Origin of the sequence: Pseudomonas syringae, assembly GCF_021605415.1 — a bacterium.
GTDB classification, from domain to species: domain Bacteria; phylum Pseudomonadota; class Gammaproteobacteria; order Pseudomonadales; family Pseudomonadaceae; genus Aquipseudomonas; species Aquipseudomonas syringae_S.
The window spans coordinates 56,750-97,472 of sequence record NZ_WKEQ01000019.1 but is presented as its reverse complement, the minus strand read 5'-3'; the positions used below and the strand labels follow the sequence as shown (position 1 = coordinate 97,472).

The window sequence follows — 40,723 nt, the reverse complement described above, 5'->3', positions numbered from 1 at the left end:
GCCCGAAGGACACCACCCGCAATATCCAGTTGAACCAGGAATTCACCGTAAACATCGTCAGTGACGCATTGGTGGAGGCGATGAACGTCTGCGCCGTGCCGTTCGCCCCCGGCTTCGATGAATTGACGGCGGCGGGCCTGACCGCGATACCCGGCACCACAGTGAAATGCCCGCGTATTGGCGAAGCTCCAGTCGCACTGGAATGTCGGCGGATGATGGCGCTGAACATTGGTCAATCGCGGGAGATCATTTTTGGTGAGGTCTTGATGGCCCATGTGCGGGATGAACTGATTGACCCGAAAACCTTGTACATCGACCAGTTGGGGCTGGACGCGATCGGGCGCATGGGCGGGCATGGTTATGCGCGAACCCGGGATTATTTTGATCTGCCGACGCGTACGTTGCAGGCGTGGACAGAAGCGCCGGGCGGTGGCGATCGACTGTGGCCCTCTCCACGCTGATCGTTCCCATGCTCCGCGTGGGAACGAGCGAATGTAGCAGCTGCCGAAGGCTGCGATCTTTTGTTGTTGGGGTCAGCGGAAATCGCGGCTTTGCACGTGAATGCCGTCCAGCAATGGGGTCAGGTCGCTCAGTCGTCCGGCAATCAAATGCCGGACTTCGCCCTCTCGCTCCCAGCGTCCATCGACCTTGAGCAACTGCGATCCCACCAGCACCTTACGCTGGCGTTCAGCCAGATCGCGCCAGACCACGACGTTGACATTGCCGAACTCATCCTCAAGCGTCACGAAGGTTACGCCGCTGGCGGTGCTTGGCCGCTGACGCCCTGTCACCAGCCCGGCAACGCTGACCGGACGGCCATGTTCAACCGTCATCAACTCTTGAGAACTTCGACAGCGCCGGGCCCTTAATTCATCGCGCAACAGCGCCAGCGGATGCGGCCCCAGCGTCGTGCCGACCGTGGCGTAATCAGCATACAGATCCTCGCCGACACTCGGTTTGGGCAGCGCCACTTCAGCCTCTTCCTGACTCGGTAACCCGGCGAACAAGCCCAGCTGTTTCTGCACCCCGGCCACTTCCCAGCGCGCCCGATGACGATGGCCAGCCAGACCGCGCAACGCTCCTGCATCCGCCAGCAAAGCCTGGGCCCGGCCATCGAGTGCTGCGCGCTCGCCCAGATCACCGACATCGGCAAACGCCCCTCGCGCCCGGGCGGATTCAATGCGCCGGGCATCGTCCTCACGAAACCCCTTGATCATCCGCAGCCCCATGCGAATGGCAGGCTGCGCGCCGCTGATCGGCTCCAGACTGCAATCCCAGTCACTGGCGCGCACATCGACCGGCCTGATCTGCAACTGATGACGCCGCGCATCCTGAAGAATCTGATCCGGGCTGTAAAAACCCATTGGCCAACTGTTGATCAAGGCACAGGCGAAGGCCGCCGGTTCGTGACATTTGAGCCAGCAACTGGCGTAAGTGAGCAAGGCGAAACTTGCGGCATGAGACTCGGGAAACCCATAACTGCCGAAGCCTTTGATCTGTTCGAAAAGCTGGGCCGAAAATTCCGCTGTGTAACCGTTTTTCTTCATGCCGGCGGCCAGCCGCTCTTTGTGCGGCTCAAGCCCGCCGTGGCGTTTCCACGCGGCCATGGAACGGCGCAATTGATCGGCCTCGCCAGGGGTGTAGTCGGCGGCGACGATGGCGATCTGCATCACCTGTTCCTGAAACAGCGGCACACCAAGCGTGCGTTTCAAGACTGCTTTCAACTTTTCCGAAGGATAAGTTTCCGCCTCTTCCTTGTTCCGTCGCCGCAGGTACGGGTGAACCATGCCGCCCTGGATCGGGCCGGGGCGGACGATGGCGACTTCGATCACCAGGTCGTAAAACTCTCGGGGTTTGAGCCGTGGCAACATCGACATCTGCGCCCTGGATTCGATCTGGAACACACCGATGGTGTCGGCGCGGCTGATCATTTCGTAGGTCGGCGCGTCTTCGGACGGGATCGTCGCCAGGCTCAAATCCTGATTGCGATGGCGGCGCAGCAGGTCGAAACAGCGGCGAATCGCGCTGAGCATGCCGAGGGCGAGAATATCCACTTTGAGCAGCCCGACCGCGTCGAGGTCGTCCTTGTCCCACTGGATGATGGTGCGGTCGGCCATGGCGGCGTTTTCCACAGGTACGAGGCTGTCCAGCGGCTGTTCGGAAATCACGAAACCGCCAGGGTGCTGCGACAGGTGTCGGGGGAAGCCGATCAGTTGCCCGGTCAGGCTCAATACGCGGCGCAACACCGGGCTGTCCGGGTCGAAACCGCCCTCGCGCAAGCGTTCAACCGGTGGAGTTTCGTCGCTCCAGTGGCCGCAGCATTCGGCCAATGCGTTGATCTGATCCGGCGGCAGCCCCAGCGCTTTGGCGACATCACGCACCGCGCCGGCCGCGTGATAGGTGCTGACCACCGCTGTCAGCGCCGCCCGATGACGACCGTAACGGCGAAAGATGTATTGCAGGACTTCTTCGCGGCGTTCGTGTTCGAAGTCGACGTCGATGTCCGGCGGCTCGTTGCGCTCGCGCGACATGAAGCGTTCGAACAGCAACGTGGTGCGATCCGGATCGATCTCAGTGATGCCCAAAGCAAAACAAACCGCCGAGTTGGCCGCCGAACCGCGTCCCTGGCAAAGAATGCTTTGCTCGCGGGCAAAGCGCACCACGTCGTGCACCGTCAAGAAATAGCTTTCGTAGCCCAGCTCGGCGATCAGTTCGAGCTCATCATCGATCTGCTTGATCACCTTTGGCTGAGCCCCTTGCGGCCAACGCCAGGCAATGCCCTCTTCAGTCAGATGACGCAGCCAGGAACTGGCGCAATGCCCCTCGGGCACCAGCTCCTTTGGGTATTGGTATTTCAACTGGCTCAGATCGAACGTGCAGCGCCGGGCCAGGTTCACTGATTCCTGCAACAGGGCCGGCGGGTACAACTGAGCCAACACGTCAAGACCGCGCAAATGCCGCTCGCCGTTGGGGTGCAGGCGCAACCCGGCCTCTGCCACCGGAACGTGATGACGGATCGCAGTCATGGTGTCCTGCAAGGCGCGGCGACCCCGGGCGTGCATGTGCACATCGCCGCTGGCCACGGCGCGAATCTGCAACGCTTCGGCCAGGCCCATCAACGCTGTCAGCCGCTGATGATCATCCTGCCCACGGTGTAACTGCACCGCCAGCCACAAACGCTCGGCGAAGGTCTGCCGCAGCCAGCGGCCCTCCTCGAGATCGGTAGTGGTATCAGGCACCCACAACGCAAGCAATCCGGGCAACGGTTCGCTGAAGTCTTCGCGCAGCACTTGATACAGGCCTTTCTGCGTACGACGTCGCGCCCGGGTGATCAAGCGGCATAGCGCTTGATAGCCCTCAAGGTTTTCAACCAGCAGCACCACTTTCGGGCCGTTGTCGATGCGCATCTCGCTGCCGATGATCAGCGGCATTTCGACGGACTTGGCCGCCTGCCAGGCGCGCACGATGCCGGCCATGGTGCATTCATCGGTGATGGCCAAGGCCTGATAGCCGTGTTTTTTCGCCCGCTGGAACAGCTCGAGGGCATTTGAAGCACCGCGCTGAAAACTGAAGTTCGACAGGCAGTGCAGTTCGGCATAAGCGGGGCTCATCCGAACCAGCCTTGCAGCCACAACGGGCCGCCCTCGCCCACCGCCCGGTAGGCCCAGCCTTGCTGGCCGCTGCGGTTCTGGATCAAGTAATAATCGCGGCGCACATCTTCGCCATCCCACCAGCCGGACTCGATGCGTTCCGGGCCCATGAGGATTCGTGCCGAACCATCGGTTACCGCTTGCGGTTCGGTCAGCAGCCAGCCCGGACGATGAATGCCCGGCAACGCAGCGCATCGCTGTTTATCGACACCGGGCTTCCAGGCGCATTCAGGTCGGTGATCGGCCTGAAACCCTACGCCCTGCACCGCTTCATCACCCAGGCGCGCACGCAGGCGTTCGCGCAATTGCTCCCAGGGCAACGTCTGTTGCGGACGATCATCGAACAGTTCCTGATGCTGCGGCACGAAGGTCGGCAAGTCTTCGGCACGCAGCCGAAAACCGCGTACCGGCGCTTCGACCTGCACCTGTTCGAGGCGTCCGCGCGCCAGTTCAAAGAGCATCGCCGGATCGCGTTCGGCACTGAGCAGGCCGACCTTGATCAACGTGTCTGGCAGCCCGGCGTGTTCCAGGTGCAGGTCGAAACGCTGAACGCCGCTGTCGCGCCCGCACAGGAATGCCGACAGATCGGCGGTCAATCGTCGCAATGGAAATAACAGGGCTTGAGTGGATTGCACGTCGTAGTTCAACTCGATGCGCACATCAAAGCGATCCGGTGGCAGATAAAAGCCCAAGGCCAGTGGCCGTGCACCGAACAGCACGTCGAGGTGCTTGAGCACCGGTGCCTCGAAACGCCGCGCCAATGCCTGACGCGGTAACGCCTGCACCTGACTGAGGTTGCGCAGGCCCATGCGCGACAATGCCGTGGCCACGCTCGGCTCAAGACCGACGCGGTCAATGGGCAATTGCCCGAGGTGATGCTGCAAGGCTTCGCCATTGGGCACCACCAGGCCGTCATAAGCGTTGGCCAATATTCGCGCCGCCGCCGGGTTGGGCGCGGCGACGATGCGATGACGAAAGCCCAGCTCCGTCAGCTCTGCACGCAAGCGAGCCTCGAACTGCGCCCACGATCCGAACAGGCCCAGACTGGATTCGATTTCGAACACCACGGTTCGCGGGTAATGCACGCTGACCTGCGCACTGAAACGATAGGCCCAGGCCGCGAGAAACTGCTGCCAGTGACCGACCTCGGCCACATCATAATCGGCGGTGACAAAGCCTTTGCTCAAGGCCTGGGCGGCGGTCATCGACATGCCCGGACGAAGGCCCAGCGCCCGTGCCGACGTGTTCGCCGCTTGCAACACCCGGCGCTGGGCCGGACCGCTGAGCAGCACCAATGGTTCATCGGGATCAGGGCGCTGACGCAGCACGGCGTCCAGCGCCAATTGCGGAAAAAGAATGCAGACCCAACGCATGATGGTTCAGTGACCCACGGCAAAGGCAATCGGCGCGCTGCGAGCCAGACCGCCACGGCACTTGAGCACGCGCAACTGCGCCGGCCGGGCATCGATGGCGATGCGCAATGCCGCCGGCGACGGATTGATCGCTTCGCTCAGTGGCCGCCAGGCAAACGCCAGGGTCTGGCCGGTTTCCGCTGCCACTTGCAAACGCCGCAACGCCCGGTCATCGGCCTTGTTCGGCCAGCACAACACCGCGCCGCAACTGCCGGAACGCAAGCATTGCTCGGCCGCCCACAAAGCATCACGCTCAGTGGCCTGGATGATCGACAACTGGCGCAAATCGACCCCGGCATTCGCCCAAGCCTGCGGGTACGGCACGAACGGCGGCGCGACCAGCACGATGCGCTCGCCCGCCACCGACAACCGCGCCAGGGTCGGCCACACCAATTGCAGCTCACCGACACCGGGCGAGGCGATGAGGATTTCGCTCAATGCCGCTTCCGGCCAGCCGCCACTGGGCAGTGCCGCGTCCAGCGTTGCATGGCCGGTGGGTTGCGGGCTGGCAGTCGGGGGCGCAGGCCGGCCCTTCCAGACCTGGCCACCATTGAACAGCGTATCCAGCGCGACGACGGCCCCCATCAGCCTTGCCTCACCAGACCGCAGAACACACCTTCGATCGCCAGATCCTGATCGACCCGCACGACAATCGGTTCGTACGCCGGGTTACGCGGCAACAGGCGCACCGTTTCGCCGACCTGCTCGAAACGCTTGATCGTCACCTCGCCATCGAGACGCGCGACAACGATCTGGCCGTTCTGCGCGACGGGATTGCGCCGCACGCCGACCAGATCGCCATCAAAAATACCGTCCTCGATCATCGAATCGCCCTGCACCCGCAGCATGTAGTCCGGCACCCGGGAGAACAGCGCCGGGTCGAGCATCAAGCGATTGTGCACGTCGGGATCGGCACCGATGGGCGCGCCCGCCGCTACGCGACCGAGCACGGGAACCTCCAGTAATTCCGTACGCGGTGGCTGATTGAGCAAACGAATGCCCCGGGCCTGATGGGCATTGACCTCGATAAACCCGGCTTCGGTGAGCGCCAGCACATGCTTGCGCGCCACACTGCGCGAGGCAAAACCAAAAGCCTCGCTGATTTCAGCGAGGCTTGGGGGCTGACCGTGCTCGGCGATGCGATCGCGGATGAACGTCAGGATGGCGGTACGGCGGGGAGTCAGAGTCGTCATGGAGTACATTTGTACTCCTGTCGGTTTTTTCTGACAAGCACCGCCAGTCAGAACACAAAATCCCCATGCGGGCGTGGGTTGCCATGGAATTGGCGGAGCAGCCTGTGTAGGAGTTGCAAATGACACGACGCCATCGCTGGCAAGCCAAGCTCCCACAATGTCTTGCGGTGTATCCGGATTGCATGGCCCAACACGAATCACACAGTAGGAACTGCCGAAGGCTACGATCTTTTAATGGCGCTTGAGGATCTGATCCATCACCCAATCGGTTTTCAAGGCCTGTTCAGCCACCGCAGGGTGTTGCGACTCTCCACGGATATGCGCATTGATGCCCAAGACGTGATGCCACTGAATGTGGTCGTGATGCGCAATGTCCAGGCTGATGTCTTCTTTGGCGTGCAGCTCGACGGGGTGCTCATCGAACACCGAAAAAACGATCCGCCCAAGGCTGCCGATGATCTCGACCCGATCTTCGCGCCGATCCGCCACGAAGTTCCAGCAGCCCATGCCCAGCGCCCCGGAGGCGAATCGCCAACTGGCACTGACCGCATCTTCCGCCGTATACAAACCGGCCTGGCGGGCGGTGAAACCGGCAACCTCGGTGATGTCACCAAGCAAATACTGGAACAGGTCGAACCCATGGCTGGCGAGGTCGGCAAAGTAGCCGCCGCCGGCCACCGCCGGATCGGTGCGCCAATTATCGTTGCCGCCCAGATCGATCGGCGACGGGGCTTTGGTCAGCGTCCAGCTCAGGTGCCGCACCTCGCCGATTCGGCCCTCATCCAGCCATTGCCGCACTTGCTGGAAGCGCGGCAGCGAGCGTCGGTAGTAGGAAACGAACAAGTGCAGACCGGCATTGGCGAACACTTGCTGCATCTCACGACTTTGCCCGACGTTGAGCGACATGGGTTTTTCCACGCAGCAATGTTTACCGGCGGCAGCGACTTTCAGACTGTAGGCGTAATGGCTATCGGGCGGCGTGGCGATGTACACCGCGTCAACTTGCGGATCGTTGATCAACGCATCGACGTCGGTGTAGACCCTGGCAATGCCGTGACGCGCGGCGTAATCGCTGACGGCCTCGAGCCGGCGCCCCATCACCGCCACCAGCGCAGAGCCCGGCGCCTTGTAAAAGGCCGGGCCACTCTTGCGCTCAGCGACACTGCCACAACCGATCATGCCCCAACGCACCACGTTCATCGTCACCCCTTGAGTTTCAACCGAGGCGCAAGGCGCGCAGATCGAGATGACCGTCCTTGAGCGGCGGGCACCAGTAGTAGCCACCGGTGATCGGTCGACTGATGCGGTACAGGCCATCGACAATGCCATCTTCCAGACCGCTCATGCGGCGCAATTGGGCTTCGAACGCGTCGAGGGAATAACCGAACGCGAGAAACATCAGGCCGGCACGGTCGCCATCGATCCACGGCATCGACCGGCGCACAACGAAGGCTTCCGGTGCGAAGCTTTCCTGGGCGGTGCGTTTGACGTGGGCGGAAACCGGCGCGTCGTCGATCTCTTCGTTGTCGCTCAGGCGGCGGCCCATGATGTTGTCTTTGTCATCGGCGGACAGCGCATGGAAACCCTTGAGGTCGTGCTGCCATTGCTGGATCGCGGCGAAGCTGCCACCGACCAGTCCGTCAGCGCCTTCGCTTCGCAGCGCGGCAGCAACAGCGGCTTCGTCGTGGGGGTTTTCAGTGCCGTCTTCGTAACCGGTCAGGTCATGGCCGGTCATGTGGCGGAAGGTTTCATTCATCTGCACCAGACGCAACGCCGGTGCGAGCGCGGCCTCGACGGCGTTGCAACGATTGAGCAGTTCACCCCGGTCGACGCCGTGCAGCCAGACCCATAACGCGTGCTGGGTCGACGGATTATTCACGCCGACGCCAGTCATCGCCGGGAAGCTGCGCAAACCGTCGATCTCGACGTTGATCGCCTTGAGCAGAGATTCGCCAAAACCGACCACTGCCGACTTGCCGTCCACCAGGCTCATCAAGGTGTCGAACGCCTCGGGCAACGCGTCTGCCGACTCGAGGGCGAAGAACAGATGACGCGCTTGCGGGGGAACGGGGGTGGCGAGAATGCCCGGCTGGTAGTAACTCATGTGAACTCCTTGGAAAGTGCGCGGAGTTTACCTGTAGCCAGATAGTTTGTGGGGTTGAAGCAAAATCAAAAGATCGTTTGCACGCGGCCTGAGCCTGCGGCAGCGCCTGCACGGGGTGTGGTGGATTCAGTCGCTGGGCTTCTGGCGGAAGCTCACTGCCAGGCGATTCCAGCTGTTGATGGTGCTGACGGCCATGGTCAGATCCACCAGTTCGGTCTCGTCGAATTGTTCGCGGGCAAGCGCATAGACGTCATCCGGCACATGGCTTTGGCAAAGCAGCGTCACCGCCTCGACCCACGCCAGCGCCGCGCGCTCACGCGGATTAAAGAACCCGCTGTCGCGCCAGACCACAATCGCATACAGCCGCCGATCAGTCTCCCCGGCCCGTCGCGCGTCAACGGAATGCATGTCGGTGCAGAACGCGCAGCCGTTGAGCTGCGAGGCACGGATCTTGATCAGATTGAGCAGGGGCGGCTCGATGCTCAGGTTACGGGTCAGCGTCTCCATGGCGATCATCGCCTTCATCGCCTGAGGCGACGCACTGTAGTAATCCAGACGCGGGGACATGTTTGAGGTCTCGTCATAATGCGTATGACGATCAATTTAGGCGCTCACGCGCGGACAACCCAGCCCCAATTCCACGAAAAATCGCTGCACCAATCACCAGTTGAAGCCGACGCCGCGATCCCGGTTGGTGATGCGTTGACTGAAGGCTTGCTCCTACAGGGATTTGGGTGAGCCCGAGAAATTCTGAATTGCCCGCAATCCTGTGGAAGTCTGGCTTGCCAGCGATGGCGTTCGTCGACCGTGCTCAAATCTTCGCGGGTAAAACTGACGTCTGGAGACCAATTCCGGGGTTTTACACTGCACAACTACTGCCAAACCGGCAACAGAGGTAATCTGGCGGGCACTTCTTTCGCTGCGGAGCCTTGTCGGTATGGAACTTCACGTTGTCATCAACGGCCGCAAGGATCTGGCGGGTCAGTTGTATCAGCAGTTGCGCGAGGCCATCGAGTCCGGACGCCTGGGCGCCGGCACGCAGCTGCCACCCAGCCGATTGCTGGCGGAGCAACTGGGCATTTCGCGCAAGACCATCTCCGACACCTACGCCCAACTGACTTACGAAAACTTCCTCACCGGCGTGATTGGCAAAGGCACGTACGTCAACGCACGTCCCGCGCCGAGCCAACGCAAGCAGGCTCACTCCGAACTCGCTGCCTCGGACATCATCGAACGTTGGCGCAACCTGCCGGAGTTCTTGCGTCACCCGACGCTCGAAGGGGCGCTCCGTTATGACTTCATCGGCGGCGCCACCAGCAAGGGCCAGTTCCCCCAAGACGACTGGCGCCGCTGCACGTCTCATGCGCTGCGGCAAATTGGGGCATCGAAGGGGTTTTACAGCGTGCCCGAGGGTTTGCCGGCGCTACGCAATGCGATCGCCCAACACATCGCGTTTTCCAGAGGCGTGAATTGCCAGGACGACGACGTGGTGGTCTGCAACGGCGCGCAACAGGCACTGGATCTGCTCGCGCGTGTGCTGCTCGGCGCTGGCAGTGTGGTGGCGATTGAAGACCCGGGCTACCCGCCCGCGCGTCTGTTGTTCGATTCGCACGGGGCCACAGTGGTTGGCGTGCCGGTGGATGCCGAAGGCATGCAGGTCGAACACATCCCCGATGGTACCCAGGTAATTTACGTAACACCGTCGCACCAATTTCCGCTGGGCATGCCGATGAGCCAGGCACGCCGTGAAGCCTTGCTCGCCCGTGCATACGAACTGGGCGCGATCATCATTGAAGACGACTACGACAGCGAGTTCCGCTACGAAGGTCGGCCGACAGACTCGCTGCATAATCTCGATCAGCGCGGCATCGTCGCGTACGTCGGCACCTTTTCGAAAACCCTATTGCCCGAGTTGCGCCTGGGCTATGCCATTCTGCCGCCAGCGATTCTCGAAGCGGTAATCCGTGCCAAGCAGCTCACCGATCGACATGCCTCCACCCTGCCGCAATGGGCATTGGCCAAGTTCATCGCCGAAGGTTGCCTGCTCAAGCACATCCGCCGCTGCCACGCCGTTTATACCCAGCGCCGCGAGCGGATTCTGGCGCGCATGGCCACGGATCTGGCGCCGTGGCTGGAAGTGGTGCCGACGTCGGCCGGTTTTCACATGACAGCGCTCTGCAAGGTGCCGTTCGATGTACCGCTGGTCATTGAACTGGCAAAAAAGGTCGAAGTCGGGCTGTACGCCATCGACGACTTTTATTACCAGCAGCCCGTCAAAACCGGTCTGTATTTCGGCTTCGGTGCCATTGAAACCCTCGACATCGACACGGCGCTGGATCGCCTGCACGACATCCTCCAGCAAGTGGCCTGAGCGGATTGGTATGGCGGTTTAATGGGCGATTGGTTATTGGCGTCTACCCCGTGCAAGCCTATTCTGCACAGGCGTTATCCCTCAATGAGCAGGATTCGTCCGGCCTGATTCAGGAGTGTGAGCAATGTCCAATGAAGTGATCAACACGGTGAGGGTGCAAGCCGCCGCCGGCCGCTCGGATGAGCTGGGCAAGCAACTGCAGAAGATCGTCGAAACCCTGCGTGAACTGCCGGGTTGCGAGTCCTACATGGTCGACCGCTGCCCCGACGACAGTCATCGCTGGACGGTCAGCGCGCACTGGCAATCGGAAGCGGCCATGCAGGCGCATTTCAGCCGGCCAGAGGTGCAGGGCTTCATCGATTTGATCGACAGTCGGCTGGCCAACAGCGTCGACTTCAACAGTTTTCCCATCGTTTAAAGCAGATCAAAAGATCGCAGCCTCCGGCAGCACCTACAGAAACCCGTGTAGGCGCTGCCGAAGGCTGCGATCTCTTGATTTTCAGGCTTGATAAATCAATTGGTCACCCGATCTTCTCGAATATTGGCGGTGTGAACAGACCGCTTCAGGGTCTACCGTGAAGACCGACTCCTACACATCTTCAGGTGACCTTCATGAAAGTCCTGCCCCTGCTCGCTGCCCTGACCTTGACCGTTTGCACCTCGGCCTTCGCCCACGACCCATCGGAAAAAATCACCGTCCTGCAAGACCAGGCGCTGAAAAACGTACCAGGCAAAAAAGCCATGATGATCGAGGTCGATTACAAACCGGGTCAATCCTCCATCGCCCATAAACACGAGGGCACCGCCATGGCCTATGTGCTGGAAGGCGAAGTCGTTTCTCAAGTCAAAGGGGAAGAAGCGATCACCTACAAGAAAGGTCAATTCTGGTACGAGCCGGCCGGATCCGAACATTTGGTATCGAAAAACGCCAGCAAAACCAGACCAGCCAAATTGCTGGTGTTTATGGTGCTGTCGCCGGACGAACAAGTGTTGATCCCATTGAAAAACTGATGACCAGCGCGTCAGCCATAAATAAAAAAGCCCGAAAAGATGATTCAGGCCTTTTTATTTCCCGGCGAAATTAAAGCTTAATATTTAAAGCAAATAAAACTATTGGCCTGCCGACAAGCCTTCATATTGGCTACTTCGCTGGACGCCGACAGGTTTAGTCTGAAGCCACTGCCGACATCAAGTGGCAATCAAACTTCCCTAACTGCAGTTTGTTTCACCGGAGAGACACTATGAAACTTGCGTTAGTCAGTACCTTCGCGATTTCAATGCTGGCCTTGTCAGCCTGTTCTATTCCCACCGCACCCAAATCCTACTCATCACTCGATACCCTGTTCAGCAAACCGGTAGGCCGCAGCAGTGCCACCCAAGTGCAAAGCGGTCCCGGCGTGTCGCTGGGCATCGTCTACAGCCCGAGCACCCAGACCAACCGGGAATATCTGCGCGGCTACCAGGCCAACGCCGGCACCGGTTTCGGCCAGAGTCTGCTGGTGCAACCAATCCATGACGCCTATGTGGCCACCTCGAAACCCGACATGGCGGTGGACTGGGTCAAGGCCTCGTTACAGCGCCAGTTCGGCTCGGTGACGGTCTATCCAGACATGCAAAGCCTGCGCGCCGCCAGTCCCGACGTCGTGGCCATCGTCAATACTCATAGTCAGTTGATCACTTCGCGCAGTTCCGATATCAACGCGCAAGTCAGTGCGGATTTTTATGATGCGAAGTCCAACTACATCGGCACGGCGAAAGGGTCGGACGCGCGCGAATTGACGCCGTTATGGGCCGATTTCAAACGCTCTGAAGAGATTGTTGCGGATATTAATCAGCAGCAGGAAGTGCAAGTTCGCGCATTGCAAAAGTTTGACCAGTCACTCAGTAATTTATTGACCAGATCGACAGATAAATTATCAACACTGTAATTGGCCCACACAGATCATGTAGGGCGCGTGATGTGAAGCTCTAATAAAAAACCCCGGCATCTCTCGATACCGGGGTTTTTTCATTCAGCTTTCAATCAGGCAGTGGCAGGCACTACCGATTGACCGCTCAACGCCAGATCCAGCAGTTCGCGGTTGGCGACGGCGTACATGGCGTAGTCCGTGCCGCTCGCCGCACGGATTTCCACCAGCATGGCGCGCCAGCGTTCGATCATGCTTTCGTGTTGCCCCATCCACAGCGCAAGGCGTGCTTCCACATCCTGGCTGCCGTCGCCCTGTTGCAGGACGGAGATGGTGATCGCACGTTGCTGCCAGTCGACGTCATCGCGGAACGCCTCACGGGCCAGGGCTTGCCAGTTGTTTTCAACCGGCAGAGCGCTGATCTGTTGCAGGTACCAGGTGATGTCCAGCGCGCTGCCGACAGCGAAGTAGGCCTTAGCCACTTCGGCCGGATCCTGGCCGGTAACATCCGACGCTTCGATGATCGGCAGCAGCGTGTACAAGTGCGTAGTGCCAGCCACCATGCGCGCCAGCAACTCAGGCACACCGGCTTCGACATACGCCTGATAGCGCGCTTGCCAGGTTTCGCGGATCGGGCCGATCAGCAGTTCGTCGAGTTTGAGACCCAACTCCTTCAGATGCGGACCGAAGTGCGCGACGTCACGGGCAGCATTCTGCTCGTTGCGACGGGCACGCAGGAACCAGCGCGTGGCCCGACGGCCCAGGCGCATCAGCTCGTCCATCAGCTCCAGTTGCACGTCGGCAGAGACCTGATAATCCAGGGCTTCGATCTGACGGAACCAATGCGGGAGATGGAAAATGTCACGCACGATCACATACGCTCCGGCCACGTTCGCCGGGCTCATGCCGGTCGACTCTTTGAGTCGTTGAACGAAGGTGATGCCCATGTGGTTGACCAGATCGTTGGCGATCTGGGTGCTGACGATTTCGCGCTTCAGACGGTGACGGCGCATGGCTTCGGAGAACTTGCTGACCAGCGTCGGCGGAAAAGCGGTTTCCATGTCGCGGGTCAGGTAGTCGTCGTCCGGCACCAGGGAGCCGAGCAGTTGTTCCTTGAGATCGATCTTGCTGTAGGAGATCAGCACCGACAGTTCAGGACGCGTCAGGCCGTGGCCTTCAGCAACGCGCTCGTTGATCTGCTCTTCGGACGGCAGGAACTCGATGGCACGATCCAGCTTGCCACGGCCTTCCAGATCGCTCATCAGACGCTTGTACTCAGCGATCCGTGCATAGGCACGGCGCGCCGCCAGGGACAGGGCCTGCGTCTGCTTGTAGTTGTTGCCCAGCACCAGGTTGCCGACTTCGTCGGTCATGCTCGCCAGCAACTGGTTGCGTTGCTTGTCGGTCATGTCACCGGCCTGAACCACTTCGTTCAGCAGGATCTTGATGTTCACTTCGTGGTCGGAGCAGTCCACGCCACCGGCGTTGTCGATGAAGTCGGTGTTGGAACCGCCGCCATTGAGGCCGAATTCGACGCGACCCAGTTGGGTCATGCCGAGGTTACCGCCCTCGCCCACCACCTTGCAGCGCAGCTCGTTGCCGTTAACGCGCAGTGCATCGTTGGCCTTGTCGCCGACATCGGCGTGGCTTTCGCTGCTGGCCTTGACGTAGGTGCCGATGCCGCCGTTCCACAACAGATCCACTGGCGCCTTGAGCAAGGCATTCAGCAGTTCGGTCGGGGTCAGCTTGTCGGCCTGGATGTCGAAGCGTTCTTTCATCTGCGGCGAGATGGCGATGCTCTTCGCGCTGCGCGAGAAGATGCCGCCGCCTTCAGACATGATGCTGGTGTCGTAATCCGACCAGGCCGAACGTGGCAGGTCAAACAGACGTTGACGCTCGGCGAAGCTCGAAGCCGTTTCCGGGTTCGGGTCGATGAAGATGTGCAGATGGTTGAAGGCCGCGACCAGTTGCAACGTTTCGGACATCAGCAAGCCGTTGCCGAACACGTCACCGGCCATGTCGCCGACGCCGACCACGGTGATGCTGTCTTTCTGCACATTGATGCCACGCTCACGGAAGTGGCGTTGCACGCCGACCCACGCGCCCTTGGCGGTGATGCCCATTTTCTTGTGGTCGTAACCGGCAGAACCGCCGGATGCAAACGCGTCACCCAGCCAGAAGCCGTAGTCGATCGCGATGCCGTTGGCGATGTCGGAGAAGGTTGCAGTGCCCTTGTCCGCGGCAACCACCAGGTACGGGTCATCGTTGTCGTGACGCACAACATTGACCGGCGGCACCAATGCGCCGTCTTTCAGGTTGTCGGTGATGTCCAGCAAACCCGAAATGAAGATGCGGTAGCAGGCAATGCCCTCGGCCGCGATCTCGTCACGGCTGCCGCCCAGCGGCAGGCGACGCGGCAGGAAGCCGCCCTTCGCGCCCACCGGTACGATGACCGAGTTCTTCACTTGCTGGGCTTTTACCAGGCCGAGGACTTCGGTACGGAAGTCTTCTTCACGGTCGGACCAGCGCAGACCACCACGCGCCACGTTACCGAAGCGCAGGTGCACGCCTTCAACGCGTGGCGAGTAAACGAAGATTTCGAACTTCGGTACTGGCTTTGGCAGCTCTGGAATCGCGTGCGGGTTGAACTTGAAGCTGAAGTACGACTTGTTCTGACCGTTAGCGTCAGTCTGATAGAAGTTGGTCCGCAGGGTCGCCTTGATCAGGTCGAGGTAGCGACGCAAAATGCGGTCTTCGTTGAGCACCTGAACGTCGTCCAGTGCCGTGAGGATCGCTTGCTCCAGACGCTGTTGCTTGTCTTCCAGATCGTCTTCGGTGAGTTTGCGCGCCAGGTAAAAACGGGTCTTGAACAACCGGGTCAACTCGCGGGCGATGTCGGTGTGGTTGTTCAGGGTGCTGGCGATGTAACCGAGGTCGAAGCCCAGACGGATTTGCTTCAGGTAGCGGGCGTAGGCACGCAGCAGTGCCACGTCGCGCCATGGCAGGCCGGCGGTCAATACCAGTCGGTTGAAGGCATCGTTTTCGGCGTCGCCACGCACGATGTGGACGAAGGCGTCCTGCAAGGTGTCGTTGAGTTGCTGGATGTCGAGATCCAGGCCTTCGGCGGCGGTGAACGCGAAATCGTGAATCCAGAACTCGCGGCCATTGGTGTGGCGCAGACGGTACGGGAACTCACCGAGGACGCGCAAGCCGAGGTTTTCCAGGATCGGCAAGACGTCGGACAGTGCCAGCGGGGTATCGGCGTGGTAGAGCTTGCAATGCAGCTCGCGCTGACCGGATACCTGGCCCAGCGGCTGATAGAAGCTCATGACCAGCGGATTTTTTTCGCTGAGGTTGAGCAAGTGCTGCATGTCGACCACGGCCGAATGCGCGGCAAAACGCTCGCGGTAGCCGGCCGGGAAGCCTTTCGGGAAATCCGCCAGCACATTGGTGCCGCTCGCTTCGCCGAAGCTTTCGACGGTCAGTGCGGCGTAGTCGTCCTGCCAGCTGCGGCAAGCCTGCACTACTTCTTTTTCCAGCAACACCGGGTCGATGTCGAGGCGGTTCTTCGGATCAACACGCAGGATCAGCTGCACGCGAGCCAGCACGGACTCGGAGAAGAAGGTCCAGAACTCGCAATCGGAAGCCTTCAGGCGCTCCATCAATACTTGCTGGATCTTCTGACGGACTTCGGTGGAATAGATGTCGCGTGGCACGTAGGCCAGGCAGTAGCAGAAACGACCATACGGGTCTTTGCGCAGGAACACGCGGATCTTGTTGCGTTCCTGGATCTGCACGATTGACATCACGGTGCTGAACAGCTCGTCGACCGGGGTCTGGAACAGATCATCACGCGGCAGCACTTCGACGACCTGGGCCAGTTCCTTGCCCAGGTGAGCCTTGGCCTGGAAGCCGGAGCGGCGTTCGATTTCCTCGACCTTGCGGCGGATGTACGGGATGACCCGCACGCTCTCGCCATACACCGACGAGGTGTACAGGCCCATGAAACGGCATTCCTTGATGACGTTGCCATCGGCATCGATTTCGCGGATCGACACGTAGTCCGGGTAAGCCGGACGGTGCACACGGCTTGGATGCGCAGCTTTGGCGAACGACAGCAGGGTCGGTTCGCGCAGGTAGTTCACGGCGTAATCTTCGATGCGCAGGTCATCGTAGGTCAGGCCGGTACGCAGCAGTTTGGTCAGCCCCAGGAAGGAATTCTGGTCGTAGACGATGTGGCCGCCGTCGGCTTCATCGCGCACCACGAATTCTTCGTAGCCGAGGAACGTGAAGTGGTTGCCCACCAGCCATTCCAGAAAGCTTTTGATCTCGGCTTTTTCTTCAGCGTCGACCACGAACTGGCTGTTGTCCAGGCCGGTGAGGATTTCCTGAACCTTGGCTTTCATCGGTTCGAAATCAGCCACCGCGACGCGGACTTCACCGAGCACCTGTTCCAGCTCTTTGCTCAGCACATTCAATTCGGCCGCGTTGGCGCAGCGGTCGATTTCCAGGTACATCAGCGATTCTTGCAGGACGTCATCGCCCTGGGTGCCCTTCGGCAGGATTTCCAGCAATTCACCCTTGCTACCACGACGCACACTCAGCACGGTGGTTTGCAGGGTATGGATGCTGTAGCCGCGACGGTTCAGTTCGGTACGCACCGAGTCCACCAAAAACGGCAGATCGTGGTGAAGCACTTCGACCGCGGTGTGGGTCGACTGCCACCCATGGCGTTCGTAATCGGGGTTGTAGACGCGCACTTGCGGTTGCGCGTGATCGAAGCGCTCAAGCAGGCGCCACGCAGAAAGAGTACAGCCAGCGAGGTCGGAGAGACGACGTTGAGTCAGCTCGTCCAGGGAAATGATGCCGAAAAATTGCTCAGCGAACAGCGCCACTTGTGGCAGTGCCTGTTCACTGATGTGCTGCGCCAGTGCCGCTTGCAGTTGGTGCTGGAAGTCGGCTTTGCTGGCTGCGGTGAAGAACGCCATCTGTGGTACTCCGCTTGGGGCTTGTTATTGATGGAAAGCGTCGCTTGCAAAACCCCTGTTCGGGGCCTCCGTCGCCCTGTTCCTGAATCTCGGGCAGAGGAAACAGGGAGACAGGTGGGTGAAGCTGGACGAGACGTTGAGGTCACATTCACCTTCCATTGAATGGGCATCTGCAAAAACGACTGCCGAGAGGTCGGCAATGCCTTTACGGGTGCTCATCCGTTGCGCAGCTTAAAGGGTGCGACAACGTGCCTGCTTGCGGCGCTGCGACATATTCGGTCATTGGCACGTAAACCGAGGCTTTGGCACCGGTAAACACTAGCAGGCGCAGGACAAACCAGCGCTCTGAATCCCCGGATTTGCGGCACATTCGTGCCATAAACAGCGCTTGAAGAGCTACATATCCAGAAACGAAAACGCCCAACGCCGTTTTATCGACCTTGAGCGCGGCATCGGGTTCAGCGCCAGCGGTTGACGCGGATCAGTCCGGCAACTCTTCGTATGCCCGGAATTTGCTGATGGCGGCACAGTCGTAGCACTGCATTTGCAGGGTCAATTTATCCATGCTGGCGTCGATATTGCTGGAGTCGCACTCGCGGCAGAAGAGCTGCAAGTGGCCGACCAGGTCGCTGTCGAACGCATTGTTGTTGGTGCCACGATAAAAAGTCCTACAGCCAAGTCAGATATTTCATCATCAACAATCAGAACGTAACGCAGAAACTTTCCTACCACCCGCTCTTTAATCGACAAAGCGGACCAAAAACAACGAACAACAAGCCACACTTACACAAACTTACAACCTGACAAGAATTGTCTTACACAATTAAAAGACCAAGACCCTACAGAATATTTCTGTCGGCAGCGCTACTAATATGAGACCGAACCACGGAACAGGTTCTTTATCAGAAAAAGGAATTAGCACATGCGGCAACTGGAACTGTTGTCGCGTCTCTCCCTGTAGCTGCTGCCACCAGCGCATCTGTCATCGTAGCTGCTGGCTTGGTGATTGCAGTGGCAGCATTTTTACTGGACTCCACTAACGTGGAAAAAATCAACGCGATTATCCTAGAACAAATAGAAACCGCGTTACCTAGGTAACGAAAAAAAGTTGTATCAAGGTTGGGTCGTCCACACCGACTCAACCTTGGCTATCTAACTTATTACAGCCACGGCGGGTCAGAAATCCTTTATGACTGGAAAAGCATTCAACCCAACTTCATTCCTGTCGGCATTCGGGATTTTTTGCATTCCAATTTTCCTCATAAGTCTCTTACTGCCCGCGCACCCTCAAAACACACTGGACATTGCCATCAATGCATTCATAGATAACCAGCTATTTGGCATTATCGGGTTCTGGTCATCTCTTTTCCCCTTCAGTTCAAAGGCAGCCGCAAATTATGTCGCCATATTCGGGCCATTGTTAGCCATCCGCTCAACCTATCAAGCCGTCACAACAGAGTTCGACCCCACACAATTTGACAAAATGACACTCAAGCGATACCTAGCCATTCTCATTGGAGGCACACTTCTTTTCATACTTTATGCATGGAGTTTTTATCTGACTTCAAAAGACTTGGCAACAGCGACGGGAAAATACGGAGGACTCTTCGGGCTCAATGCAGTTTTCTTCTCTATTTTTTATTCAGCCATGTCGTTTTTTCTATACTTCATGGTTCCGTTCATGCTGCATCGCTGCTTTTTCTATATTCCCTGCCGTTTTATAAAGAAATGGTGGAGCAAAAAACAGAAATCCCGCAGCCAGGGCAGCAAAGTATTCGTTCAGCTGGCAAAATCAATTCTTTGGCGCATCCGTCGCGCTCGTCTAACCAGGAATACCCCGATGCAAATGACCACCGCCCTACTGATCGTCAACCCGTGCGACGACGAAGAAGACAACATGGCCATGCTCTGCTGCCACAGCGACAAGGGTGACATGTTCCTGATGAGCCGCTACCCGGACGAGGACGAGCTGGAGATCACCCTGGATGGCGAGCCGTCGACGCTGGACGGGGTCAAGGTGACCTTGACGCCGACGCTGTTGAAGATCGAAATCGCCGCTGGCGATGCCGATGCGTTGAATGGCGATGACGTGCTGGAAATTACCTACAACCCGGACATGGTGGATCTGGCTGAGGTTGAAGAAACCCTGAAGAACATCCTTGATGGCACGGGCACTTTTATCAGCCAAATTTGATGGTGCTCGAGCTGGCCCCATCGCGAGCAGGCTCACTCCTACATGGACGGTGCACGACGATCAATTGTAGGAGCGAGCCTGCTCGCGATGGGGCCAGTGCGGTCGTTGATGGTTATTGCCCTGCAAAAATCCAACAATTCCCGCAGTCGTTTCCCGCACTTTGTGCAAAATGCCGTTAGTCGCCACCCCCCACGATGGATTAAAGTAACGCCCCCAGCCCCGGCGTTATTTGAACGCCCGTGCCACCCTTTCCAGGAACAGTCATCGATGGAACATCGTGAAGCGCTTTTGGCGCTGCGAACCTTTCTTTCAACGCAGATCCTCGGCCAGGAAAAACTCATTGAGCGCCTGCTCATCGCCCTGCTCGCCGACGGTCATATGCTCGTCGAAGGCGCCCCGGGGCTGGCCAAGACGAAAGCGATCAAAGAACTCGCCGAGGGCATCGAAGCCCAGTTCCATCGTATCCAGTTCACACCCGACCTGCTGCCCGCCGACATCACCGGCACTGAGATCTATCGCCCGGAAACCGGCAGTTTTGTATTCCAGCAAGGCCCGATCTTCCACAACCTGGTGCTGGCGGACGAAATCAACCGCGCCCCGGCCAAAGTGCAATCGGCACTGCTCGAAGCCATGGCCGAGCGTCAAGTCAGCGTCGGACGCAGCACTTATGAGCTGTCGCCGCTGTTTCTGGTGATGGCCACGCAAAACCCGATCGAACAGGAAGGCACGTATCCGTTACCGGAAGCACAACTCGATCGCTTCCTGATGCACGTCAAGATCGGCTTCCCAGACGCCGCTGTCGAGCGGCGCATTCTCCAGCAGGCCCGCGGCGAAGCCCTGAACGGCGAAACCAAACCTGAGCGCCGGGTCAGCCAGCAGGCCATTTTCGCCGCGCGCAAGGAAATCCTCGGTCTGTACATGGCCGACGCCGTGGAGGAATACCTGGTGCAACTGGTCATGGCCACGCGCACCCCGGCCAAATTCGATCCGGAGATGGCCGAGTGGATCGCCTACGGCGCCAGCCCGCGCGGTTCCATCGCCCTCGACCGCTGCGCCCGGGCCCATGCCTGGCTGGCCGGTCGCGACTTCGTCAGCCCCGAAGACATTCAGGCGGTGCTGTTCGACGTGCTGCGTCATCGCATCATTTTGTCGTTTGAAGCCGAAGCCGCTGGCATTGATCAGGATCGGGTGGTGCAGCGGATTCTCGACGTCGTCGCTGTCGCTTGACCCCCATGAACGCTTCCCTGCCCTCCGAACCCGGTGTCCGTACCAGCCTCGCCGAACTGATCGAGATGCGTCACCGCGTGCGCGAAGTGCAGCTGTTTTCGACACCGAGCCAGCGCAGTCCGCTGATCGGCCTGCACCACTCGAAATTCCGTGGTCGCGGCGTCGATTTCGATCAGGTGCGGGTCTATCAGGCCGGCGACGACGTGCGCACCATCGACTGGCGAGTCACCGCGCGTACCCAGGAACCGCACACCAAGCTGTTCCACGAAGAGCGCGAGCGGCCGATCTTCATCATGGTCGAACAGAGCCGGCGCTTGTTTTTCGGCTCCGGGCTGACGTTCAAATCCGTACTCGCCGCACAAGCGGCGGCGCTGGTCGGCTGGGCGGCGCTGGGCCACAACGACCGGGTCGGCGGGCTGGTGTTCGGCGACAACGAGCATTACGAAATCAAGCCACGGCGCAGCAAGCAGTCCCTCTTGCAGTTGCTCAACCGGCTGGTACGGGTCAATCAGTCGCTGCACACCGAACGCGAACCTGATCGCGATGCTTTTGGGGTGGCGCTGCGTCGGGCGCGGGAAGTGTTGCGCCCCGGCAGTCTGGTTGTCGTGATTTGCGACGAGCGTGCGCTGTCCGACAGTGCCGAGCAGCAATTGAGCCTGCTGTCGCGTCATTGCGATCTGCTGTTGCTGCCAATTTCCGATCCTCTGGATCACGCCCTGCCCGCCGCCGGCCTGCTGCGATTCGCCGAACGCGGTGCGCAGCTTGAACTCGACACCCTCAACTTCGATCTGCGCCAGACTTACCGCGCCCAGGCCGAAGCGCGCATCGCTCGCTGGGAATTGCTCGCGCAGAAGCTGCGCGTGTTGCTGATGCCCTTGAGCACCCAGAGCGAAATGGTCGAGCAGTTGCGCGAATACCTGAACCCACAGCGCCCGGGGAAAGGTCGATGAACGGCCTCGAACAGCTGCAGCCGCTGATTTCCCCGCCGCCGATTGCCTTCTGGCCACCGGCACCGGGTTGGTGGCTGTTGCTGTTGTTACTGCCGCTGTCGGGCTTCGTCCTGTGGCGTCTGCGCCGTTTCATTCCGCTGAAAAAACGCCCTGTCGTCCGCGCCGAACAGCCGCTGGATCCGGTGCGTCTGGCCGCGCTCGTGGAATTGTCGCAAATGCCCAAGCCCTACGACGGCGCGCCGGCCGGCGCCTGGCTGCAGCAACTCAATGGCCTGCTCAAACGTCTGTGTCGCAACCACTACCCCTACAGTCAGAGTCACACGCTCAACGGCCGCAAATGGCTGGCGTTCCTCGACAACCGCTGCCCTGCCGCCGGGCTGACGCGCTGGATGGTACTGGTCGAAGGCGCTTACAAACCTGAATGCAAACTCGACGACAAGGCTATCGCCGGCCTGACGCAAGCCGTCGACACGTGGATTCGCAAACATGTTTGAGTTCGCCTGGCCGTGGATTTTCCTGCTGCTGCCCTTGCCATGGTTGATGCGCGTCGTGCTGCCGGTGGCGGACAGCGGTGAGCCGGCACTGAAAGTCAGCTTTCTCGCCGACCTTGAAGGCCTGGCCCGACGTCGTGCCCGCGCGCATCTGCCCGCCTGGCGTCAGCAGGCACCGTTCATTCTGTTGTGGTTATTGCTGCTGATCGCGGCGGCGCGCCCGCAATGGCTTGGCGAACCGTTGCCGATTGCCGCCAGTGGCCGGGACTTGCTGGTGGCGGTCGACGTCTCCGGCTCCATGGACTTTCCTGACATGCGCTGGCAGGACGAAGACGTCAGCCGTCTCGCGCTGGTGCAGCATTTGCTCGGCGATTTCCTTGAAAGCCGTGAAGGTGACCGGGTCGGCCTGATCCTTTTCGGCAGCCAGGCTTACCTGCAAGCACCGCTGACCTTCGACCGGCGCACCGTGCGCGTCTGGCTCGATGAAGCGCGAATCGGCATCGCCGGCAAAAACACCGCCATTGGCGATGCCATCGGCCTGGCCCTGAAACGTCTGCGCCTGCGTCCGGCCCAGAGTCGTGTGCTGGTTCTGGTCACCGACGGCGCCAATAACGGCGGAGAAATCGATCCGCTGACGGCGGCGCGTCTCGCCGCCAGCGAAGGAGTGAGAATCTACCCGATCGGCATCGGTGCGGATCCGCAAGACAGCGCCAGCGTCGGTCTGCTCGGCGTCAATCCGAGTCTGGATCTCGACGAGCCATCACTTAAAGCCATCGCCGAAGCCACCGGCGGACGCTACTTCCGCGCCCATGACGGCCAGGAACTGCAATCGATCAAAGACACCCTCGACCTGCTTGAACCGGTTACCCAGCAACCGACTGAGGCCCGTCCCGCACAGGCGTTGTATCACTGGCCGCTGGCGTTGGCGTTGCTGCTGAGCCTGTTGATGGTTGTGCGCGAGCGCTGGCCGAACAATCCGCTGCAACAGCTGTTCACCAAGGAACTCTATCTGCAAAGTCCATTGCCTGACTGGCGTGAACGCCTCAAGCGCCTGCGTTTGCGGAGGCGCCGATGATCGCCCTCTGGCCGCACTGGTTCCGTCCCTGGTGGCTGTTGCTGTTGCCGCTGCTCGGCTGGCTGCTCTGGCAACTCTGGCACCGGCAGAAACGCGCCGGGCGCTGGCAGATGATTCTGCCGCCCGCCTTTCATGGCACCCTGCTCAGCGGCGGAAACGGCCGGGACAGTAAGTTGCCATGGGTTGCTCTCGGCGTGGCCTGGTTATTGACGGTCGCGGCATTGCTCGGGCCGAGCTGGGAGCGCGTCGAACAGACCAGCCAGAAACCCGCCGACCCGTTGGTGGTGGTGTTGGAACTGACTCCGGAAATGCTCGCCACCGACTCGCCGCCCACGCGAATGGAGCAAGCCCGGCGCAAGCTGTTCGACCTGTTGCGGGTGCGCAGCGACGCGCAAACCGCCATCGTCGTCTATGCCGGCAGCGCGCACACGCTGGTGCCGCTGTCTGATGATCTGGCCACCAGCCGCAATCTGCTTGACGCGCTCAAGCCGTCGCTGATGCCGCAAACCGGTCATCGTGCCGATCTGGCGGTCGCCAAGGCACTGATGCTGCTGAAACAGGGTGCGCTCGGCCAGGGGCGGATTCTGCTGATCGGTTCATCATTGTCAGAGGAAGAACGCCAAGGCATCCGCCGGGCGCTGAGCGGGCAATCGACCACGTTGCTGATGCTCGGGGTCGGCACGGCCGAGGGCGCACCGATTGCCCAGGAGGACGGCAGTTTCCTCAAGGATGAGCAAGGCGCGATCCGCGTACCGCAACTGGACAGCGCGGGGTTGGGCGCTTTTCTCAATGCCGTCGGCGGCGACTACCGCAACCTGCGGCTGGATGACGCCGACCTTCGTGATCTCGGCCTGCTCGACGGGCCGCGCAGCCTGCGTCATGACGGCCAGACCGTGCGCCTCGACACCTGGGCCGATCAGGGTTACTGGCTGTTGCTGCCATTGCTGTTGCTCGCGGCTTGTGCCGGGCGCCGGGGCTGGCTGTTCTGCCTGCCGCTGCTATTGATCCTGCCGCAACCGAGCTACGCTTTCGACTTCGAGGATCTGTGGCTGCGTCCGGATCAACAGGGTTTGCACCTGCTCAAGCAAAAACGTCCGGCCGAAGCCGCCGAACATTTTGAAGACCCGCAATGGCAAGGGGTGGCGCTCTACGAGGCCGGCGATTACAGTGGCGCCGCCCAGCGTTTCGCCAAAGGCAACGACGCCCGCGCCCACTACAATCGGGGCAATGCCCTGGCCAGGAGCGGTGAGCTGGAAGCGGCGCTGGATGCCTACGATCAGGCGTTGGAAAAGCAACCGGATCTGCGCCCGGCGTTGACCAACAAGGCACTGGTGGAAAACCTGCTCAAACAGAAGAGCGCCCCGCCGCCCGCCGAGCCGGAGAGCAAACCATCGGAACAAAATCTGCCGGGCGATGAATCACCGCCCGCGACCGCGCCACCGCCGGCGGTCAGCAGCGAAACCCACGGCGAGGCGAGCCCCGAGCCGTCCGCTGAAGAACCACCGCCGACCGCCCCGCCGCTTCCGGGTGCCAACGAAATCCCGGACAGCGAGCCGAGCGAGGAGCAAGAGACACCGCAGGTTCACCCAGGCGAGGACAACCTGGCAGGCGAACAGCGCCAGGCGCTGGAGCAGTGGCTGGGGAAAATCCCTGACGATCCAGGCGAACTGCTAAGACGCAAGTTCTGGTACGAACAGCAACAACATCAGGATCAGGAAAACACTCGATGACCCGCTTCACCGCGCTCTTGCTGCCCTTGCTGGTTTGCACAGCCTCCGCCCAAGCGGTCGAGCTGACGTCCAGCGTGGATCGCAGTCGCCTGAACTCCGGCGAGACGATCGAACTCACCCTCGAATCCGACGATGTCACGCAGTTCGGCAAACCGGATCTGGCCCCGCTCGAACCGCTGTTCGAGGTGCGCGGCACGCGCCAGGTTAACCAGTTGAACACGCTCAACGGCGACAACCACGCCACCACTCGCTGGATCGTCACCTTGCTGCCCAGACAAAACGGCAGCGTGACCATCCCGCCGCTGCAACTGGGCGACACCGAAAGCCAGCCAATCACCGTGCAAGTGGTGGAAAGTGACGCGCGCGAAGACAACAATCAGCAAGCGCCAGTATTCATCGAAGCCAGCCTCGACCAGACCAGCGTCTATGTGCAGGCTCAAGCGATTTTGACCCTGCGCATTTATCACTCGGTGTCGCTGTACGACGACAGCAGCCTGACGCCGCCGCAAATCGCCGACACGCGCATCGAACAACTGGGCGATATGCGCACCTACGAAAAAGACATCAACGGTCTGCGCCATGGCGTGATCGAAATGCGCTACGCCCTCTATCCGCAGCACAGCGGTTTGCTGACGATTGCCCCGCAAACCTTCAGCGCCACCCGAGTGGATAACCAACCGACCCAGGACGCCGCCACACAAGGGCCGAAACCGGGCAAGTTGCTGCGGATCAAATCCGCCGAGATAACCCTCACAGTCAAACCCAAACCCATGACGTATCCCGCCGATGCGCCCTGGCTGCCGGCACGCAACCTGACCTTGAGTGAAACCTGGAGCCCCGAGCCGGAGCACGCGCAGGTCGGCGACTCCTTCACGCGTAGCCTGACCCTGAAGGTCGAAGGCCTCGCCGGCTCCCAACTCCCCGCCCTGCCCGCCACCGACGCCAATGGCTTGCGCCGCTATCCCGACCAACCGGTGCTGAGCAACCAGACCAGCGACCGTGGCCTGATCGGCAGCCGCGAGGAACGCGAAGCGCTGGTGCCTTCGCGCAGCGGTGCAATCGAGTTGCCGACCGTTGACGTAGTCTGGTGGAACACTTTCGAAGATCACCTCGAACACAGCAGCTTGCCGGCGCGCACCCTGCACGTGGCGGACAACCCGAGCCTGCAAGTCGATACGCCCACGGGTAACCCGCAAGCATCCGGCATAGATGGCGAAACTCTGTGGTGGTGGAAACTCAGCACCTTCGTGCTGGCTTGCACCACCCTGCTCGGCTTCGGCCTGTGGTGGCGCGCCCGATGGCAACCGGCGATTCTGCGCGCCGCGCAAACCGGCCCGAGCCCGCGCACCGTGCTCGACGACCTCAAACGTGCCACCCAGGCCAACGACCCACACGCCACCCGCCAGGCGCTGGATGCCTGGGCTCGTCAGCAACCGGAAACCCTTGCGGATATGGCGGCGCGCTTTGTGCCGCTGTCGGATGCGCTGGATGGCCTCAACGGTGCGCTGTACAGCGAAACCGGCCAGCACTGGCAAGGTGAAGACCTGTGGCGGGCGATCCGCACCATACCGATGGCGGAACGGGTTCAGGATGCAACCGGTGACAGTGGACTGCCGCCGCTTTACCCGAAGTAAAATTTCCCACAACGGGGTCGCCCACTAAAACGGAAGCGTCCTACACGAAATGTCGACTCGACCGACTGCGTAAACCCGTAGATCCACGCAAAGTCCCGTGCCTTTGAAAGACACAGGGAAATGTGGATGCCCAGTTCCAATAAGCCCGTCGATTTCGTCCTCGACATCGACGGTTTGCGCCACGACCTTCAAGTGCTTGAGTTCAGTGCCAGGGAGGCACTCAACCAACCCTACGAGGTTCTGCTCGAACTTGTCAGCGAACGGCCTGACCTTGCACTTGAATCGCTGCTGCATCAATCAGCCTTTCTGACATTTGCGCCAGACGGTTCGGGCATTCACGGGCAGATCCATCGAGTCGCTCAAGGTGATTCCGGCAAGCGCCTGACGCGGTATCAAATCACCCTGGTGCCCCGTCTCGCCTACCTCGCCCATCGCCACAACCAGCGTATCTTCCAGCACCAGAGCGTTCCGCAAATCATCGCCAGCCTTCTCGGCGACCATGGCTTGCAGTCCGACGCCTGGCATTTCCAGCTGAGTGTCGACTACCCGCCCCGGCCTTATTGCGTGCAGTACAACGAGTCTGACCTGAGTTTTCTCCAGCGCCTGTGCGAGGAGGAAGGGCTGCACTTTCACTTCCGGCACAGTGCTGCCGGACACACGCTGGTGTTCGGCGACGACCAGACCGTTTTCCACAAACCGGACACGCCCACGGCGTATGTACAAGGCAGTGGCATGGTTGCCGAGCTGGCCGTCATTGATCGTTTTCAGGTACGTCTGGAAACCCGCACTAATCACGTCATCCGTCGCGACTACCACTTCGAGAAACCTCAGGTGCAACTCGACGCCGCCGCAAAAAAACCGCACCTGCCCGCGCTTGAGGATTACGCGTTTCCCGGGCAGTTCACTCACCGCGAGCGCGGCAAACACTTGAGCCAACGGGCATTGGAACGGCATCGTGCCGATTTCCGCCAAAGCCATGGCCGCAGTGACCAAAGCCGCATGCACGCGGGCCATTTCGTCGACATGACCGGCCACCCGCGCGCGGACTGTAACGGTCTTTGGCTGCTCACTGGGATCACGCATCGTGGGAAGCAGCCGCAAGTGCTTGAGGAAACGCTGACGCAGGCGGCGTCCGCGGACGGCTTTCACCAAGGCTATCGCAACGAGTTCGTCGCAACGCCGTGGGATGTCCCGTTCCGCCCCGCCCTCGAACATTTGAAACCACGCATGGCCGGCACCCAACACGCCATCGTCACCGGGCCCGCCGGCGAAGAGATTTATTGCGACGCTTATGGTCGGGTCAAGGTTCAACTGTTCTGGGATCGCGACGGCGAGCGCAACGAACGATCCAGTTGTTGGCTGCGCGTCGCCGCAGGCTGGGCTCATGACCGGTACGGCAGCGTGCAGATTCCCCGCGTCGGCATGGAAGTGCTGGTGGGCTTTACCGACGGCGATCCGGACAAACCGTTCGTTCTCGGCTGCCTGCCCAACGCCTCGACGCCGGTGCCGCTGGATTTGCCAGCCGAACAGACCCGCAGCATCTTCCGCAGCCAGAGCAGCCCGGGTGGCGGCGGTTACAACGAGCTGCGCATTGAAGACCGAAAAGGTGCCGAAGAAATCGCCGTCCGCGCCCAGCGTGATTTCGTCCAGGTCGTCCTCAACGACGAACGCATTCAGGTCGACAACCAACGATCAGTGGTGGTCAGCGGCATCGCCAGCCATGAACTGCGCAGCGACGAACAGCACCTCACCCACGGCAATCGCCAGACTGAACTGAAGCAGGACGACCACCTCTGGGTACATGGCGACCAGCACATCCGCGTCGCCAGTCAGCGGCTCAGCGCCGCGCAACAGGTGCATCTCTGTGCCGGGCAGCAGATCGTCATCGACGCCGGCGCGAGCCTGACGATCAAGGCTGGCGGGCATTGGCTGACGTTGGGGCCGGACGGCATTTTCAGCAGCGTCCCCATTGTGCAAGGCGGCGTCCCCGCCACCGGTCTTCACGCAGAGCCGCTGATGCCCGGCACACTGCCGTTGCTGGCCGTGACGTTTGACCCGCAACAGCAACGCCGGACGCTGGTGTCCAATCGCACCGCACGGTGCCTGATTTGCGAGGCGGCGCAGCAATGATGCCCATGAAATCCTTTCCAGACGATCTCCCATGGGGGCAGCAACAAGCTCTTCTACTGCTTGATGGCGCGACAGTGACCGATTTGCCGGCGCAGCTGAAACAGCTCAACCCCGCTGCCATCACCATTGCGCTGTTCAACCGGCCGCCGTTTGTGGCCCTAGAGGACATCTCGCCATTGCTGGTGCCGGTGGATCGTGTCGACGAGCCCCTCGTACAATTTTTCCTCGCCCATGCCCACGAAGAATGGGGTGCGCTGCTGTTCAGCACAGAAGCGCCCCATGACGTCGCTGAACATTTGCGCAAGCTGCTGACGGTCGAGACGCCCGACGGCCATACGGTGCTGTTGCGGCTGGCCGATGCCGCCGTGATGCGTGCGTTGTTCGACACTGAAGATCCGCAACTGACCGGGCCATTGACCTGCGCAGTGACGGCCGACAGTCGCCATGGCAGCTGGCAGATTCAGCGACCCATCGAATTTGACACGCCGACACTTCAAACGCCTTACCGCTTGAGTGCCGGGCTGGATGCCGCGCTGACGGATGTCGATCAGCGCCGCGTGCTGCTTGACCTTGACGCTCATTTGCTCGCGCACTTTCCCGACCAGCACGTCGGTGACAGCGTCGCCTCTCGCTGGCCTGCGCTAGAGCAATGCCAGGCCCAAGCGCAGAGCATCGGCCTGAGCACACCGTCAGAGCTGCTGTATTACGCCAACGTCATGGCCTGGCTCGACGGCGATTCCGAGCAGCATCCGCAAATCCATCAGTTGCTCCATACGCCTTCCCTGCAATCACCCGGCGAACGCGTCGCTCTGGCGGCGGCGCTGGCTTACGACTGGGCTATACAACGAGGCCGACCATGACCCATCCCGCCAACCTCGCGGCCGCCGCTGCCTCGAAAACCACCGTCGGCTCACCCGGTGCCTGTCCCTTGCGGCAAACCCATGTGCAACTGCTGCCGTTGCGTTACGGGCTGGTCGAGCGGCCGCTTGATCCCAGTGCCGAGCTGACGCTGCCTTATGCCCTTTCCGCCCGGCCCGTGGGCGTGCGGATGTTGCGCGACGGCTGGCTGTACATCATCGACGGCCTCAGCGGCGAGCTTCACGAATACCGCACGCAGGACGGCACGGTCAGCGCGCTGCTGCACAAGGGTAAAACCGTCAGCGAGGATCAGCGTTCGCCCATCGAAGAGCGCCCGGCGCTGATTTTTTCCCGGCGCAGCACCTTGTACGTCACCTTCGCCGAGGTGCAGTGGACGGCGCAGAAATGCCGGCAAGTCCTCGACAGCGCCGAGGAGCGCGAACATTTCATGCAGGTTGTCGACCTGGGGGCGGTGAATTGCGAAACCGGCGGCAAGGATCTGTTGAACGTCCATCAGGCCAAACGCTGGTTGGCGGAGCTCGGTACCGCACCTGCGTCTACTGAAGGTGAGTTGCCTGCGGTGCAGGTCAGCGATGCCCCGGAACACGAGCGCGAACCCTATCTGTGGGAGCAGCCCCGGCGGTTTCGCGAGGCGCACATTGGCGAGTTTCTCGGTCGGGTGCAGCCGCCTTATCAGGACGACACATTGTTTCTGCTGGTCAACGACGATCTCGGCGTGCTGCGCGATCTGGCCGATTATCAGGATGTCGTGGTCGGCTGGGTCAACGACTGGATGGAGGCCGGCAACAACGAGCGCGATTACTTGCTGGCGAGTTATATCGAGTCGTTGAGTCAGCTTGGCGCCGAGGATTTCGACGGGCTGGCAAACGCCACTGACAGCCCTCAGGCCAAGGCGTTGTTTGCCGATCTGGAACAGTTGCCGGAACCGGATCGCACCCAAACCCGCACGGCCCTGCTCGACTATTTGAACCAGGGCGGCCGGATCGAACCGGACGAGATCAGCGCGACGCCAGAACTCACCCAGGCGAGGGAAAAGGCCCTCGACGAGTCATTGGCCCTGAACCGTTTCGATGGCATGGCGCCGGATTTCAACGCCCACAGCCGCACGTCGGCGGAGGCGGATCGGCGCTATTTCACCCGGCAGTATTTCGCCGCCATCGCGCCGGAGGACTTCGTCGATCGTCACCTGACTACGCTGGTCAATCTGGGCAAGGATCAGGATCGGCGCATGCGAGACGTGCTCGACGGCCCGGTGTTCAGCGGCAAGCGCGGGGTCAACGATCTCATTGACCGCCCGGCCATGGATCGAGTCCTTAATCAGCACCGCGACGACATCGGACGTTGGAACCGCTTGCTCGAGCGCATCACGACCGACCGTATTGATATGGTCTGCGCAGGCCGCTATCAACGGTCGGCCTGGTACTTCGATGCCAATGAACCGACGCAACTCGGCCAGGCCTTGGTGGCTGAATACGCCTGCGTCAAAGACCTCTGCCGCAGCGACGAAGCCAGCCTCAAGCTACTCGGCTATCTGGAGGAACACCCGGAACTGACCCGAGCGCTGTTTTACACCTTGCCGCTGCGCCTGCAACCGGATCAGGCCGCGCAATATTCAACCCTGTTCAATGCTGGCATGGCGACGTTCAACAACCTGCCGCACTGGCTCAAAACCCTGCAAACCGTCGAACACTCGCACCTGCCGGCCCTCGACGACCTGCCCGACCCCACCCGCGCCGTCGCCGAGGCCGTGCAGCACAGCTACAGCCCGGCGCTGAACCTGGGCCTGGCCCGGGCGCTGGAAAGTTTTGACTTGGACAGCGGCAAAATCCCCGACCTCGACGAACTGTTTCTGCGCCTGCCCAAAGCCCTGAAATTGCGCCTGTTCGACGCCGCACGAACCACCGGCGTGACCTTCACCGTCGCCAGCGCCGCCGAACACAGCGCCCTGCAAAGCGCGATCAAGGAAGTGCTCAGAGAACGCGAATACCTGATGACGCTCAACCGCGAACGCGACCGACTTACCCACAACAAAAACCGCCAGGGCCACAAAACGGCGCGGGCGGTGGAATTGCAGGAGGAAATTGTGCGGGTGCGCGCGCAACTGGCGCTGATTGAAGGGAGGCTTGCCGGGGCGTTGAGCCCGATTGCCGAACTGCCGGATGCATCGATGCGCTTGTATGGCGCAACGCCGGCGCGGGCCGGGGTGACGGCGGTGTTTGCGCCGGCGCAGCAACAGGAAGTGCGGGGGGTGTTGAGGAATATTCGGCTGGGGGTCGCGAGTGTGCCGAATGCGAGTCTGGTGAGGACGGAGGGGTTGGGGTTGGTGGTTTTGATGGTGCAGGTGGTGAATTTGGTGGGCGTATTTCGAGAAGTACGCAACCAGGTGCCTAACGAGCGAGTTTGGAAACCTTTGATCACTGCGACGGCAGCGACTGGGGCCGTCGGGTTTATTGCTGCGCAAAGTTTTACGGACACAGCATTGAAAGCGCGCAGTTCAACGCTTGTTGCAGGCCTTCAACATCATGCTTTGCAAAATGTACATATACAGATGGGCAAGCTACATATTGGGTTGGGGCTTGTTACCTATGGTCTTGGGTTCCTTTCCTCAGCCGTTAGTCTTAACAATCAACTCCAAAATTGGGAGCAAGCGGTTCGCAGTGGAAATCGCTCAGCCAAGAGCGCCGCATCTCTCGCTGCGGTGGGAGCGGCAGGAATGACAACCGTCAATGCATATGGTCTGGGTCAAACGTTGTACTCGGGCTATACCGTCATTACCGCAGCAAACAGCGCCGCACGCAAAGCCGCCTGGGCCGCAGCCGGTACACGTCTCTCCACAGTGTTTTTTCGCTTTAATCTCGCCGGGGCGTTATTCACGGTGCTCGAACTAAGCGGTACCTGGCTATTCAACCGCTACAACATCAGCGCCCATGATAAATGGCTAAAAATCACCCCGTGGAGCCTGGACGCCGAAACTCGCGGCGATCACTCACTGGACGATTATCAACGCTATCTGGCCTTTCTCATTCAAGCGCCCTATGCCCAACTGGGCGAGAACCCACACGACTCATGGCTCAAAAGCCTGCTTTTCAAAGCCAGGCCCAGCGATATCCATTTGGTTTTGCCAGGATTAACGCTGGCCAACTTCCTGCCACCACTGGGTGGGAAACCGAGCCATCGACTGGGTATCGGCGCACACCGTATTTCCATGCCTTTGCACAGTCGCGGCGCGCCACGCGAACGCAAGGATGTCATCAGCGAGGAAGTCGTCAGCAGCTTGCGAATTGTGCAATCAAAGCCCGAGGGGCTGGTGCTCTGCCTTCAATATCCCGTAGATCCGGACACGGAGTTCACCCCTGCCACTGAAACACTGGAACTGGCCGTCTGCATCCAGACCCTGAACGCCAAAGGTGAATGGATATCACGAACTCAAGTGATCCATCTGAAGCCTCGCAGTGAGGGCCACTTTGCTGTGGTTTCCCCTCAACTGGTCAAAGGCAATCCACCGGTTTTGCATGTTGAAACCCAATTTCTGGAGCGGGCCGATCATGCCGAATAAATGCGAGTTCTCCGTATGTCAATCCCTACTCCAAAAGCCTCCTAAGGCGGGAGACATCGAACCTTTCGTTGGGGGAAAAATTACCTATCTTGCTCCACTCCCATTACCCACACCCATGCCTGCCTACGGCCCGCATATCGGCGAATTAAACGATGCGTATATGGACTTCGGGCTTGGTTCTCCTGCCGTTTTTTCGTGGCAGGTCATATTGGGAGGCACATTCGCTCTTTCGTTTACACAAATATTTATATTCCCCCTGATCACCGGAATGATGGGAATTATATTTGGGTATGAATCAGAACTTATCTGGGAATCAATGGTGGGCATTTTTGAAGTTGGGCACGAAACCACTTCAGTAGTCGGCCCACTTATTCTGTTCATAGGCCTCGCCACCTGGCACCACAACCACAAAAAACGCATCTCAATCATCCCCACCCGCTTCAACCGCCAACGCCGCGAAGTCTGTTTCATGCCCGAAGGCGCCACCGAACCGGTCTTCGTCCCCTGGGAATCACTCTCGGCCTGGATCATCGAAGCCCAAGGCGTGACCCAATACGGCGTCCAGCGCCAATACGGCATGGGCATCGGTTTCCAGCACGGCGAAAACCTGACCAGCGTGGAATTCCCCTGCGCCGGCCTGCCGCTCGCCATCAGCCACTGGGAAGCGATTCGCGGCTACATGGAATACGAGGTCAACGACCTCAAATCCACCCAGGATCTGCAAGACCTTCAAGGCCCCGACGACCCACCGCACGAAGGCCTGCACACCTTCTACAACGCCCGCGCCCGCATGCACCAGGAAATCCGCAACGGCGAACGCAATCGGCTGTCGGGGTTCTTCTGGTATCTCTATCACGTCATGACGCTGTGGACGCTGCCCAACCACATCACCGAATGGGAGGTGCGGCGCCTGGCAAGAATCGGCAAACAGACATTGCCCGACGTCATGCGCGAATGGTCAGAACCGCTGCCAAAGGCCCAATGGGCCAAGCCGAGCGAAATACTGCTGCGCCTGAGCGAACAAGTGCGCAAACTGCAAAAACGCCAGCCGCGCCGGCCGATTACCGAGATCTTTGCAGAAGTGCAACGCTCGGCGCTGAACGGAGCGAAACACGCATGAGTACGCCTTCAAAGTTGCCAATTAATGACCAAACCCGAAACGCCGGAGAGATTGAGCCTTTCCCTGGCGGAACGATCACCTACTTAGCCCCCCTGCCATTACCCACCCTTTCGCCGGCCTATGGCCCTCATATAGGGGAACTAAATAATGTGTTCATGGATTTCGGGTTAGGGGCGCTACACGTGTTTTCTTGGCAAGTCATATTAGGGGGACCATTCAGTGTTTCGTTCATGATCGTCTTTTTATTCCCTTTGTTGACGGGATTTTTGGGGATTATTTTTGGTTATGAATTAGGACATATCTGGGAATCAATGATCGCGATGTTTGAAGTTGGGTACGAAACCACATTATCAACTTCCCCTTTCCTCCTGTTGATAGGCCTTGGCGTCTGGCACCACAACCACAAAAAACGCGCCTCAATCATCCCCACCCGCTTCAACCGCCAACGCCGCGAAGTCTTTTTCATGCCCGAAGGCGCTACCGAACCGGTCTTCGTCCCCTGGGAATCACTCTCGGCCTGGATCATCGAAGCCCAGGGCGTCAGCCAATACGGCGTCCAGCGCCAATACGGCATGGGCATCGGTTTCCAGCACGGCGAAACCCTGACCAGCGTGGAATTCCCCTGCGCCGGCCTGCCGCTCGCGATCAGCCACTGGGAAGCGATTCGCGGCTACATGGAATACGAGGTCAACGACCTCAAATCCATCCAGGATCTGCAAGACCTGCAAGGCCCCGACGATCCGCCCCACGAAGGCCTGCACACCTTCTACAACGCCCGCGCCCGCATGCATCAGGAAATCCGCAACGGCGAACGCAATCGGTTGTCGGGGTTCTTTTGGTACCTCTATCACGTCATGACCCTGTGGACGCTGCCCAACCACATCACCGAATGGGAAGTGCGGCGCCTGGCAAGAATCGGCAAACAGACATTGCCCGACGTCATGCGCGAATGGTCAGAACCGCTGCCAAACGCGCAATGGGCCAAGCCGAGCGAAGCATTGCTGCGCCTGAGCGAACAAGTGCGCAAACTGCAAAAACGCCAGCCGCGCCGGCCGATTACCGAGATCTTTGCAGAAGTGCAACGTTCGGCGCCGAACGGAAAGCGTCGCGCATAAGCGGACATGGCCACGCTTTTCGTCCTGCTGTTCGATGCCGTCGATGATTTCAACGACGTACTCTGCGGCGAAACCGGTCATCGTTTCTGTAGGAGGTGCCGAAGGCTGCTCCTACATTGGGAACGGGCATCCGCGTTCAAATGCCAGTAAACTCCTCTCCTTTTCGCCGCCCTTTTCGTCTTCGCGGCCATCACCTGATTATTGGCGGAGTCCACCTTGCGTCTGTTCCACACCTCCGACTGGCACCTTGGGCAGAACCTGCACGGCCAGGAGCGCGATTTCGAGCATGCATGCTTTCTTGAATGGCTGCTGCGCCAACTGAAACTGGCGCAGCCGGACGTGCTGCTGATCGCCGGGGACATCTTCGACACGGTCAATCCGCCGGTCAAAGCCCAGGAAAGCCTTTATAACTTCATCGTCAGCGCCCACGAGCAGCTGCCATCGCTGACTATCGTGATGATCGCCGGCAATCACGACTCCGGTTCGCGCATCGAATTGCCCGCACCGTTGATGCGGCGTTTGCGCACTCATGCGCTAGGCCGCGTGTTGTGGCTGGACGACGGCCAACTCGACGCCGAACGCCTGTTGCTGCCGCTGCCGGATGCCACAGGGGAAATCGCCGCGTGGTGCCTGGCGCTACCGTTCCTGCGGCCGGCGGAAGTGACCGGCGCGCAGTTGGGCGACAACTATTTGCGCGGTATCGGTCAGGTGCATGAATGGCTGATCGAGGCGGCCAACGCCAAACGCAAACCCGGGCAGGCGCTGATCGCCATCAGCCATGCGCACATGGCTGGCGGTTCAGTCTCGGAAGACTCCGAGCGCAGTCTGATCATCGGTAATGCCGAAGCGCTGCCGGCCAGTCTGTTCGGGTCAAGCATCAGCTACGTCGCCCTCGGCCACTTGCACAAGCCGCAGAAGGTCAACGGCGAAGACCGGATTCGCTACAGCGGTTCGCCGATCCCGCTGTCGTTCTCGGAGATTGGCTATCAGCATCAGATTCTCGACATCGTTCTCGATGGCGAAACCCTGGTCAGCGTCGAGCCGAAGCTGATCCCGCGCGCGGTCAACCTGCAACGCATCGGCCCGGCGCCGTTGGCAGAAATCCTGCTGCAACTGGCGGACTTGCCCAACGTTGATCTGCTCGCTGACACCCAGCGCCAACCTTGGCTGGAAGTCCGTGTGCGTCTAGACGAGCCGCAGCCGGATCTGCGTCACCAAGTGGAAAGCGCGCTGGAGGGCAAAGCCGTGCGCCTGGTGCGCATTGCTGCCGAATATGCGGGCACCGGTGGCCGCGACGGCGCGGATGACGGCAGCGCACTGATCGAACTGGATCAGCTCACGCCACAGGAATTGTTCAGCCGCGCCTGGCTCGACAACTACGGCAACGAAGTCGATGAACAGACGTTGAAGGACTTCGCTGAACTGCTGCAAGACGTGCAACTGGAGGGCGAGCAGCCATGAAGATTCTCGCCATCCGCTTGAAAAACCTTGCCTCCCTGGCCGGCCCTTTCGAAATTGATTTCACCGCCGAACCGCTGGCCAGCGCCGGACTGTTCGCGATCACCGGCCCCACCGGCGCCGGTAAAAGTACCCTGCTCGATGCCTTGTGCCTGGCGCTGTTCGGCGCCGTGCCGCGCTTGAACAACACAGGCCGCGACGCCAAAGTGCCGGACGCCGACGGTGAAATCGCTACCGGCGACCCGCGCACGCTGTTGCGCCGTGGCACCGGTGAAGGCTACGCGGAAGTAGATTTTGTCGGCGTCGACGGCCGTCGATATCGCGCGCGCTGGGAAGCCAATCGAGCTCGGGAAAAGGCTGGCGGCAAGTTGCAAGCCAGCCGCCAAAGTTTGCGCGACATCGATCAGGATCAATTGCTCGCCAGCCAGAAAGGCGAATACAAGACACAACTGGAAACAGCCCTCGGCCTGAACTTCGAACAGTTCACCCGCGCGGTGCTGCTGGCGCAAAGCGAGTTCAGCGCGTTCCTCAAGGCCGACGATAACGACCGCAGCGAGCTGCTGGAAAAACTCACCGACACCGCGCTCTATACACGCCTCGGCCGCCGCGCCTTCGACAAGACCAAAGAGGCCCGCGAAGCGCACAAGCTGTTGCAGGATCAGGCCATCGGCGTGACACCGCTAACGCCCGAGGCCCGTGCCGAACTCGACGAGCGCTTCAACGCGGCCCAGCAGCAACTGAAGCTGCAACAGGCCCAACTCAAGCAACTGGAACAGCAGCACACTTGGCTGAAAGATTTGCGCCAGTTGCAAGACTCGCAACAAGCCGCCGTCGAACAATTGCTCGGCGCTCAGCAGCAGTGGGATTTGCTGAGCGCTGACCGTGAGACCTTGACGCGCTTGGAACAACTCGCCCCGCAACGCCATCAGTTCGCCCGCAAGGCACAGGTGGATGGGTTGCTGACGCCACTGGCCGCACAGATCGCCGAGCACACCCGTCAGCACGGCGAACTGACTGAACGTCAGTCGCTGCTGGAGCAACGGCTGGGCGCGGCACAGCTTGCCCTCGGCGAATCACAAAAGCGTCAGGTCGACAGCGCACCGTTGCTGCGTGAAGCCTTCGAAGTGCAAAGCACCCTCGCCCGCCTCCTCAAGGAAGCGGCCGGCGCCGCCGAGGCGAAACTCAATGCACAATCGGCGAGTACTCACGGACAAGGCACTATTCAAAACTTGCTTGAGCAGCAAGAACGGGTCGCCCAGCGCTTGCAACAAATTGCCGCTGATCTCGAGAAAAGCGCTCACCTCGCGCCATTGAGCGACGCCTGGAAGGCTTACCGCGACCGCTTGCAGCAATTGATGCTGATCGGCAATCGTCTCAACAAAGGCCAGGCCGAACTGGCCAACCTGGAACAGAACGCCACACGCACCGTTGAAGCGTTCACCACGCAAAAACAGCAACTGGAAGTGCTGTACAAAGAGGCCGGTGCCGAGCCGGACGCCGTGGCCGAGCAGATCGGCATTCTCGGCAGCCTGCTGCAAGACAATCGCAAACAACTGCGCGCCATCGAAGACCTCAGTCGACTGTGGGCCACTCAAAAGGAACTGGACACCCGCGCCAGCGACTTGCAGCAACGCCAGCTCAGCGCGCAGCAGGAACGCGATCGCCTGACTCAGGATGGCGTGAAAACCAAAGCCGAACTGACCATTGCCGAACAAACCCTCAGCGTCACCCGCGAACTGCTGGAGCGTCAGCGTCTGGCGCGCAGTGCCAGTGTCGAAGAGTTGCGGGCGCAATTGCACGACGGCGAACCGTGCCCGGTCTGCGGCAGTCACGAGCATCCGTATCATCAGCCGGAAGCACTGCTGCAAAGCCTCGGCCGGCATGACGAAAGCGAACAGGCCAACGCCCAGCAAACTGTGGATCTGCTCAAGGAAAAACTGACCGAACTGCGCGCGGACGTCGGTGGCGTGATCGCCCGGCAGAAAGAATTGCTGCAACAGCAGGAACAGGTCGCGAGCCAGCAGCAAGCCCTGGCGCCAAGCCTGGCGGCGCACCCGTCGTCGGCCTCGCTGATGAATCAGGACGCGGCCAAACGCGATGCCTGGCTCACCCAGCAAAGCAGTCAGTTGAACCAGAGCATCGTCCAGGACGAACAGCGTCAGACCGCTTTGCTCACCCTGCAACAGGATGCCGCACGTCTTGCCCAACAACTGCGCCAGGCCGAAACCGCGCATCAGCAAGCGGCTCAACAGCTGGCTAACCAGCAACGCGAACTGAGCAGCGACCGTCAGCGTCTCGACGAGGAACTCACCGCGTTTGCCAGCCTGCTGCCGGCCGATACGCTGGAGGCGTTGCGCAACCAACCGGCCGAAACGTTCATGCAGCTCGATCGGCAAATCGCCGAGCGCCTGGCGCAACTCGATCAGCAAAAAGAAGAATTGGACGAGCAACTACAGCGTCAGCAAACGCTGGAGAAGGAACAGGATCGCCAGCAGACCCGCGTGCAACAGCAGCGGAGTGCCGAAACAGCTTTCAATGCCTTGGCTGAGCAGCAACAGACGAGCCAGCAAAAACTTGCCGAACTGTTGGGCGAACACGGCAGCGCCGAAAATTGGCAGCAACACCTGGAACACGCCGTTGAACAGGCGCGCTCCGCCGAAACCTCCACGGCGCACGAGCTGCAAAGTGTTCGCACGCAACTTGTGCAGATCGCGACTGAACTGAAGTCGCAGCAAGAACGTTTGTCGGTGCTGGAAACTGAACATAACAGCCTCGCCACCGGCATCAGCGAATGGCGCGCGCTGCATCCCGAACTGGATGACGGCGGCCTCGAAGCTTTGCTGCGGGTGGGTGATGCCGATGTCGCTGACCTGCGCCAACGCTTGCAACACAACGAAAAAGCCATCGAACAAGCCAACGTGTTGGTGCAGGAGCGCGACCGACAGCTGCAAAGTCATCAGGCGCAGCACAATGGCAACCTCGATGCCGAACAACTCGCCAGCGCCCTCACCGACCTGCAAAACCAGTTCGCCGCCAGCGAACAGCAATGCGCTGAGCTGCGTGCCGAGCAAAGCGAGGATCAGCGTCGGCAAAACGCCAATCAGGCACTGGCGCAACAAATCGCCGACGCTTACGCGGAATATCAGCGCTGGGCGCGCCTCAACGCACTGATCGGCTCGGCCACCGGCGACACCTTCCGCAAGATCGCCCAGGCCTACAACCTCGATCTGCTGGTGCATCACGCCAACGTGCAACTGCGCCAACTGGTCAAACGCTATCGCCTGAAACGCGGTGGCAGCATGCTCGGTTTGCTGGTGATGGACACGGAAATGGGCGATGAATTGCGCTCGGTGCATTCGCTGTCCGGCGGCGAGACGTTCCTGGTGTCGCTGGCATTGGCGTTGGGGCTGGCGTCGATGGCGTCGAGCACCCTGAAAATCGAATCGCTGTTTATCGACGAAGGTTTCGGCAGCCTCGACCCGCAATCCCTGCAACTGGCCATGGACGCGCTCGACGGTTTACAGGCCCAAGGCCGCAAG

General features: G+C 60.3%; 28 protein-coding genes (1 of these 28 only partly in view). 19 read left to right on the top strand and 9 right to left on the bottom strand.

All coding sequences use genetic code 11. The annotated features are described in order from the left end of the window. Positions 1-461: flavin reductase family protein (locus tag GIW69_RS15260; RefSeq protein WP_236483506.1), on the top strand; the 461-nt coding region annotated here is incomplete at its 5' end. 72 nt (positions 462-533) lie between these two features. On the opposite strand, the gene GIW69_RS15255 is transcribed toward GIW69_RS15260, so the two are convergent. From GIW69_RS15255 to GIW69_RS15225, 7 genes are all read right to left on the bottom strand, one after another. Next, positions 534-3,632 carry an error-prone DNA polymerase gene (locus GIW69_RS15255; protein ID WP_236483505.1) on the bottom strand — a complete coding sequence of 1,033 codons (3,099 nt, stop codon included), beginning with the start codon at positions 3,630-3,632 and terminating at the stop codon, positions 534-536. After that, positions 3,608-5,023, bottom strand: a complete 1,416-nt coding sequence (locus GIW69_RS15250; protein WP_236483504.1) for a Y-family DNA polymerase — start codon at positions 5,021-5,023, stop codon at positions 3,608-3,610. Before GIW69_RS15250 ends, GIW69_RS15255 begins: the two co-directional genes overlap by 25 nt. 6 nt (positions 5,024-5,029) lie before the next feature. Further along, a complete protein-coding gene (imuA, locus tag GIW69_RS15245) occupies positions 5,030-5,647 on the bottom strand; it encodes a translesion DNA synthesis-associated protein ImuA (RefSeq protein WP_236483503.1) in 618 nt (205 codons plus the stop codon). Beyond that, positions 5,647-6,264 carry a transcriptional repressor LexA gene (lexA, locus tag GIW69_RS15240; protein WP_236483502.1) on the bottom strand — a complete coding sequence of 206 codons (618 nt, stop codon included), beginning with the start codon at positions 6,262-6,264 and terminating at the stop codon, positions 5,647-5,649. Before lexA ends, imuA begins: the two co-directional genes overlap by 1 nt. A 222-nt stretch (positions 6,265-6,486) precedes the next feature. Continuing rightward, the gene (locus tag GIW69_RS15235) at positions 6,487-7,455 is read right to left on the bottom strand and encodes a Gfo/Idh/MocA family protein (protein ID WP_236483501.1); all 969 of its coding nucleotides are present in this window, start codon (positions 7,453-7,455) and stop codon (positions 6,487-6,489) included. Between the two features lie 16 nt (positions 7,456-7,471). Further along, positions 7,472-8,359, bottom strand: a complete 888-nt coding sequence (locus GIW69_RS15230) for a Dyp-type peroxidase (RefSeq protein WP_236483500.1) — start codon at positions 8,357-8,359, stop codon at positions 7,472-7,474. Between the two features lie 126 nt (positions 8,360-8,485). Next, positions 8,486-8,926, bottom strand: coding sequence for a carboxymuconolactone decarboxylase family protein (locus GIW69_RS15225; RefSeq protein WP_236483499.1), 441 nt, complete (start codon positions 8,924-8,926; stop codon positions 8,486-8,488). Positions 8,927-9,296: 370 nt separating this feature from the next. Here GIW69_RS15225 and pdxR point away from each other — a divergent pair, with 370 nt between their 5' ends. The 4 genes from pdxR (at position 9,297) to GIW69_RS15205 (ending at position 12,658) form a co-directional block, all read left to right on the top strand. Beyond that, positions 9,297-10,730 carry a MocR-like pyridoxine biosynthesis transcription factor PdxR gene (gene pdxR / locus GIW69_RS15220; RefSeq protein WP_236483498.1) on the top strand — a complete coding sequence of 478 codons (1,434 nt, stop codon included), beginning with the start codon at positions 9,297-9,299 and terminating at the stop codon, positions 10,728-10,730. 124 nt (positions 10,731-10,854) lie between these two features. Further along, positions 10,855-11,148: a putative quinol monooxygenase gene (locus GIW69_RS15215; protein WP_236483497.1), complete on the top strand. Its 294-nt coding sequence runs from the start codon at positions 10,855-10,857 to the stop codon at positions 11,146-11,148. Between the two features lie 194 nt (positions 11,149-11,342). Further along, entirely contained in the window at positions 11,343-11,741 is a 399-nt protein-coding gene (locus GIW69_RS15210; RefSeq protein WP_236483496.1) for a cupin domain-containing protein, read from the top strand. A gap of 230 nt (positions 11,742-11,971) precedes the next feature. Continuing rightward, on the top strand, positions 11,972-12,658 hold the full coding sequence (locus GIW69_RS15205; RefSeq protein WP_236483495.1) for an ATPase: 687 nt from the start codon (positions 11,972-11,974) through the stop codon (positions 12,656-12,658). Between the two features lie 95 nt (positions 12,659-12,753). Here the strand turns inward: GIW69_RS15205 and GIW69_RS15200 are convergent, their stop codons facing one another. Continuing rightward, the gene (locus GIW69_RS15200; RefSeq protein ID WP_236483494.1) at positions 12,754-17,625 is read right to left on the bottom strand and encodes an NAD-glutamate dehydrogenase; all 4,872 of its coding nucleotides are present in this window, start codon (positions 17,623-17,625) and stop codon (positions 12,754-12,756) included. Between the two features lie 481 nt (positions 17,626-18,106). Next, complete coding sequence (locus tag GIW69_RS26225) at positions 18,107-18,238, bottom strand: hypothetical protein (RefSeq protein ID WP_268945583.1); 132 nt, start codon at positions 18,236-18,238, stop codon at positions 18,107-18,109. A gap of 1,227 nt (positions 18,239-19,465) precedes the next feature. Between GIW69_RS26225 and GIW69_RS15195 the strand changes: the two genes are divergently transcribed. From GIW69_RS15195 to GIW69_RS15130, 14 genes are all read left to right on the top strand, one after another. After that, the gene (locus GIW69_RS15195) at positions 19,466-19,819 is read left to right on the top strand and encodes a hypothetical protein (RefSeq protein WP_236483509.1); all 354 of its coding nucleotides are present in this window, start codon (positions 19,466-19,468) and stop codon (positions 19,817-19,819) included. 267 nt (positions 19,820-20,086) lie between these two features. Further along, complete coding sequence (locus GIW69_RS15190; RefSeq protein ID WP_003218556.1) at positions 20,087-21,046, top strand: AAA family ATPase; 960 nt, start codon at positions 20,087-20,089, stop codon at positions 21,044-21,046. 5 nt (positions 21,047-21,051) lie between these two features. Beyond that, positions 21,052-21,996: a DUF58 domain-containing protein gene (locus GIW69_RS15185; protein WP_236483493.1), complete on the top strand. Its 945-nt coding sequence runs from the start codon at positions 21,052-21,054 to the stop codon at positions 21,994-21,996. Further along, the gene (locus tag GIW69_RS15180) at positions 21,993-22,490 is read left to right on the top strand and encodes a DUF4381 domain-containing protein (protein WP_236483492.1); all 498 of its coding nucleotides are present in this window, start codon (positions 21,993-21,995) and stop codon (positions 22,488-22,490) included. The genes GIW69_RS15185 and GIW69_RS15180 overlap by 4 nt, the downstream gene beginning before the upstream one ends. Next, positions 22,483-23,562, top strand: coding sequence for a vWA domain-containing protein (locus tag GIW69_RS15175; protein ID WP_236483491.1), 1,080 nt, complete (start codon positions 22,483-22,485; stop codon positions 23,560-23,562). The genes GIW69_RS15180 and GIW69_RS15175 overlap by 8 nt, the downstream gene beginning before the upstream one ends. Further along, positions 23,559-25,292: a tetratricopeptide repeat protein gene (locus GIW69_RS15170; RefSeq protein WP_236483490.1), complete on the top strand. Its 1,734-nt coding sequence runs from the start codon at positions 23,559-23,561 to the stop codon at positions 25,290-25,292. Before GIW69_RS15175 ends, GIW69_RS15170 begins: the two co-directional genes overlap by 4 nt. Next, the gene (locus GIW69_RS15165) at positions 25,289-26,926 is read left to right on the top strand and encodes a BatD family protein (protein ID WP_236483489.1); all 1,638 of its coding nucleotides are present in this window, start codon (positions 25,289-25,291) and stop codon (positions 26,924-26,926) included. Before GIW69_RS15170 ends, GIW69_RS15165 begins: the two co-directional genes overlap by 4 nt. A 126-nt stretch (positions 26,927-27,052) precedes the next feature. Next, positions 27,053-29,056, top strand: coding sequence for a type VI secretion system Vgr family protein (locus GIW69_RS15160; protein WP_496570922.1), 2,004 nt, complete (start codon positions 27,053-27,055; stop codon positions 29,054-29,056). Positions 29,057-29,061: 5 nt separating this feature from the next. Then, positions 29,062-29,916 carry a DUF4123 domain-containing protein gene (locus tag GIW69_RS15155; protein WP_236483487.1) on the top strand — a complete coding sequence of 285 codons (855 nt, stop codon included), beginning with the start codon at positions 29,062-29,064 and terminating at the stop codon, positions 29,914-29,916. After that, positions 29,913-33,491 carry a toxin VasX gene (locus GIW69_RS15150; RefSeq protein WP_236483486.1) on the top strand — a complete coding sequence of 1,193 codons (3,579 nt, stop codon included), beginning with the start codon at positions 29,913-29,915 and terminating at the stop codon, positions 33,489-33,491. The genes GIW69_RS15155 and GIW69_RS15150 overlap by 4 nt, the downstream gene beginning before the upstream one ends. A 316-nt stretch (positions 33,492-33,807) precedes the next feature. Beyond that, entirely contained in the window at positions 33,808-34,611 is an 804-nt protein-coding gene (locus tag GIW69_RS15145) for a hypothetical protein (protein ID WP_236483485.1), read from the top strand. Next, positions 34,608-35,726, top strand: coding sequence for a hypothetical protein (locus tag GIW69_RS15140; protein ID WP_236483484.1), 1,119 nt, complete (start codon positions 34,608-34,610; stop codon positions 35,724-35,726). Before GIW69_RS15145 ends, GIW69_RS15140 begins: the two co-directional genes overlap by 4 nt. A gap of 216 nt (positions 35,727-35,942) precedes the next feature. Further along, positions 35,943-37,187, top strand: coding sequence for an exonuclease SbcCD subunit D C-terminal domain-containing protein (locus tag GIW69_RS15135; protein ID WP_236483483.1), 1,245 nt, complete (start codon positions 35,943-35,945; stop codon positions 37,185-37,187). Then, a protein-coding gene (locus GIW69_RS15130; RefSeq protein WP_236483482.1) for an SbcC/MukB-like Walker B domain-containing protein crosses the window boundary here: on the top strand, positions 37,184-40,723 show its 5' portion. Its footprint extends 102 nt past the window's final position; the window shows 3,540 of its 3,642 coding nt (coding positions 1-3,540); it begins with the start codon at positions 37,184-37,186; the stop codon falls past the right edge of the window. The genes GIW69_RS15135 and GIW69_RS15130 overlap by 4 nt, the downstream gene beginning before the upstream one ends.

Bases quoted from the DNA above. Each gene is read 5' to 3' on its own strand.
- imuA (WP_236483503.1), bottom strand. From the start codon at position 5,647: ATGGGGGCCGTCGTCGCGCTGGATACGCTGTTCAATGGTGGCCAGGTC.
- GIW69_RS15145 (WP_236483485.1), top strand. From the start codon at position 33,808: ATGGTGGGCATTTTTGAAGTTGGGCACGAAACCACTTCAGTAGTCGGC.
- lexA (WP_236483502.1), bottom strand. From the start codon at position 6,264: ATGTACTCCATGACGACTCTGACTCCCCGCCGTACCGCCATCCTGACG.
- GIW69_RS15140 (WP_236483484.1), top strand. From the start codon at position 34,608: ATGAGTACGCCTTCAAAGTTGCCAATTAATGACCAAACCCGAAACGCC.
- GIW69_RS15160 (WP_496570922.1), top strand. From the start codon at position 27,053: ATGCCCAGTTCCAATAAGCCCGTCGATTTCGTCCTCGACATCGACGGT.
- GIW69_RS15175 (WP_236483491.1), top strand. From the start codon at position 22,483: ATGTTTGAGTTCGCCTGGCCGTGGATTTTCCTGCTGCTGCCCTTGCCA.
- GIW69_RS15150 (WP_236483486.1), top strand. From the start codon at position 29,913: ATGACCCATCCCGCCAACCTCGCGGCCGCCGCTGCCTCGAAAACCACC.
- GIW69_RS15205 (WP_236483495.1), top strand. From the start codon at position 11,972: ATGAAACTTGCGTTAGTCAGTACCTTCGCGATTTCAATGCTGGCCTTG.
- GIW69_RS15250 (WP_236483504.1), bottom strand. From the start codon at position 5,023: ATGCGTTGGGTCTGCATTCTTTTTCCGCAATTGGCGCTGGACGCCGTG.
- GIW69_RS15170 (WP_236483490.1), top strand. From the start codon at position 23,559: ATGATCGCCCTCTGGCCGCACTGGTTCCGTCCCTGGTGGCTGTTGCTG.
- GIW69_RS15155 (WP_236483487.1), top strand. From the start codon at position 29,062: ATGAAATCCTTTCCAGACGATCTCCCATGGGGGCAGCAACAAGCTCTT.
- GIW69_RS15200 (WP_236483494.1), bottom strand. From the start codon at position 17,625: ATGGCGTTCTTCACCGCAGCCAGCAAAGCCGACTTCCAGCACCAACTG.
- GIW69_RS15185 (WP_236483493.1), top strand. From the start codon at position 21,052: ATGAACGCTTCCCTGCCCTCCGAACCCGGTGTCCGTACCAGCCTCGCC.
- GIW69_RS15180 (WP_236483492.1), top strand. From the start codon at position 21,993: ATGAACGGCCTCGAACAGCTGCAGCCGCTGATTTCCCCGCCGCCGATT.
- GIW69_RS15190 (WP_003218556.1), top strand. From the start codon at position 20,087: ATGGAACATCGTGAAGCGCTTTTGGCGCTGCGAACCTTTCTTTCAACG.
- GIW69_RS15235 (WP_236483501.1), bottom strand. From the start codon at position 7,455: ATGAACGTGGTGCGTTGGGGCATGATCGGTTGTGGCAGTGTCGCTGAG.
- GIW69_RS15215 (WP_236483497.1), top strand. From the start codon at position 10,855: ATGTCCAATGAAGTGATCAACACGGTGAGGGTGCAAGCCGCCGCCGGC.
- pdxR (WP_236483498.1), top strand. From the start codon at position 9,297: ATGGAACTTCACGTTGTCATCAACGGCCGCAAGGATCTGGCGGGTCAG.
- GIW69_RS15225 (WP_236483499.1), bottom strand. From the start codon at position 8,926: ATGTCCCCGCGTCTGGATTACTACAGTGCGTCGCCTCAGGCGATGAAG.
- GIW69_RS15165 (WP_236483489.1), top strand. From the start codon at position 25,289: ATGACCCGCTTCACCGCGCTCTTGCTGCCCTTGCTGGTTTGCACAGCC.
- GIW69_RS15195 (WP_236483509.1), top strand. From the start codon at position 19,466: ATGCAAATGACCACCGCCCTACTGATCGTCAACCCGTGCGACGACGAA.
- GIW69_RS15230 (WP_236483500.1), bottom strand. From the start codon at position 8,359: ATGAGTTACTACCAGCCGGGCATTCTCGCCACCCCCGTTCCCCCGCAA.
- GIW69_RS15210 (WP_236483496.1), top strand. From the start codon at position 11,343: ATGAAAGTCCTGCCCCTGCTCGCTGCCCTGACCTTGACCGTTTGCACC.